Here is a 57,518-nt window from a genome sequence, read left to right as displayed (position 1 = left end):
GGGGCTCGAATAGACGCTGCTAAGTCCGGTGCGGCGAAACATCGCGTCAAGCTGCGGCAGTTCCACGGCGGCATCGACCAGCAATTCGCCACGCACTTCCACACCATCGGCGCCGGCGGCATGGCACAGTTCGGCAAACCAACACTGCCCGTGACGCCGCACCTCGGCTGTCCCGAACGACGATAAAGAAACAATCACTTGACTGGACAAGCCCATGGTAAAACTGACTCCAACGAGAGAATCACACGCACCGAATTGGCACCCACAAGGGGTGCCGATACAAAAACGTACCCGCAACGGGTGTAGCGGCACCCCTTGTGGGTGCCATCTTCCTAAATACATCAAACCAACCGCGCATCCAGCATCAATGCTGAGAGCTCAATATCTGCCCAAGGAAGCTACGGGTTTTCTCGTGCTCGGGGTGGCTGAAAAACGTAGCAGGCGGCGCCTGCTCGATGATTTTTCCATCCGCCATGAAAATAACCCGGTCTGCCACACTGCGCGCGAACCCCATTTCGTGCGTCACGCACAGCATCGTCATCCCATCATCGGCCAGGCCGATCATCGTATCGAGCACCTCTTTGACCATTTCCGGATCCAGCGCCGAAGTGGGCTCGTCGAACAACATAATCTTGGGCGTCATGCACAAAGCACGGGCAATAGCCACCCGTTGCTGCTGGCCGCCCGATAACTGGCTGGGATACTTCAGGGCCTGATCGGCAATGCGCACGCGCGTCAGATACTTCATGGCCAGCGCCTCGGCCGCCTGTTTATCCACACGGCGCGAGCGCATGGGCGCAAGCATGCAATTTTGCAGCACCGTCATATGCGGAAACAGATTGAACTGCTGGAACACCATGCCAACCTCCTGACGCACAGCCTCGACGTTATGAGCGCTGGCGGTCAGGTCGATGCCATCGACCACAATGCGGCCTTTCTGCACTTTTTCCAGACCATTGATGCAGCGAATCATGGTTGATTTCCCCGAACCTGAAGGCCCGCAAACCACGATGCGCTCGCCGGCATCAACCTTCAGGTCGACATCGGTGAGCGCCTGGAAATTGCCGTACCATTTGTTCACGGCAACGACCTCGATAATCGTCTCGCCGCGAGCGGCGGAACGATCGGCGGGATGCGCCGCAACAGAAGCCTGGCTGTCAGTCATGGTAAAGCCGCCCTTACGATGCTTTCAGCTTAGGCAGATCGGTACCCAGCCATTTTTTGTACAGCTTGCTAAGTTCGCCGTTGGCAATGTTTTTCGCTACAAACGCGTTGACATCCGCAAGCGTCTTGGACTCGCCCGGACGCATCGCGACCGCCATTTCCTGTTGCAGCAGCACAAACTTGTTTTCGTACTTATTGGGTACGCGTTTGGAAATCTGCGCGGCGACCGTGGTGGAACATCCTATGGCGTCAACCTGCCCGGATAACAAGGCCTGCATGGCCGACGCGTCATCGTCGAAACGACGGATATTCGCCGTTTTTGGCGCAATCTTGCTAACGGCAATATCCTGCGTGCTCGCACGCGCCACGCCAATACGCAGGCCAGCCAGATCGGCGGCTCCTTTGATGGCGCGGTCCTTGCCGCCATACACGACAATCTGCGCCGCCGAATACGGACTGGAAAACTGTACTTGCTTGGCGCGCTCAGCGGTAATAGCCAAAGAGGCCACCAGCAAATCCACCTTATTGGTCAAAAGAAAAGGGATGCGATTGGGGCCCGTTACGGGTACGATTTTTACTTTTACGCCCAAATCCTTGGCCAGCAATTTGGCCACGTCGGCGTCATAGCCGTCGGGCTGATTCTGAGCGTTCATGATGCCATACGGCGGAAAGTCCACCAGCATGCCGACCGTCAACTCCCCCTTTTGCTTGACTTGGTCTATCGTTTCGGCGCTGGCCGTCGAGGCGCCCAACGCCAGTACACCCAGGCTCGCCAACATCGTCGCGCCCATCAGCGCGCGAATTTTTTTACTTAAATACATATTCAGTCTCCAAGAATTAAATACCCACATCGGTTAAACATCGATCTACAGCCCGGCCTGTCTAGCGCACCAGCGACGCGGCAAGACGCCGCTCCATACGAGCCGCCAGCAAAGACAAGGGCCAGCACAACAAGAAATAAATCACCGCAACCACCGAAAACACCAGCATAGGCTCGAACGTAGCATTATTGATAATCTGGCCGGCACGGGTTAATTCGGTAAAGCCGATAATGGCCGCCAGCGACGTCCCCTTAACGATCTGCACCAGATAACCAACGGTGGGGGGCACCGCTATTTTCAAGGCCTGCGGCAGCACAACGTCGCGCATTTTCCAGCGATACGACAAACCCAGGGCGTCGGCGGCTTCCCACTGGCCGCCCGGTATGGCCTCGATGCAGCCACGCCAGATTTCTCCCAGAAAAGCTCCGCTGTTAAGCGTCAAGGCGATCCCTGCCGCCAGCCACGGGTTCACGTCGATCCCTATGACCGGAGCGCCGAAGAAGATCAGGAACAGCTGCAGCAATAAAGGCGTGCCGCGAAACAATTGGATAAAACCGATGGACCAACCGCGCAGCATCCTGCTTTCGGAAGTACGCGACAAGGCCAGCGTCAAACCTACGATGCCGCCCCCGACAAAAGCCATCAAAGACAAGCCTATCGTCCATCGGGCCGCTTCAAGTATGTATAAGAACTCTGAATAACCGAAAGTGCGCATGATCAGCGATCCGGATAGTTCAGGCCCCACCGGAATACCAGGCGGAACAGGTACGAGAAAAGCAGCGTCAGCACCAAATAGATGGCGGTAATGACAATGTAGATTTCAAAGCTGCGAAACGTTTCCGATTGCAAGTTGGCCGCAACCGAAGTCAGATCGTCGGCGGAGATCACCGACACCACGCTGGAAGCCAGCATCAGTAAAATGAACTGGCTGGTCAGCGCGGGGTAAATGGCGCGCAGCGCCGGCTTTAACACGACAAAACGAAAAATTTCATAGCGCGATAAATTCAGCGCCAGCCCCGCCTCGACCTGCGCCCTGGGAATGGCCTCAATTCCGGCCCGCACGATTTCGGTGGCATAAGCGCCCAGATTCACCACCATGGCGACCAGCGCCGCCGTATGCGCAGACCAACGCACTCCGGTGGCCGGCAGCGCAAAATAGAAAAAAAACAATTGCACCAGAAACGGCGTGTTGCGGATCAGTTCGATATAGGCATTGATGACCCAGCGCACCAACCTAGGGCCGGAGGTTTTGCCCCAGGCACATAAAATCGCCACACACAGCCCAAACAACATTGCCAGAAAAGACAGCTGGATCGTTATCCAGGTGCCCCTCAGCAGCAATGGCCATGCATCGAACACAGGGCCGAATTGAAATGAATAATTCACTATGGATACTCGGGAAAGGCATCGACGCCTTCAGCAGACACGTTCTGAAACCGGTTTCATCAAGCTTTGAATTTTAATAAATGCCGAAAAGAACTCGAATAAGTATTTACCCTTACACTGAAGTCAAAAGTACGCTCCAGGCAGCGATCAACGCCGCGATGGGTCCGACGATCCGCGCACATTCAAGACGCCTGGCAACAGTATTGTTCGTGGGGCGACATCCCGTCCCTGCAAACGATCCAACAGGCATTCCGCCGCTTTGCGGCCCAATTCGCCGGTGGGTTGCGACACCGTACTGATCCCCGGGCCGACATAAGGCGACCATTCGGTCTCGTCAATGCCAATCAATCCTACATCCGCACCCAATTGCCAACCCAGACGCGCCATCGCCGCCACAATACGCAAAGTCACCACCGCATTACTGGAAATGACGGCAGCACGCCCCACCTTTGCCCGCTCGCGCAATGCACGAAGCGCCTGATCCAGGTCGGCCGCGCCGGCATCGCTGGCCAGGCAGCACCCCGATACCTTCTCATTGTGATCCCGAATAAACGACATGAAGGCCGCAGACCTCTCGATGCGCGAGCTCACGCCTCCCAACGGCTCGGTCGCCAGCAACAACTCGGTATAGCCCGCATCCAGCAGATGTTGCGCGCTCAAGTCTATAGCCTGCTTATTATTCAAGGAGACGAAATCAACATCCAGCCCCTGATGCAAGCGGTCGACCAGCACGACGGGCTTGCCGCAGCGAGCCGCGTCCACCCCTGCGTCGTAACCCATGGTGTTCAGAATAAAACCTTCCACCTGATAGGAGAGCAACGCCTGTATGGCGGCGCTCTCGCGCTGACTCTCGTTGCCCAGATTGAACAGCATCACCAAATAGCCGGCAGCCCGGCAGGCCTTTTCGGCACCACGCAGTACGGCCACCGAATAGGGGTTGGTGATGTCGGCAACCACCAGGCCGATCAGGCGCGAGCGGCCGCGTTTGAGCGCTTGCGCCATCGGACTCGGTGTATAGCCCAACTGGGCGACGGCCACTTCGACGCGCTCTGCGATCTCGGCGGACAACAAGGTATCGCGATGATTCAGGAATCGCGATACCGTTGCCTTCGAAACCCCGGCCTGGCGCGCCACATCGGCAATCGTCGCACGGGCTGTGTTTTTAATCATAAGTCCTGTATTGTAGCCAGCTGCGCGTCGATGCCTCTTTATGTACGATACCTGTACGATACGGGTGTAGTCTGGCTGTCTTGCCTCGTTTTTAGCATATACGGTAGGGAGAAACGCATGATCTGGCATCCTTATGAACAAAGCCAGCCTTGCATCAAGGCGCTGGCCCATGCCGTGACCGGCTTGCTGCAGCAAGAGCTGGAACAGTCAGGCACGGCTCGCTTGGCGGTATCGGGCGGGCACTCTCCGATACCTCTTTTTACCGAGCTCAGCCAAGCCGGTCTGGATTGGCCAAAGATACACATCACGCTGGTTGACGAGCGTTTTGTTGCGCCCGGCGACCCGGACAGCAACGAGAACCTGGTACGCCGCTACCTGTTGGTCAACCGCGCCAGCCACGCCCAGTTCCAGGGGCTGGTCACGCACGCCGACGATATAAAGGCCTGCGTGGACCAGGCCAACCGCAGCGCGGCGCCGGCCACCCTGGCGATTCTGGGCATGGGCGACGACGGGCACACCGCCTCGCTCTTTCCGAACGCTCCTGAGCTGGCGCAGGCGCTCGACCCCGCCCAGACCCTTCATTACATGTCCATTACACCTCCCGCGGCTCCTCACCGGCGCATCAGCTCAACCCTGGCCGCCCTGCTGCAGGCGCAGCATCGAATACTGTTCATAAGCGGCCCGCAAAAACTCCAGGTATTCGAACGGGCCGCACAACAACCCACGCCGGCTCAACCAGTCAGCCTGCTGCTCACGCGAACCGACGCGGCCATCAACGTCTATTGGCATCCCTGATGAACTCCCCCGACCTCAACGCCTATATCCGCGGCCTGCCCAAGGCCGAATTGCACTTGCATATCGAAGGAACGCTGGAGCCCGAGCTGATCTTCGAACTGGCGGCTCGCAATCACATGGCCATACCCTATTCATCGGTCGAGGCGTTACGCGCCGCCTATGCCTTTACCGATCTGCAATCGTTTCTGGATCTCTATTACGCAGGCGCCAGCGTCCTTATCACCGAACAGGATTTTTACGACATGACCATGGCCTATCTGCGGCGGGCACGCGCCGACGGCGTGCTGCATGCCGAGATCATGTTCGATCCGCAAACCCACACCGGGCGCGGCGTGGCGATCGAAACCGTGTTTGCCGGCATCGCACGGGCATTGCGCGAGGTGCGCGCCGCAACAGGCATCAGCAGTTATCTGCTCATGAGCTTTCTACGCCATCTGTCCGAACAGGAAGCCTTTGACACACTGGCCGCCGCGCTGCCGCTACGCGAACAATACAACGATGTCTGGATAGGTATCGGGCTGGATTCTGCCGAACTGGGCAACCCGCCCGACAAATTCGCCCGGATTTTCGCTCGCTGCAAAGAGCTGGAGTTTCGCCTGGTTGCCCATGCGGGCGAAGAAGGCCCTGCCGCCTATGTAAGCGACGCCCTCGATGTGCTGCACGTCGAACGCATCGACCACGGCGTGCGCAGTGAAGACGACCCGGCCCTGATGCAACGCCTGATTCGCGATCAGGTGCCCTTGACCGTCTGCCCCTTATCAAACCTGAAGCTGTGCGTAGTGGATGCTTTAGAGCAACATAATCTGGCACGCCTGCTGCGCCAGGGAGCCATGGTCACGATCAACTCGGACGACCCCGCCTATTTCGGCGGCTATGTGGGCCAGAATTATCTGGCGACAGCGCAGGCGCTAGGGTTAAGCAAGCAGGAACTGGGCACACTGGCCCGGAACAGCCTGGAGTCCTGCTTTTTACCGGCCGATCAGAAGCAAGTCCTGCTCGGCAAGCTGCAAGGCTATTTGATCTAAGACCGGAGGCACGCATGCATTTCCCCGCATACAAAGCTAGCCTAGCGCTGACTCTGGCCTGCCTATGTGCGAGCGCCTGGGCAGGCGAGATAGTCAGCGATAAGCTCGATTCCCCCATTTTGGGCCGCAGTCTGCCATTTACCATTTATCTACCCGATGGCTACTACGAGTCCTTCGACAAATTCCCGGTCGTCTATCTGTTGCATGGATCGGGGGGCGACGAACACACCTGGGTCGCCTATGCGGGCGCACGCGAGACTTTGGATGGCCTGATTCGGCGCCGCGAAATAGCTCCCGTCATCGCCGTCATGCCGGCCGGCGGCTCCTCTTGGTGGATCGATGGCCAGATAGAGAAAATGCAGCTGGCGCTCAGAATGGACTTAATACCCTATATAGAAAAACGCTATGAGGCCAAATCAGACCGTGGGCACCGGGCAGTCGCGGGTATTTCGATGGGTGGCTTCGGCGCATTGAACCTGGCCTTAAGCCATCCCGAGCTGACCTGCGCGGCGGGCTTGTTAAGCCCGGCTGCCTATGCCCAGCCCCCGAAGAAATCCAGTGCACATAGCAATACCGGGCAATTTGCCAAGGACGGCCAATTCGACCCGGCACGCTGGTCGGCGCAAAGCTATCCTGCCTTGCTGGCCGGCTACAAGGCGCAGAAACAGATCGTTCCCATGTATATCAGCGGCGGCGATCAGGACAGGGAAGTCACGCCTGCAATGAACGCCAATTTGTTTGAAGCGATTTATGCGATCCAGCCCACGCAAGTAAAGCTGCGTGTCGTCGACGGCGCCCACGAATGGATGACTTTCCGCGACGCTCTACCCGAGGCGTTGAAATACATCGACAGACAGTGCGGCTTCAATGGGCACCGGAAACCTATGGCTTAGCGTTGCTCGCGTACTTGCCCTTATCGATAAAATTGGCCTCCTGCATTTCGGTCACACAATGAGAATTGCCAAAGAAGGCCACTTTTCCGTCTTTGTCCACAATCACGGCGGCATCGGTGGCTGAATACACGGCCGGATATTCGTAGCACGTAAAACCGCGCTCATTACCGGTTTTTTCTTTCGGCGGCTCTCCCATCTTTTCCAAAATAGGCGCCACGCTTTGCCCTACCTCGACCGAATTCAACACGGATTGCAATTTTTGCTGACGAGCATCCTGGCCGATGGCTGTTTTTTTGCCGTCGTCCGACGACCCCAGCGCGCCTTTGGCAGCGTTATATCCCGCCTGGGCCATCTGGCCGGTCAACAGCGGCGCACACGCCGTCAGCGCGATGGAGCCCAGCACTACAGCGATCAACGACTTCAGCATGGAGATTCCTTCATCAAAAACTAAAAAAGCCCACCAGAACGGCGGGCTTTTTTACACGAAGAGGCTACTTAAATAACCTGGATCGATTTGGCTTGAGGCCCTTTTTGGCCTTCGGCCGCAACGTAGGAAACACGTTGATTTTCTTCGAGCGACTTAAAGCCGGTGCCGATGATATCGGTATGATGGGCAAACAAATCCTTGCCGCCCGATTCAGGCTTGATAAAGCCAAAACCCTTTTCGTTGTTGAACCACTTAACAATACCAGTTTCTGTTTGCATGTTTTTTGCAATCCCTAAAAATTCCGAGCAATATGCCCTATAAAAAAGACTATCAAGGAGTAGAGATCAGAGCAAAAAAGTACTTTCTACTGGTACTGAATTGTACAAACTTCAACGAACTTGAAAATCTAGCTCCTTATTGTACCTGTAAAAAAACCCGGAAATCAAGTTGCCCGAAAATTCATGGCAAACCAAGGTCGTTTCGTCGTAAAAACACCCTGTTTGCTACACTTGCAGGTATTAAGCAACATTTTGTCATCCGTATTCGCCATCGCACTCATGCAAAAGCTAGCCCGAGATTTCTACAACCGAGACACCATTCTGGTCGCCAAAGACCTGCTGGGAAAACGACTGGTACATCGTGTAAGCCGGGAGGAGCGCATAGGCAGAATCGTAGAAGTCGAGGCTTATCTTGGCCCTCACGATCTTGCCGCCCATACCTCGAAAGGGATAACGCCGCGCACCAAGGTCATGTACGGCCCGCCCGGCCATGTCTATGTGTACCTGGTTTACGGCATGCACCACTGCATGAACGTTGTCACGGAGCCGGATGGCACGGGCGCTGCTGTGCTGCTTCGCGCAATTGAGCCCTTGCAGAACGTTGCCGGCAAAACCTCCGGACCGGGGCTATTGTGTAAAGCCATGGGCGTCACGCTCAACGACTATGGGCACGACCTGTGCAGCGATGATTTTTACATCGCTGCGGCTGCCGGCGACGGACCTATAGCGATCGTGGAGCGTCCCCGTGTCGGCGTCGCCTACGCAGGCGATTGGGCCGACAAGCCCTTGCGCTTCTACATAGAAGGAAACCGATACATTTCGAAGAAATAGGCGGCCGCGCGGCCGATACTAGCCTTCAATCACCGCATACGCCGAGTGATTGTGTATGGATTCGAAATTCTCGGCTTCGACACGATAACGTGCAATGGCCGGGCAATCCTCCAAACGAACGGCTACGTCGCGCACCAAATCCTCGACAAACTTCGGATTGTTATACGCATACTCGGTTACGTACTTCTCATCAGGCCGTTTCAACAGGCCCCATAGCTCGCAAGATCCCTCCTGTTCAACCAGGCCAATGAGTTGATTCATATCCAAATCACCGCCAAGCGCCACAAAAATGGTGACATGCGAACGCTGGTTATGCGCGCCATATTTGGAAATGGCTTTTGAACAAGGGCATAAGCTGGTCACCGGGATCTTTAAAGTCATTTCAAAATCGACCTGCTCCTCGCGTGCCCGCGCTGTCCACTGCACATCGTAGTCGAGCAGGCTGTTTACCCCAGACACCGGCGCCGATTTATTGATGAAGTAGGGAAACTGCGCCGTGATATCGCCACGCTGCGCATGCAGCAAGCGCAACATATCCCGGGTCATGGTGCGAAACACGGCGGGCGTCATGGCGACGGCTCGATACTGTTCCAGCAGCGCCATGAAACGGGACATATGCGTCCCCTTCTCCGCAGCCGGCAACTCTACGGTAAGCGTCCAGTCGGCTATCGTACCTTGTGCCGACCCATCGTCCGCAACCACCTGCATCGGATAGCGCGCACCGCGTATCCCCACGCGTTGAATAACAAGATGACGGCCATCGGGCGAACTTTGAACATCGGGCAAAGCAACGGGCAGGTCCAGAGGGGAATTCATCAAGGTTTCCTTATGGTAGGGACTGTAGGGGCGCCCCTTTGTCAGGGCCCCTTTGTATTAGCACCCCTTTGTAGCGGCACCCCTTGTGGGTGCCACCAATAGTCGGGGGGCTACCACATTGGATCGCCGCACAGCCCCTCACGTTCCCGATAATTTGCGCGCCCAGACAGGCAGCCCACGTTGGCGTTGATGGACGAAATGGTTGTTGCAGCTTTTGGCACCCACAAGGGGTGCCGCTACATAAGCTATCCGTGAATAATGTAGCGCCACCCCTTGTGGGTGGCAAAACCGTGACAACCCTTGACGCTTTGCAATCCGGCCCAAATGTAGCTAAATTACATGGTCAGCTCATTCATCATTTCGCCGCATCAAAAGGACGTTCCCCAATGGTCACCACACCTGCCGTCGATATTATTTTCTTTGGGGGAACCGGCGACCTCGCGCTGCGCAAGCTCCTACCCGCGCTGTACCAGGCCGACAAGGCCGGGTTGCTGCATGGCGACACACGAATTTTTGCGCTGGGACGCAAGGCCATTGGGCGCGACGGCTACCTGGCCCTGCTCGATGAGCGAGTAAAGCCCAGGGTAAACACTGATCTCGACCCGGACGCATGGACCCGCTTCAACCAACGAATCCACTTCAACTCACTGGACGCCGGCCGTGCCGAGGACTACGAGCAGCTGCTACACGATTTGGGCGGTGTAAGCGAGCGCGTTACCGTTTGCTATCTGGCCACCGCCCCGCACCTGTTCACACCCATCTGCATGCACCTGGCGGCGGTCGGCCTGAATCACCCCAACGTCCGGGTTGTACTTGAAAAACCCCTGGGGCACGATCTGGCATCGTCCAACGCCATCAATGCCGATGTGGCCCAATATTTTTCCGAGAACCAGATTTATCGCATTGACCATTATCTGGGCAAGGAATCAGTGCAAAATCTAATGGCTATCCGCTTCGGCAATGCCTTGTTTGAGCCTCTATGGCGGCGCGAATGGATCGACAATGTGCAAATCACCATCGCCGAGGAACTGGGCGTCGAAGAGCGCGGCGAATTCTATGACCAGACCGGGGCCTTGCGCGACATGCTGCAAAGTCACTTGCTGCAACTGCTGTGTATTGTGGCCATGGAACCGCCCGCCAGCCTGGCCGAAGACGCCATACGCGACGAAAAGCTCAAAGTTCTCAAATCGCTTAAAGCGTTTACCGCCGAAGACGTCGTCACCAAAACGGTACGCGGCCAATACCAGAGCGGCGCCATCAAAGGCATGCCCGTAACCGGCTACCGGCAGGAGCATAAGGTTGCGGCCAACAGCAACACCGAAACCTTTGTTGCCTTGCAGGCCGAAATCAGCAACTGGCGCTGGGCCGGCGTGCCGTTCTTCTTGCGCACCGGCAAACGCATGCAGGAACGCACCGCAGAAATCGTGATCAATTTTCGCAACGTGCCGCACGCCCTGTTCCCCATGCCGATCGGCCTGCATTCGGCCAACCGCCTGGTTATCAGCCTGCAACCCAAAGAAAGCATACGCTTGTACTTCCTGGCCAAAGAACCTGGCGACGCCATGAACCTGCAATCGACCTACCTGAACCTGGATTTTCACACCACATTCAAAGCGCGGTGGGCCGACGCGTACGAACGGCTGCTGCTGGACGTGATCCGCGGCAGGCTCGCCCTATTCATGCGCCGCGACGAACAGGCCCAGGCATGGTCATGGGTCGAACCCATCATGCGCTCATGGGAGCAGCACTCCATTGCACCCAGACCCTATACCGCCGGCACATGGGGGCCTGCCGCATCGGGCAGCCTGCTGGCGCGCGCCGCAGCCGTCTGGCATGAAGAGACCTGATCATGCTCGCAAAAATTGAACACCACGTGCCGACCCTGAGCGACGCTGAGCGCAAAGTCGCGCAATGCATCCTCGCCCAGCCCGAAGAGGCCGTCAAGCTGGCCGTGGGCGATATGGCCCGGCGCGCCCAGGTCAGCCAGCCAACGGTAATCCGCTTTTGCCGATCCATGGGCTACCGGGGCTGGCCGGATTTCAAGCTGAAACTGGCGGCCAGCATCATGGGAGGGGTGCCTTATGTGCACTCGACACTACGCACCGGCGACCCTACCTCGGTGCTGGCCGCGAAGGTATTCGATAATGCCGTAACCGCGCTGCTGCGGGCGCGCAACGACATCAACACCGACCGTGTCGATGCGGCCATTGCACTGCTGGCTGGTGCGCGGCGCATCGAATTTTATGGCCAAGGCAACTCGGGCATTGTCGCGGCCGACGCCCAACACAAATTTTTTCGCTACGATCTGGCTGCCGTTGCCTACTGCGACACGCACGTCCAGCTCATGGCCGCGTCGCTGCTTGGGCCCAAAGATGTGCTGGTCGCCATCTCACATTCGGGACGCAGCAAAGACTTGCTGGAAGCCGTGGGCCTGGCGCGAAAAAACAAATGCCCGGTTATCGCGATAACCGCATCCAACACGCCATTGGCCGCCCAGGCCAGCGTTTTTTTACGTGCCGACACACAAGAAGACACTGACCTGTACAGCCCCATGTTGTCGCGTCTGGTGCATTTGGCCATCATCGACCTGCTGGCGCTGGGCGTCGCTCTTGCGCGCGGAGAAAACATAAGCGGCATGCTGGCGAAAACGAAAAAAAGCCTGGCAGGGAAGCGACAGCGTGTGTGATGTGGTGTGGTGTGGCAGCCACAAGAGCACCAAAGGGACGAATGGCAGCCACAAGGGCTGCCACTACAAATACGTATCCGCGAATCATGTAGCGGCACCCCTCGCGGGTGCCATCTCTCAACCCTATCCCGGCGCGATTTCGATCCGGTTGCGCCCGCCCGCCTTCGCGCGATAAAGAGCCCCATCGCTACGAAACAGGGAAGCCTCGGCGTCTGCATCAGTTGCTTTCATTACAGAAATCCCGATACTCACGGTCACCAGGATTGCCTCATCACCGACACGCAGCGGGCTTCGGGCAATCCGCTTCTGCACCCGCCTGGCAAAGGCGCTCGCCTCGGTGGTTCCCACGCCGGGCAGAACCACGGCAAATTCTTCTCCGCCCACACGACCCACCGTATCGCTCTTGCGCAGCTCTTCACGCAAAATCGTTGCGAAAAGCTTAAGCACCTGATCGCCTACAGCATGGCCATAGCGGTCATTAATGGCTTTAAAGTGATCCAGATCGCACATCAAAACCGCCGTGTCCGTGTTGGCGAGGCTGCGTATCCGGGCGAGTTCCTGCTCCATTTGCGCCATGAAATAACGCCGATTAGGCAACTTCGTCAGGAAGTCGGTGGTCGCGAATTCTTGTAATTCGATCTCTACGCTCTTGTGATCGGTCGCGTCAGTGATAAAACCATGCCACACTACGCTGCCGTCGGGCAGCCTGCGAGGCCGCGCATCCCCGCGCCGCCATCGCAAGCCTTGCTTGGGCAGTATCACCCGATATTCCAGATGCCAAGGCGACAAGCTCGCCGCGGAAGCCTCAAGCGAAGCACGATAAGCGGGTAAATCATCCGGATGAATGACCGCATCGACGAGCGACGCATTTAAGGCAACCTGCCTGGGTGCAAGCTCGTAGATATCCCGGATTCCTCCGCTGGCATAAGGAAAATACGCCAGGCCGCTTGGCAACAGCCGATATTGATATACCAGGCCAGGTACCTCATTGGTCAGGTTGCTGATCAGGTCGACGCTTTGTTGCAACCTATCGGATAAGGTCCGCAGGGCGCTGATGTCTGTAGTCGTTCCTATCATGCGCAACGGCTTGCCGTCGGCGTCCCGGCTTACGACCTTGCCACGGCTCGAAATCCATTTATAGTGGCCGTCCTTGCAGCGGATTCGATGCTCCACCATGTAGTTTTCGGTCTTTTGATTAAAGTGATCCTGGATGGCCTCCTGAACATAAGCAAGGTCATCGGGGTGCACACGCGTATAGCTTTCTTCAATATGATTGCTAAGCTCTGCGTCGGCGTAACCCAGGATCGACCACCAGCCCGCCGAATAGTGAATTTCATCTGTTAACACGTTCCGGTCCCAGATACCGGTCCCGCTCCCCTCGATTGCCAGCGCCATTCGCGTCTCACTCTCGATCAAAGCTTTCTCGGCGTTTTCTATCCAGGTTTCGACCTGCGCACGTTCAATGGCAATGATAATCAGGGAGCTGACATCGGCAACAGCCTGACGGGACGCGTCGCTCGGCGGGCTGCCATCTTGGGAATACACCACGAAAATACCCAGCACGCCGCCGGCAACAGACTCGATGGGTACCGCGGCACAGGCATGCAACCCATAGCGCAGAGCCTGTTCGCAAAATCCGGGCCAGAATTGGCCGGCCTCGATTTGGGTAGCACGGCTTGCAGCGCCCTTGCGCACCTCCGTTCTCAAGTCAATGTCCATGCCATCGATAGCGTGAAGATAAGCTTGCGGCAGGCCAGGTGCAACACCCATCTGCAGGCGATGGCTATCCGCATCCAGTACCAGAATGGCGCCCCGTATGTCAGGGTTCTGGTCTTCAATACCACCCACAATGCACGTCAGCGTTTGAACAAGCGGCGCACGCTGCGCGATATGAGACAAAACCAGTGTATTTGTCGCCAACAGCCTCTGATAACGATCAACGTCGACATTCAGGCAAGACATATCCAAGGTCATTACGTCATAAACCTTTATAGGCTTGGATTTACGCTACTTAAAATCGGCTAACGAAATACAAAGGCCGAGCACGGCTCGCCTTGGCGGTTCTCCCGCCGGGCATTTAAATTCTATACCACTTACGGCTGCGTCAACAGGGTATTGACCTTAACTTATATCCGTCGTTAAAACGTACCCGTCGCCAAAATTGTCCTGATCGGGGATAAGCCGACGCCCGAGGCTAATCACGTCGTCTTGCGTGTATCCAAGCCTCTTGTAGAACTCAATGACCTGAACGTTGGACGAACGCACGAGCAGATTCACTTTGGGACAACCGCGCTCAATAAGCAAACGCTCAGCCTCCTGCATAAGCTGGCGTCCATACGACTGATCGCGATGCGCTTGCGCAACCGCCAGATAATAGACCCAGCCGCGGTGGCCATCAAAGCCTACCATGGCCGTAGCCATAAGGGTTTTCCCCAGAACACCAACCAGGAAGAGCTCGGGCTGCTCGGTCAGTTTACGCGCGATATCGCGATGCGGATCATTCCAGGGCCGAAGAAGCCCGCATTCCCGCCAAAGCGCGACAACAGCCGGCTCATCGCCGGGTTGATAAGGACGGATATGCATAAACGATTACCCGCCCCGCCGCAGTTCGCGCTTCTGGCTTGTCGACCTGAACGCTCGCACAAAATCCTGAGCCAATTCCCCGACGCGCCCGGGCGAAAACTCGGGGCGAAAAAGGGACGATCCCAAGCCGACAGCGTGGGCACCCGCGTCGAAGAACGCTTGCATATTGTCCTGGTTAACGCCGCCGAAGGGAATCAGTTTTGTTCCGCCTGGAAGAACGGCAAGCCAGGCCTTCACCGCCGCAGCGCCCAATGTCTCGGCCGGAAACATCTTCAAGGCATCGGCGCCACAACGCAGCGCCATGAATGCCTCGCTGGGTGTGGCAACCCCCGGAATGCAAACAAGACCCATGGCCTTGCTCATTTTTACAATGTCCGCGTCCAGATGCGGCATCAAGATCAATTGGCCTCCCGCATCCTGTACCTTCTTGATCTGATCGAGTTCGAGCACTGTTCCTGCGCCAATGGGATAGTCGGGAAATTCCCGGGCCAGTATTTCCATACTTTTGAAAGGTTCGGGCGAATTAAGCGGGATTTCTATGACTTCGAACCCGGCCGCAATCAGCTTTTCGCCAACCGCCAGTGCGTTGGCCGGACTGATGCCGCGAAGAATGGCTATCAGCGGAGTGCTTAATAAACGTTTTAAAACCATTTCAACCGCCCTTCAACTTATGTTCAACAATACGGTTAGCCATCGCGCTCAATCCTGCAAAGGCAATTTTTTCATCGACGGCGACGACCTCGACGGCATGCAAACCCAACGCCTTCTGGTACAAACCAACAAGCCTGGCGCTTCCTACAACATAAACCTTTTGCGTACCCGGATGCGGCAAACGCGCCAGGCCATCGCGGATTTCTTCGCCAATCAACAAGCCGGAATAATAGCTATCCAGGCTCTGGGGCTTGACGTCGGTCGTAATTGAACGCGTGCGCATCCCGAACAAATTGTGAAGCAAACTACTCTGGAACGCCATATGGCAACCCGCCAGGAACTCTTCCTCGATAAAGTCCGGATGCGCCTGGCTCTCACCCAGCGCATACTTCAGAACCGAATTCTTTTTAATAACATCGAACAGTTCACCCGTCATATAGGTTCGAAAACTATCGACCCGGCTATGGCCAACGTTAATCCATTTACTGTGGGTGCCAGGCAGAATCAGCAGGCCGCCGCTTATTCCATAGGCCTTCAATACGCCAAAAACCTGCACTTCTTCGCCGCGGAGTATGTCCAGGACACGTCCGTCCTGATAGTTGGCAATACCCGGAACGATGCCCACAGGTATCCTCTGATCGAACCATTGAATTGACTCAACCAGGCTCTCCATAGTCGCCGGCGTATTCACATAAGGCGCCTGCAGCCACCCCTGCTTGCTGCCGACCATCCCCGAGGCCAGTGCAAATAAAACGTTGTGGCGGGTAATCCAGTCGCCGGTCAGTTGCTCGAAGACCGCAGCAAACTCGTCGTGCCTGAGAGTTAACGCGCCGCAGGGAGAATCTTTGGCCGCCATAACCCCGCCCGCCATCGAAATCAACGCGGCCCGGCAGTTCGAGGAACCCCAATCGATTCCGATAAAGTATTCCGGTGATTCACTCATCATTAATCATTGATCCATATACTCAAATCGCCTCGCGTTTTACTACCTCCGACTCGGGCGCTCACAATAATATCATCGGCCGGAGGGTGATAATGCGCCCCGCTGGCGTAGCGCGGCACAGCCATGTGGTAAAACGGTTTTATCCACGTTCACCGGCGCCCAGGCTCCAAGCATCATGACGACATCCAATCCACAGTCAAACGCCTCATGCCTATTCGCAGCCGACGATGACGTGCCGGTGCCCTACATGAGACGCACCCGCGACTGGTATCAGGCGCTGGGCTACGACAATCCGTATCGTTGGGCGCACTTCATCGAAACGCCATTCCAGGCGCTTGGAAAACCCTTGTCCCAGTCTACCGTTGCACTGATCACCACCGCGGCACCCTACCAACCCGGCAAGGGCAACCAGGGGCCAGGGGCGCCGTATAACGCATCGGCGAAATTCTACGAGGTCTACACCGGCGACACGGCTCGCGATCATGATGTGCGCATATCTCATGTCGCCATCGACCGCCGGCACACATCCATGGAAGACAGTGGCACATGGTTCCCGCTCCCGGCGCTGCGGGCCTGCGTGCAAAGCGCACGCATCGGACGATTGGCGGCCCGCTTTTACGGCGCACCCACCAACCGCAGCCAGCGCCACACCCTTGAGGTAGACTGCCCACAGATCTTCAATGACTGTCAACAGGATAAGGTTGACGCAGCCATACTGGTGCCCAATTGCCCGGTCTGCCATCAAACGCTTGGTTTGGTGGCCCGCTATCTGGAAGCACGCGGGATTTCAACTGTGATTATGGCGTGCGCCAAAGACATCATCGAACACTGCGGCGTGCCGCGCATGTTGTTCAGCGACTTTCCGCTAGGCAATGCAGCAGGCAAACCGCACAACCCTGAATCGCAGGCGGCGACACTGGAGTTGGCGCTGCAACTGCTGGAGTCGGCTCCGGGAGCCCGGACGACGATGCAATCGCCCCTGCGCTGGAGCGACTCGCACGCCTGGAAGCTGGACTATTGCAACGTGGATCACGTGTCGCCTGACGAACTGGCGCGCCTGCGCACCGAATCCGATAAGGCCAAAGAAATAGCCAAAGCGCTTCGCAAGCAACTTTGACCTTTGCGCCGCAGTTCGCTGCGCCAAACACGCAAAGCCGCGGCACGCCGAACTGCAAACGAACGAATTCAAACGGAGTACTGCTGTAGTGAACAATACGTCTTTCCCAAGTTCCGATTTGCCCAACGAGGCAATCGATCCCGATGTTAAAACGCAAGAGCCGCGGCTTTGGCGCGACGATGGGTGGACCGCGCGGGTCATCAAAAATGAAGACGACGACGGCTGGGCCGTGGAAATGGTCAAGGAAGGCCAAACCGAACCCGCGCTCGTTGGCCCATGGACCATGGGACGCGACAAGAAAAATCCCAAGCCGCTCGATACCAACGCGTTTCATACACTGGTCAAAACCGCGTCCGAAGTCTTGCGCCGGCACGAGCAGCAATTGCATGCCTTGCTGCACAAAAGCGTTAATGTCACGTCCACATCGGGCCAGTTGAACATCAAACTGGATATCGTTCCCGATGAAGACAGCCCATATGCCGTGTTAAGCGCTTACGATGCCCTGGGCGAACAGCTTGCGCAGGTCCGCGTCGCAGCCAACTTCAAACTTGGCATGCAAAGCGCCACCCAATGGATCGAAAGCGATTTCAGAAAGCCGGCCTGACCGGCCAATCACAAAGGCACAACTGGCCAGTGCAGTGAACAGCGAAACCGGACGCTAGGGCCTGAGATCAATAGGCATCAACAACAATCGGCTCGTCTTCCGCCAGGGCGAAGTCCACTGCCGCACGGGCGTGCAAGGCAGTGGTATCCAGCAACGGCACAGCGCTGTCTTCTTCGCGCACCAGCAACATGATCTCTGTGCAGCCAAGCACAATCGCCTCGGCTCCCTGCGCGACCAGCCCGCGAATCGCCTGCCGGTATCGCGCTCGCGATGCCTCGGTTATCACACCCAGACACAACTCATGATAAATAATGTCGTGAACCTCGATCTGCTGCGCCGCAGTGGGCAACACTATTTCTACCCCGTACCGATCGAGCAATCGGTCACGGAAAAAAGATTCACGCATGGAGAACATCGTACCCAGGAAGCCGACTTTTCGAAACCCCTGCGCGCGCGCCTCGATGCCGGTCGGATCAACGATATGCAGAAACGGAATCGATACGGCTCCCGCAATCTGATCCCAGATCATGTGCATCGTGTTCGTGCAAAGCACAATGCAATCCGCGCCGCCCTTTTCCAGATGCTTCGCCGCATCAGCCAGCAACAAGCCTGTTTGTGCCCACTCGCCGTCATGCTGAAGCTGCGCGATAGGTGCAAAATCAACGCTGTGCATCAGGGATTGGGCCGAGTGAAGGCCGCCGAGCCGCGCCCGCACATCCTGGTTAATCAGCCGGTAGTACGTGGCGGTCGATTCCCAGCTCATCCCACCCAGCAGACCGATGGTTCGCATTCTGAATACCCCTGCAGGCCAAGTAAGCCGACATTGTAGAGCCAAGCAAGTGTCTTCGTCTCTACAGAAATTCAAACGCGAAAACCATTCGCAGCTACCCTCGCCACCCCTGAATCAATGATACTCACCGCCGTAATAATGGTGATACCGATGATGATATCCGCCAGCCGGGACAACAATACAGCCAGCCAGTGTCGCAGCCAATACGATAGCGACAAGAACTTTCATAAGAACCTCCATAGTTCTTATGGATTCTAGTCACGCGTACGACAGATGGATTTGCAAAACGTATCTGTATTTGATTTCTTGTCAGCAATTCCCTTTCTTGGCCTGCCCAGGCGGACAGAACCCACCATCGCGGTTGTCATGAGGATACCGCGCGCGCGGCCCATTATCGTAATACCCACCATCATGCGGATACACCAAGCAGCCCGACAGAGTGGACAGAACCAAAGCCATCAATACAAATTTCATTACATCCTCTTGTGTTGTTATTGATTTTGATTCTACAGAGATCGTCCGCCGGCGTGCCTTGCAAAGCGTAACCAGGCGCTTCGAAGCACTTGGACAAGTGCCTTGATGTCAATTGACGCGTCGCACGACCATCACAATCGTCACGATAAACGTGACGCTCGCAACAATGGCGACACCGCACAACCATTTCGCCCGTGTAGAGGTGTTTCGGGGACCGAATGCTTCGCCAAATGCGTCGGCAATATCTCTTGATAAAGAGCCGTGGGCCATAAAGCTGTAGATAAAAAACAGTAGCCCCGCCGCCAGCGTTAGATAAGCCTTGCGCTGGTAGATGGCGGCGCACCATACCGCATATAACGCAGCCGACAACGCCCACTTGAACCCCTCGTACATACCCGCTCCCAACCCTAATTATTGGACGAGATTATAGGACTACGACCAAACCGAACTTGCCACTGCCGCCTCCGTGGCTCAAGTCCGGAAGGGTTATTCAAAAAGCAAGAACCGCCTGAAGCGCTGACGTATTCAGGTGGTTAACTGGGAATGACACTAGGGCGTTTTCGGTTGAAGTGCTTATGGAACTGAACGCGTTTTGGTCGCTGCTTTTTTGAGCTGTTTTGGGCGGGGTCATTCTATTAAGACGCCACAGGGCGAGGGGTGCGGTACCGTCCGGCCCGTCCAGCGGTCGTGGCGCTACGCGCCCCGAATGGCCGGACGGTACCGCACCCCTCGCCCTGCGGCTGCGCTGGCGAAGCGCACCGGGGGATGAGTGGGGGCGGCTGGTGTTGGGCCGAGTGAGGTCTACAGGCAACGTGATATAGGCAGGCTGCGGGCCAGTGAGTTCCAGAGCATGCCGTGCCGGACACCGTTTGACCAAAAATGCTCTGGTAAATTCTGCTGCGGCTGGCAGGAATTGAACCCACGACCCCCCAGCCCGTATCGAAAACACTTACCTGCCGCAAGCGCGCAGGACCATCATAGACTCAATCGTTTCATCCATGCCAGTACGCGTAGTCCGGCCGCGGCGCCTATCATTTGGCCTAAAAACGCAGCCGTCGCGATACCTGGAAGCTGCTCTGGATTAAGCTGACCCGATATATCAAATACACGCCCCGGATAGATCGGATAGCCCAACCCGTAAGGCAGGAGCAGCAAGAAAAAGGTGACAATGATGCTGAATTTGAAGAACGAATCGGATTTTCCGAACCAGTCGCACAGCAATCCGGCGAAAAAGGTCGCAAGAGCCATAACAACGCCGGCGGTCAGAATCGTGTCAAGGGCAATTGGAAAGGGAATTTGGTTCACTTTGGGCCTCTCGGAGTGTCGTCACTTACGCGTTTACGGCACGCATTCGTAAATCATTAGCCCAATCAGAACAAAAGCACACACAAGACGAAATTCTGCGGCACGGCAAAACTCTCCACGCAGAGAAAAGCCGCCTGAATCCTTGCGGATTTAGGCGGCTAACTAGCTAATAACACTAGTAAATTCTGGTGCGGCTGGCAGGAATTGAACCCACGACCCCTTGGTTCGTAGCCAAGTACTCTATCCAACTGAGCTACAGCCGCTTCAAAAGAGGCGTAACTATACCATAAATTAAGGGGTATGTCGTGGGCAAAAACACCCAGCGGCCACGGCAAACAGGCATTAATTCAGCCTGTTCCGAAAGGGATCCACACTACGCCTACGGGAGAATTCTCGTCTATCATTGAGGTTTGGCCGTATTGTCGGCCCATTATCCGCATCAAACGCGATCCGCCCTCGCACCAGGAGACTTTCTTGTCCACGTTATCCAAAATCACATGCGTTGAAGACTTTCGGAAAATGGCAGTGTGCCGAGTGCCGCGAATGTTCTATGACTATGCGGATTCAGGATCATGGACGGAAGGTACCTACCGGTCGAACGAAAGCGACTTCCAAAAGCTGAAGCTGCGTCAACGCGTTGCCGTCAATATCGAAAAACGGTCGCTGCGCAGCACAATGATCGGTGCCGACGTGACCATGCCGGTGGCCATTGCGCCTACGGGCCTGACCGGCATGCAGCATGCCGATGGCGAAATCCTGGGTGCACGTGCCGCCGAAAAATTCGGCATTCCGTTTACGCTGTCCACGATGAGCATCTGTTCCATCGAAGACATCGCAGCCCACACGCAAGCGCCCTTCTGGTTTCAGCTTTATGTGATGCGCGACCGTGATTTCATCGAACGCCTGATCGACCGGGCCAAGGCCGCCCGGTGTTCGGCGCTGATGATCACCCTGGATCTGCAAGTTCTGGGGCAGCGACACAAGGACATCAAGAATGGGTTGTCCACGCCGCCCAAACCCACGCTGGCCAATATCATCAACCTGATGACCAAGCCGCGCTGGTGCCTGGGCATGCTGGGCACGAAGCGCCGCACATTCGGCAATATCGTGGGCCACGCAAAGGGGGTGGGCGACTTGTCGTCCTTGTCGTCCTGGACGGCCGAACAGTTCGATCCGCGCCTGAACTGGAGCGATATTGAGTGGATCAAAAAACGCTGGGGCGGCAAGATTATCCTTAAAGGCGTCATGGATGCGGAAGACGCGCGTCATGCGGTCGACAGCGGCGCCGACGCGCTGATCGTATCCAATCATGGCGGCCGTCAGCTCGACGGCGCCCCATCGTCCATCTCGGCCCTGCCGCACATTGCCCAGGCGGTTGGCCGCGACATCGAAGTCTGGATGGATGGCGGCATACGCTCCGGCCAGGATGTGCTCAAGGCGATTGCGCTGGGGGCCAAAGGAACCATGATCGGGCGTTCGTTTCTTTACTCGTTGGGCGCCATGGGCCAGGCCGGCGTCACGCGCTGCCTGGAGCTCATCGCCAACGAGCTCGATATCACCATGGCGTTTTGCGGACGCACCGATATCAACAACGTCGACCGTTCTATTCTGCTTAACGCCGATTTATTCGATCAGCCCGGAAGGGGCTGATTTTGAAATTAGAATGGCAGCCACAAGGGCTGCCACTACAGGAGCGACGGGTACGGTTCTTGTAGCGGCACGTGAATTTTGTAGCGGCACCCCTTGTGGGTGCCACTGACGTGCCCATGGCTTAATAAATACTACCTTGACCATCAACGAATTTGGCAGCCACAAGGGCTGCCACTACATTATTGGCGGGTACGTTTTTGGCCTAATTATTTATCCGAAGCAGCCACCACCGATTGCGGCAGGGGGACGTTGATCCACTTTGTGAAAAGCTTATTCAACTCGCCGTTGTCGACATTGACCTTGATAAATTTATTGACGGCATCGAGCAGTTCGGGGCGCTTGTATTGCATGGTAATGCCCATGACCTGCTCGTTGATCACGTACTTGATCTGGTATTTACCGGGATAACGCTTCTGCACATCTCCGGCGATGACCGACGACGTGCCTGCGGCGTCCACCTGCCCCACAATCAGAGCCTGCAGGGACGAGGCATCATCATCGAAACGCCGGATGTCGGTGCCTTTGGGCACAACTTTCATCAGCCCGATATCGGCGGTGCCGGCGCGGGGCACACCAATTTTGTACTTGACGAAATCGGCCGGAGTCTTGATGGGCGTTGCCGTCGGCGCGAGCAACACCATGCTGGCCGCGGAATACGGCTTGGAGAATTGCACTTGCTTGACGCGCTCGGGTGTAATCGCCAGCGACGCAACCAGCACATCGGTCTTGTCGGTCAGCAAATACGGAATGCGATTGGGGCCGGTTACCGGAATCAAATCCAGTTTGACGCCCAGATACTTGGCCAGCAGCCTGGCCACATCGGCGTCGTAGCCATCGGGCTTATTGGCCGCATTGGTGATGCCATAGGGCGGAAAGTCCACCACGATGCCCACCTTGATCACGCCACGCTCTTTGATCTTGTCCAGATAACTTTGTGCATGCGCGGAAAACGTTGTCATGGCAATCAGAGACGCGCCAATCACGGACAAAGCCTTTACCGCCATTATTTTCTTGAACGACTTGTGTAACATCAAAAACTCCCGGGCTGTGCCCGCTTTAAAGTAATGAATCAATTCAGCAGATTACTATCCCAGGCGTGCACTTTTTGCTGCTGCTCGCCCAAGCCGTCGATGCCCAGACGCACAACATCGCCGGCTTTCAGATAAACAGGCGGCTTCTGCCCAAGGCCGACGCCGGGAGGCGTCCCGGTGGAGATCAGGTCGCCCGGATGGAGCGTTGTGAACTGGCTGATGTAATGCACCAGAAACGCCACATTGAAAATCATGGTCCGGGTATGGCCATTTTGAAAACGCTTGCCGTTCACCTCCAGCCACATGGCCAGATTTTGCGGATCGGCGACTTCGTCGGCCGTTACCAGCCAGGGCCCAACGGGGCCGAAGGTATCGCAACCCTTGCCCTTGTCCCATTGACTGCCGCGCTCAAGCTGGTATTCACGCTCGGACACGTCGTTGACCACGCAGTAGCCAGCCACATGCTTGAGGGCATCGGCCAGGCTAACGTAACGCGCCTTGACGCCTATCACGACGCCCAGCTCCACTTCCCAATCCGTCTTGACCGAGCCTTTGGGCATGACGATGGGATCATTGGCGCCCGACGGCGTCGACCATTTGCTGAAAAGAATAGGCTCTTTGGGTATGTCAGCGCCGGTTTCCGCCGCATGATCGCTATAGTTCAGGCCCACGCAAATAAATTTGCCCAGACCTGAATACGGCGTGCCGATGCGGCCGGGATTATTCACGATGGGCAGGCTGGCCACATCAATGGTCTGGAGAGCCTTTAATTGCGCCGGACTCAATGTCCGAGCGTCGATGTCGGGCACCTTGCCCGACAAATCGCGCACCTTGCCTTGCGCATCGAGACATCCGGGTTTTTCCTGGCCCACGGGCCCAAAACGTAATAATTTCATGCTTAGTTCCTTCTCAATCGAAATGCCCAGGCCGCCCGTCGTTAATTCGACCAGCCGCCATCAATAATTTGCGAAGTGCCGGTGGTAAAGCTGGACTCATCCGAAGCCAGATACAGGGCCAGCGCGGCGATTTCCTGCGGCCGGCCCACGCGTCCTATCGGCTGGCGCGCCACGAAGTCGGCATGTATTTGCTGCTCGGTTTTACCGTATTTGGCGGCCTGAGAAGCAATCCGTCCTTTAAGCGAGGGTGACTCGACCGTTCCCGGGCAAATGGCATTGCAGCGGATGCCCTGCGAAACAAAATCGGCGGCAACGGCCTTGGTCAGGCCGATGACCGCCGCCTTGGTCGTGCCATACACAAAGCGATTGGGCACGCCCTTGATGCTGGAGGCGGCCGAAGACATATTGATGATCGAGCCACGGTGCTGCTGCAGCATGCCGGGTAAAAACGCACGGATCATCTGATACATGGCCGTCACGTTCAGATCCAGCGAAAAGTTCCACGCATCAAGATCGCAATCGAGTATGGAGCCGTCGTGCACAAAGCCGGCGCAATTGAACAGCACGTCGATCGAACCCAGCTCTTTGGCCAGGGCGGCAATCTCTGCCGGCTTGGTGACATCCAGGCGCCGGGTCGTACAACCTTGCAAATTCGTCAATAGACGCTCGTTGATATCGGTGGCAATAACTTGCGCTCCTTCCTCGGCGAACCGCTCGGCGGTAGCCCTGCCTATCCCTTGTCCCGCCGCTGTCACCAACGCGACTTTCCCTGCTAAACGACCTGCCATAATTCACTCCAAATACAATATGCCAAAGGCACGGCACCCGCCCTGCCCATCTTTCCTGAATCGCGTATGCCGGCTCGCCATGACGTACCGGCACACGCGCCACTGATTACTTGCCCGCGCTCGTTACCGATTCCGGCAAAGGAGCGCCATGGTATTTTTGGTAAATAGCATTGAGCTTGCCGTTTTTCAGATTTGCCCGCACCCAGTTATCGACCCAGGCTTTCAACTCGGTATTGCCCTTGGCCAGGCCCACACCCAGCATGGCCTGCGACAACACAATCTTGGTTTCCATCTGCTTTTTCGGATCTTTCTGATTGATCCCCTGCAACAAGGCCGGAGCCGTTGCGAAGATGTCACCCTGCCCGCTGATCACCGCGGTAATCGAGGTAGCGTCATCATCAAAGCGCAAGATATGAGTACCTGGCAGCGCCTGCTTGGTAATCGCCTGATCGTTGGTGGTGCCACGCGTGGAAATTACCGTTTTGCCCACCAGATCTTTCAAGGTTTTGATGTTCATGCTCTTGGGCGCGCCCACCACGGCCTGGATCGCCGCATAAGGAACGGAAAAATCCACGACCTTCTGGCGCTCGGGTGTAATCGAGAAACTCGCCACCACCAGATCGGCCTTGTTGGTCAGCAAAAATGGAACCCGATTGGCGCCCGTTGTGGGCACCAGTTCCATCTTCACGCCCAGGTCCTTGGCCAGAAGCTCGGCCGTTTCAACATCGGACCCTATGGGCTTCATCGTGGCGTCTTTAGTGCCAAAGGGCGGCGTGCCCAAATCAAGGGCAATGCGAATCACCTTGTTGGCCTTGATGACGCTCAAATCGTTGGCCTGCGCCGGCACGCTGGCCACCCCGAGCGCGGCGGCCAAAACGCCAAACCCCAGGATGCGCGATACCGCTTTTTTCATACCGGTTTTATTGATATCAACCTTCATTTGACCCTCTCCAGATTGTGTCTACCCAGGCGCTGCGGTGTTGCAGCGCTTGTCGCCAAACTACAAACCATTGCCCACAAATTCCTGCAGCTCTTTCGTTACAGGGTTCTTGAGAATCTGGCTGGTGCCTTCCTCCCATACCTGTCCTTGATGCATAAACACGACACGGTTGGCCAGCTTATAAGCGAACGCCATTTCATGCGTCACCAGAACCATGGTCATGCCCTTTACCGCCAAGCCTTCAATCACCTTAAGCACTTCGCCCGTCAACTGCGGATCGAGCGCCGATGTGACCTCGTCGAACAGCATCAGTTGCGGGTCCATGGCAAGCGAACGGGCAATCGCCACGCGCTGCTGCTGGCCGCCCGACAATTGCTCGGGATACGCATCGCGCTTGTCTTCCAGGCCTACCTGCGCCAGCACACGGTCGGCCACCTCGCGGGCTTCGTGCCTGGACAACTTCTTGACATGCACGGGTGCCAAAGTAATGTTTTGCAGCACGGTCAGGTGCGGGAACAGGTTGTAGCTCTGGAATACGATCCCGACGTCGCGCCGCAAGCTGCTCAAATCGGGGCTTTCGCCTGTGATTTTGTGGCCGCACACCGTAATTTCGCCGCCGTCGACGATTTCCAGGCGATCCATGCAGCGCAATGCCGTGCTTTTGCCCGAGCCGCTCTGGCCGATGACCGCCACGATCTCGCCTTTATGCACAGACAGCGAAATGCCTTTAAGCACGTGTTGCGCGCCAAAGCGCTTATGTACTTCTTTGAGTTCAACTACGAGCGACATTCAGCCTCCCTTCCAGTTTACGGCTCCAACGAGACAGGGGATAACAGATAATAAAATACAAAAACGCCGCACAGCCGAAATAAAGAAAAGGCTCAAAGGTCGAGTTGTTCAGAATCTTGGCGTTATAGGCGAGCTCCGCATAGCCAATGACTAAAGACGCCACCGAGGTGTTTTTAACAATTTGCACCATAAAGCCCACGGTGGGCGGTGTGGCAATGCGCAAAGCTTGCGGCAAAATAACCAGGGCCATGCGCTGAAAGCGGCTCAATCCCAGGCACTCTGCCGCTTCCCACTGATTTTTAGCCACCGACTGAATACACCCGCGCCAGATTTCCCCAAAATACGCGCTGGACTGGATGGTCAACGCCAGGGTGGCCGCAAACAAAGCCGGCACACTGGTCATGCCCAACAAATTCGGGCCGTAGAAACAGACGCCCATCAAGACCAGCAAGGGCGTACCTTGTATTAACTGAATGTATGCCGAAGAGGCTGCCCGCACCGCGCGATCGGGGGACACTCTGGACAGGGCGACCACCAGTCCCAGCATGCCGGCAAAGATAAACGTAAGGCACGAGAGCAGCAGAGTCCCCCACGCCCCTTGCAGCAAATAATCGAGCTGTTGCACAGTCATCGCCGCTCCTTACAAGGACGTGCCGAGCTTGCGCCGGCGCACGAATACGAATTGGCCCACCAGCCAGAAAACCAGGCGAACCAGGGCCGACAGGCACAAATACAGTACCCACAAAACGATGAACACTTCAAAGTTGCGAAACGTATTGGCCTGAACCTGATTGGAGACCCCAAAGAGTTCATTGGCCCCCACCGCCGACAAAATACTGGTGGCCAGCATCAACAACACATATTGGCTGGCAAGCGCCGGATAGACCCGCTCGACGGCTGGCCGCAAAATAACGTGCCAGTACACCTGGCCTGGCGACAGGCCCAGACATTGCGCGGCCTCAAGCTGGCCTTTATGTATGGAGTCGATTCCGGCGCGAACAATTTCACAGGTATACGCGCCGATATTGATGACCAAAGCCAGAACGGCGCCAAACATAATGGGCATTCTTATGCCGATGCTGGACATGCCGAAGATCAGGAAATAGCTTTGTATCAGCAACGGCGTATTGCGTATGAATTCGACATAGGCCCCGACGAGCTTGCGCAACCATGTCGGCCCGCCGGTGCGCGCAACCGCACACAGAACGCCAAAAACAAACCCGACCAAGGTAGCCCAGAAAGATAATTGCAGCGTTGTCCAGGCGCCATCAAGAAACATGGGCCAATACGCCAGCACGCTTTGGAAATCAAACTGGTAATTCATGACTCGCCATGATCATCGGTTCGTTGGACATATCGCCTCGATAGTTATTTTTATTTGTGAAAATAATTTTGATATATACAAAGCTATCCTAAAGCAGGAAGATACCGACAGGCAAGAGCTAAGTGCTTGTTTATAGTTAGGGGTTTCCCTAAATGCCTAATTACCCTACGCTGTATCTTCTATATATAGTTCTATTTCCTCACAATTCTATTTTTTTATATAAAAATATATTTCTTATATAAAATAAATTGCGTTAAGATAGCAAAAATTATCGATGATTCACTGCCGAATGGCACCCACAAGGGGTGCCGCTACACATATGTAGCAGTAGTTAAATACGCGGCGGTAGTTAATGTAGCGGCACCCCTTGTGGGTGCCATTCTCGTACAGGTTGTAGTGGTAGCCCTTGTGGCTGTCAAAACCCTTGACCTTCAAGACGGTATCTACAAAACATGACCGACACACCAGAAAATCACACGCAAGGTGCGGCAACAGGCATAAGCGCCGCGGCAAACATCAAGAGCCCGGCGCGTTACACCGCACCCGCGCTGGAAAAAGGCCTGGACATACTGGAAGCCCTTAGCGAAAGCACCGAGGGCTATACGCTTAACGAGCTTGGCCAGACGCTGGGGCGCAATGTCAACGAGATCTTTCGCATGGTGGTCACCTTGCAGCGGCGAGGCTATATTGCCGCCGACCAGAATGACCGCTACACCCTGACACTCAAAATGTTCAGGCTTGCCAACCGGCACCAACCCGTCAAGTCGCTGGTAAGCGCTGCACTACCGTTGCTGCATGAACTGTCGCAACGGGCACGGCAATCGTGCCATCTGGCCATATATCAAAATGGACGCGTTGTGGTGATTGCCCAGGTCGACAGCCCCGAACGCTGGTCATTCGGACTGAAGCTGGGTGTGGTGATGGGCCTGACGGACACCTCTTCGGGCCACGTCCTGCTCGCTTACCAGGATGAGGTGGAACGCACCCGCATGTTGAATAGCCACATCCAGGTAGAAGGTGAACTGGAGATGGATCCGGGCCAGTTGTTTGCCCTGCTCAAAGAAGTGCGGGCTCGCGGACACGCGTCGATGCCCAGCATTCAGATTGGCGGCGTCACCAACATTGCCTTTCCGATCTGGGGCTTGGGCAACCGCGTCGTAGCGGCGATCAATATCCCGCATATCGCGCGCATCGATGGTACCCCCCGCCCCGACATCGAACAAATCAAAAGCATACTGGCCGACATCTGCGCCCGGTTATCGGCGCGCATCGGCTTTGACGCCGGCCAGTAGCGGGCCAGTTACTCGAACGATCAACCTTTCCGGAAGGTGCTGGTAATACAGCGCGGTAAATGGCGGGGATAAACGATGGGTAAATGGCACCCACAAGGGGTGCCGCTACATTAACTGCTGCTACGTATTTGTAGCGGCACCCCTTGTGGGTGCCATTCTCGTACAGATTGTTGCGGCAACCCTTGTGGCTGCCATTCCCCCAAAACAGCGCATCAATCGTCAGGGAACTCCCACTTCTGGGCGCTGGCGCCCGCCAACTCCTGAACGCGCTGTTCATCCTGGCCGAATTCAGCCGCAACGCCGCTATACGTTATCAAGCCCCGGTCCAGCACATACGCGCGATCGGCGATTTTGATGGAGGCACGTACATTCTGTTCAATCAGGAGCACAGAGGTGCCCTCGTTGCGGGCAGAGACAATAACGTCGAACACATTCTGTACGATCAGCGGAGCCAGCCCCTGAGAAGGCTCATCGAGCAACAATAGCTTCGGGTTAAGCAGCAGCACACGTGCGATTGACAACATTTCCTGTTCGCCTCCGGACAGCTGTTGCCCTTTGTGCGATTTGCGTTCGGCCAAGCGCGGAAAGAGCTTGTAAATGCGGGCGATGCTCCATGGGCCCGGACGATCCACGGGGACTTTGAGGTTTTCCTCGACGGTCAGATTGGCAAAGATGCGACGCCCCTCCGGAACCAGGCCTACACCCAGCCTCGCAATGTGAAAGGGTGGCAGATGTGTCGAGTCCGTACCGAATATCCGCACATGGCCGGCACGCGCCGGTGTCATCCCCATGATGCTGCGCAAGGTAGTGGACTTGCCCGCGCCATTGCGACCCAGCAGCGTGACCAGTTCCCCTTCGCCGACCTCCAGGTCCACCCCTTGGAGGATATGGCTTTTGCCGTAGTAGGTGTTCAGTTGCTGTATCTCAAGCGCCTTCATGCTGTTCCCCCAGATAGGCAACTTGTACTTTCTCGCTGGCTGCGATTTCGTCGGGCGTACCCTGATCCAGCACCTCGCCTTCGGTCAGCACGGTGATGCGGTCGGCCAGGTTGAAGATGACGCGCATATCGTGTTCGACCAATATGATCGTCAGTTTTTGGCTGCGATGCAGCCTCCGAATCAGCAACGCCGTGTCGTAAGTTTCCTGATTCCCCATGCCCGCCGCGGGCTCGTCAAGCAGCAGCAGCTTGGGCTTGAGTGCGAGCGCCATCATGATTTCCGTCGAACGCTGGTCGCCATGCGAAAGTTCACCTACGTAGCGGTTCTCCTTTCCTGTCAGCTTGCCGATCTCGATCAGTTCGTCGACGCGCTCATCTGTTTCGGCGGCTTGCTGCCGGGAACGAAACACCTTTAGCCTCAACCCCTGTGTCACTTCGACGGCGACGCGTATGTTTTCGCGCACGGTCAGCTCTCGAAAGACTTCCGTGATCTGGAATGTCCTTGCCATGCCCCTCGCAACACGTGTCTGGGGCGGCATGGCCGTGCAGTCGATGCCATCGAACACGATATGCCCATGTGTCGGCTGATAGAACCCGCTGAGCATGTTGAAAAACGTCGTCTTGCCTGCGCCGTTCGGCCCGATGATTGCGTGCAGTTCACCCTCTTCGACGTTGAGCGAGACGTTCTTCACCGCCACGAGCTCACCGAAATGCTGAGAAACATTGTGGACCTCGAGCAGGCTCATGATGCGTTCCTCTGGAACAACCCCGCAATACCGCGGGGCACAAGCAGCACGACCAGCACAAAAATCATCCCGACGAAAAACATCCAGTATTGGGTGACGCCCGAGAGATAATCCTGCGCCACCACAAAGATGGCTGCGCCCAGCAATGGCCCCCAGAGAGAACGCATGCCGCCGATGACCGCCATGAGCACGAAGTCGCCCGATTGTGTCCAGTCCAGGTCGTGGGGGCTGGCAAAATTGTTGAGCAGTGCATAGAGGGCGCCCGCGACGGCGACGAAAAAGCACGACCACGTATAGGCAGTCCAGATATGGCGATTGACTGGAATGCTCAGGAACTGAGCGCGGCGTTCGTTTTCGCGAATGGCCTGCAGAGTGTGCCCAAATGGCGAATTCAGAATTTTAGCCATTGCCACCGCGCAGATCGCCAAAACGGCAAGTACGACGTAGTAATAGACAAGACTGGACGTTATGTCGATTTTCATGAAACCCAGGTCGACAGGCAAACGTTGAAAGCCTCTAAGCCCGTTGTCGCCCCCAGTAACGGCATTCCATCGGAACGCAATGAAATAAAACACCTGGCCGAAGGCTATGGTCGCCAAGGCGAAGTAGATTCCGCGAAGCCTGATGATCAAATACCCGATGATCGCCCCGCATAATGTGCCGATCGCGATGCCTACCAGAATGGCGACAGGCGTGCTTGGTACCAGGTACTTGAGCGTCAGGCCCGTTGCGTACGCCGCGACGCCGAAGTAGGCCGCATGGCCAAACGACATCACTCCGGTGTGCCCTATAAGCAGATTGGTGGCCATGGCCGCCAGCCCGATCACCAGCACGCGGGTGGCAAGACCCGTATATCCGCCAAGCGGTGTTATCCAGTAGGGCATAGTCAAAAGTACGATCCACAACACCGGCAGATAGACCGATTTACGTATGTACATGCGGTGATTCACAGTTTGGTTCCGCCTTTTTCACCGAATAGGCCGTATGGCCTGAACAACAGCACGATTGCCATGAGCACATAGATGGAGGCCTCGGACGCAGCCGGGTAGAACACCGTTACGACACCCGCCACCACACCGATCAGCAGCCCCCCGAACAATGTACCGACCAGGCTGCCCAGGCCGCCCACAATAACCGCAACGAAGCTTGGCATGATCAGCCCTTCGCCGATGGTGGGTGTCAGCCCCAGCATTCCGGCGGCCAATACACCGGCCAGGCCTGCGAAAAAAATGCCCAGGCCAAAATTGAGGTTGCGCAAGATGCGTACATCGACGCCCAGGGCCGACACCATTTCAAGATCGAGCGTGCCTGCGCGAATACGCATGCCCAGTCGTGTCTTTTTCAGGACAAAGAAAAGAATCCCCACAGCCACTGCAACCAACGCGACCATGAAGAGCCTGTACCCTGTCAGGAAAAACAGCGTTGAACTGAGCGGCGAATTCAGCACGTCGGGAATGACAAGCGGCAACCCCTGCGCACCCCAAATAAAACGCACAGTGTCCTGAAGCACGAATGCCAGCCCGAAGGTAAGCAACAGGCTATACAACGGGTCGCGGTTGTATAAAGGCCGGATAAGGATGCGTTCTACAATCACGCCCACGAATGCCGCGCACAACGGTGCCGCGATCAGCGCGCCCCAAAACCCCACATACGGCACCAGCATATATGCAAAGTAGGCGCCCAGCGCGAGGAAACCCCCGTGGGCGAAGTTGATGACGTTCGTGAGATTGATGATCAGGGACAGGCCCAGGGCCATGAGCGCATAGAACGCGCCAACGATCAGCCCGTTGAAAACATTGAAAAGAAGCACCTGGGTCACGCCATTCCTCCATTGACCAAGGCGTACCCACAAGATGGGTAGCGCCTGCCCCGCGCGTGTCGTTCGAGAGGTCCTGAATGCGACCGCCTGTGACAGTGCACAGGCGGCCGGGCTTGCATAGCGAATGCTGCAACCATCAGGCAGGCCAAGTCATCTTGCACCCGGCCTCCTCAATTGTTGGCGCTATAGTCTTGCTGTCGATGACTGCGTCGATATGGAACAGATCGTCGGGTGCGCTGCCCGCGGCCTGGGCATGACCGGCCCACAACGTTCCGATAAGCAGATGCTGATTGGCCCGGTACGTCGCAGGGTGAGGTTGCAAGGCAACATCCGGCGGCAGGGTAAGCCCATCGAGCGCTCTGGCCATCTTCACGGCATCAAGCGATTTGGCGTTATTGGCTGCCAACGCGCAGGCTCGGATCGAGGTATGGCCGAACCAGGTCCGCGCGGTCGGTACACGACCGGTTTTCTTCTTGATGGCTTCGACAAACTCTTTGACATGCGGCACGTTGGGCTGGTTCCAGTACCATTCAATCACCCAATTGCCGATACGGGAGGCAGGAGACAGCGCTTCAAGCGTTTCAAGCTCAATGTTTGCGCCGGCGATCTGGAAACGTTTGTCCAGGCCGAACTGCACGGCTTGCTTGAGGACATTCGTTTGATCCTGGCCGTTCTGGAGGATGATGATAACGTCCGGCTTGGCCGCCTGTGCCTTGATGAGGTAAGAGGAGTAGTCGGTAGTGCCCAATGGAATCAGATCGGCCCCAAGGTCAGTGGCGTTATATTTCTTCAGGTTCTCTCTATAAGCCTTCAGCAGCCCGAGGCCAAAAGCGTAGTCGGGAACGAGGAAGTAAAACCGCTTGCCGAAACGCTTGATCAGATTCGGCGCTATCGCGTTGACCAGCAGAGTGGTCGATGGGTCTGTCTGAAAAACATTCCAGTGGCATTCTGTGCCCGTGATGGGGTCCGCATGCCCGCCCGGATCCATCATGAATACGCCTTTTGCGTAGGCCACCTGAGAAATGGCTTCGGTCAGCCCGGAATTCACGTTGCCGATCAGGAAATGGACCTTGTCGCGGTCGATGAGCTTGTGCGCCTTCTGCACGGCGACGCCGGCATCGCCGCTGGTGGAATCCTCGACGATCAGCTGTGCGGGGCGACCCAGAATTCCGCCTTTGGCGTTGATTTCCTCAACCGCCAGCTCCATGCCGCTCAGCTCGTTTTTGCCGGTTATCGCGTAGGTCCCCGTCAACGGATTATCTACACCAAACTTCACGGGTTGCTCGCCCGTTGCCATAACTACGCGCGGCGACACAAGTGCCGCCGCTCCTGCCGTTGCGGCCATTTTCAGCACCGTGCGGCGGTTTATTGACTTCGAACTGTCTTTGTCGTCCATTTAAAAACCCTCCAAGCAATATGGCAAGCAACTATGCTCCGTCCGCGTATTTGATTCGTTGAGCAAATCTCGCGACGGCTGCGCAGCCCTTACCTGTAACCATATCCCCTTTTTTAATTTGCGCCGAAACCCGCTAGTTGTCAACCCCGGTGTGGCCGCTAAATGTTCGTAAAACCGGGCACTTCCACCTTGTCTGGACAAGCGGATATTTGTAAAACTCACAGCCGCATCGATGCACCCTCATCAGAGCCTGGATGGCTTCTGCAGGAAGCGATGATTTGCTTGCGGCCAAACCTAAAGGAAGATTTCCGTCGTTTCAAGTGTAGTAAATGTCGCTACTGTAAATACTTTTAGTATTGACTCCAGACGACGAATGGCACCCACAAGGGGTGCCACTACATGATTCACGGCCATGCCTTGTAGCGGCACCCCTTGTGGGTGCCATCGCCTCATTACGTAATGGCACCCCTTGTGGGTGCCATTTACCGTCCGCCGCTAACGCAGACTCGCAAACAACTGGCCAGCGACCGGGCCTAGTCTTTTAAACGCGCGTGCCTCATGAAGGGACAACTACGCGACTAAACAATTTCTTCACCCTGGCCTATTTGCGCGTTTTCATCCAAGGGGTAAATGGGACGCGACAGGTGCTTGAACGGAAATTGTGAGTAATCGGAGCTGCACACGCCCGGCCCCGCGACCAGAACGATATGCTTGGCCAGAGGGCCAAACCCGGCGCGAAAATGCTGCCTGGATTTGATCAGCACGTATTTTTTCTTGGCCGGATCCACCCCGGCATGCGTGAACAAGCCCGTGTCATAAGGCTCTTGAGGCTTTTCGCAAACGAAGATCAGGATGCCATCTACCTCGATCACAGCGGTCTTCCCTATGCTCAGGCGCATGCCGGTAAACATCGGCCCCGTGACGATGTAGTTGCCATCGGTGATCTTCACGACTCGAGCCCTGACGTTCAAGGGCTCGCCCTTGATCTCCAAAGCGGGTACATCCGTTTTGCCGCCGATATCGAGCGTCACTTCGGCGCCTACGCCCGCTTGGATCAGCTGCCCTACCGCGGCAGGGTCCCAAAAGGGGCCAGCCACTACATTTTTTAAACCTTGGCGCATGACTTCACGTAGTACAGCCATGTTATCGGTGGGGCCTCCAGCCCCGCAATTGTCACCGTGGTCAACCAGGATGATTGGGCCGTCGGCAAGCTGCTTGGCGCGGGCAATGGATTGCTCCAACGGCTCAATCGGGAAAATGAAATCCTCCCGACGCTCCCAGGCCAGATTGCACAGCTCATCGAGCAACTGCTTGCCCTGGGCCTTTTTCTTTTTATCCACTACCAGCACCACAGACAAGCCGGCGTAAGGAATATCGGACAGCGGAAAGCCGCCGAATACCGAAGCATTGAGCACTCGGCCGTCGGCTTCCGCCGCGATCGCGCGATCCATAATGTCTTTCATGGGCTGCATGGCCGGGGTTTGCCTGAGCATGTGCGTAAGCATGGGAAGGCGGCGCCACAAAATCACCGGCTCGACCTCCTTCTTCAACAAGGCCTGTAGTGTCTTCCCTGCACGCGCGCCAGTCTGGTAGATATCAATATGCGGGTAGGTACAGTAGCCCGTGATAATCGTTGCGTTCTGAATCAGCTCACGGCTGAAATTGGCATGAAAATCCAGCGCTACCACTATCGGAACACCGACAGGCAAAACGGCACGCAGGCGTTTTAGCAGTTCACCCTCCGCATCGGGATAACCCTGCGCGACCATCGCCCCGTGCAAATCCAGCATTACGGCATCGCAACCTTTTTTTACCGACGCAACAACGGAGTCGGCAATGGAATCAAACGCTTCCCTGGTCACGACACCGCTTGGCACCGCGTTGGCCACGATCGCAAAATCCACCTCGGCCCCAAGCTTTTCGGCCAGATCGAGATAGGCCGCCGCAGCACTATTCGTGTTCAGGCAAGCCTGCTTCGCATCGTCTGCATAGACCGGGCCACTGCCATGGGTACCACGGCTAAAGGAGCCGAGTACCGTAGGCAAGGGCGAAAAAGTATTGGTTTCGTGTCGAACCAGTGCGACCACAACTTTCATAACAGCTCCAGGTTAAATCTACTTGGACCAAGCCACGTTATTGAATGGCTCGAATGCCCCCCAGATGCCTTCAGGAAGGTTGAGCAGCTTTTTCGAGTAAATCGTATTGGAAGGATAAGTGGCAATCCAGGCTACGGGCAGCTCCTGGTTGACGATTTTTTGAAATTCGTCATAAAGCGCATTACGCTTTTCCGGGCTGTTTTCGATCGCTGCCTGCGTCAGCAATTCGTCGACCTTGGGGTTTTTATACCCGCTCATATTGGCCCAGACCACGCCCTTTCTGACGTTCGTACTCATGTAGGTACGGGCAACGCCAATAACCGGATCACCCCAGTTGAATACCGGATCGATGTTCAGGTCATAATCGTAATTGGAAATACGACGTGCCCAGGTCGGAAAATCGGGCGAAGGCCGCAATTCGACCTTTATACCGATTTTGCCCAACTGAGGACGCATGTACTCCGCTACATTTTTTGATAAATCCGGGTTGGTTGGAATGTAGTCCAAAGAAAGCTGAAAACGCGTGCCGTCGCTTTTTTTAGGGAAGCCGGCTTCATCCAGCAACTTATTAGCCTTTGCCAGATCAAGGTCATAATGGTTCAGGCTCTTGTCATAAAAAGGGCTTGATGGATGAATGGGGCCATCAATAGGCTTTGTCTGACCTTTCTGAAGTTTCTCGGTAATAAATTTGCGATCGATCGCATACGAAATGGCTTGCCTGACCTTCACGTTTTGCAAAGGGCCTTCTTTAACCATATTGTATTCAAGCCAGACCAATGCTCCGACCCCTTCATAGCCTTTGTGCGTCAGGGCCAGCTTGGGGTTTTTAGCCAAACGTTCAATCTCCGACAACCGAAACGGCGGATACGCCACGTACTGGATATCCCCTCGCTGAATGGCCAAGGTCGATGCATTGTCATCCTTGATGATCACGTAGGTGATTTTATCGAGATGCGCCGGCCCCTTGAAAAACCGCTTGAATTTCTCCAGCGTCAGGTATTGACCCGGCTTGTAATCGGCAAATTTAAAAGGACCCGAGCCTATCGGTTTGTTGTTGTACGGGTTCGAGCGAATCGAACCTACGCCATAAATATGCTTGGGCAGAATCGGCAACAAAGCGGGGGTAGACACTTCCAGCAACAGGGCCGGATTAGGCTTCAGGAATTTAAAGACAACAGTATGCGGATCCGGCGTTTCCATCTTGTCCAGATTGGCATACATGGACTTGCCGAAAGGATGGTTCTCTTTGACCGTCATCACTGAGAAAGCAACATCCTCGGATGTAACAGGCTTCCCATCGTGAAAGAGAGCGTCTTTGTTCAACTTGAATGTATACGTCAACCCATCCGCTGATTTTTCCCACGAGTCGGCCAGATAAGGATGGAACTGCCACTTATCGTCGGCAATCAATAAACTCGAAAACAATTGGGCGCCTGGCATCGCCGTCGCAACGCCGGACTGTATGGCGGGATTTAAAGAGTTGATGGCGCTGTTGGACAGAATGGTTAGGGATCCGCCTTCTTTTGCATTGGCGGGAAGTTCCGCATTGGCAGAAGAAGACAGGAATAACGATAGGGAAAAAACACTCAGCGCGAGTGCCTTGGCCAGGTAATTTGTTTTAAACATGGTTGCCTCCTCAGGCTATGAATACGCGTTTCTGTGAAGTGGGTGGACTCTTAAACAAATGCTTTTGTGCTGGAAAGTATGGCGTGTAGTAAAACGTTTTCTCCTGCTTCTATATGCGCCGGTTTGGCATCCTCAATTTCATATGCATATTGGTTTGATTTCTTCAGGGCTCGATTTGCGCCGAGGTAAATATCTTGCGCAAAGAATCTTCATGCAAACTACTGGACCCGATCACGACAAGCTTTCCGGTAATATCGCTGTCCCCGCCTTTATACGCATTCAACTCATACCTCCCGTTGGGGGAATACTGAAGCAAAAATGGTTTGGCTTCGCATCCGGTAGCGACCACGCCTTTGATGCGGAAAATGAAGGGATCAAGCTCGGCCAGCGCCTGCTTTAGCTTCTCTTCATCGTAAGGCGCGCTTTGCTCGATAGTCAGGCTTACAAGGTGCCTCATGACATTGTCAGGCCCGGTTTTCAAGGCAGCCGGAAACTCGAAAACGCGGCCCGAACCAGGCAAAGACCGACTGCCGGCGGACTGAAATTGGCTAAAGAAAATATCCCAATCGATTTCGGCATTGACGGTCTCGACAATCAGCGCTTCCGGCGCAATGCCGCCCAGCCATTGGGCTACGTCGGCTCGCTGCTGCTGACTGACCAGATCTATTTTGTTCAACAGGATCAGGTGCGCGGATTTAAGCTGCCGCGCGACCATATCTCCGACATAGCGGTCTTGCGCCGTCTCGCGAATGGAACTTGCGTCAGCCAACGTCACGATCGACCTAAGCTGAAAGCCTGCGCCGGCACGCCCGATTTGGGCAATTTTTTTAGGGTCGCTCACACCGCTGCCTTCAATAATGACCCAATCCAGATGCGGCGCCATCTGCTCAACCTTTATCAAGGCTGCCATCAACTCGCCACCCATGGTGCAGCACACACAACCGTTGTTCAAATGAATGACGCCTTGTGCCGTGTTGCTCGATTCGATCAACGATGCATCCACATTGATGCTGCCGAAATCGTTCACCATGACCAGGACGCGCAAGCCATGCCGAGTACGCAGGATGTGGTTAAGCAGGGTGGTTTTTCCGGACCCCAGAAAACCACCCAATACGGTCAAGGGAAGCGGCGCGGGATCAGCCATTTTTGGGACAGGCAAAAACCCTGCCACCCAACACCGTACCCCAGATCCTGACATCTTTTAATGATTCCGGAGCCACCTCCAGCGGATCATCCTCGAGCACCGCAAAGTCGGCTTGCTTGCCCACTTCAATGCTGCCGATCTGGTGATCCAGCTTCAACGTATAGGCCGCGCCCAGTGTCATGGCATGCAAAGCATCCTGAACCGAGATTTTTTCACTTTCACCCAACACACGGCCCGACGCCGTTTTGCGGTTGACGGCGCACCAGGCCGTAAACAAGGGTGCCAAAGGAGTCACCGGCGCATCCGAGTGCAGGGAGAAACGAACGCCCGTCGCCTTGGCGGTAGCAGCCGCATTCATGCGGTTGGCGCGGTCAGGCCCCATGGTCATGGCGTAATGCGCATCGCCCCAGTAATAGATATGGTTGGCAAATAAATTGGCGCACACCCCCATATTGGCCATCCGCCTGAATTGGTAGGCATCGGCCATTTGGCAATGCTGCAACGTATGGCGATGATCCCAACGGGGGCTATCCTTCAGAACAGCCTCAAGCGCATCCAGCGTGACTTCGGTTGCCTCGTCGCCATTGGTGTGGATATGAACGGTCAAGCCGGCATCGTGGTAGGTTTTAATGATGTCTTTGAGTTGCTGGGGTGGAATAATCCAGATGCCATTGTCATCGGCCCCCACGGGCGGCTTGTAATAGCCGGGCCAACGCATTCGCGCGGTAAAACCCTGAATGGAGCCGTCCACGACCAACTTAACAATGCCAAAATGTAGTTTGTCGGTGTTGTGCTTGATGGCAGGCAATACGCGTTTTAGCGCCTGATTATCAGGGTCGCGCATTGGCGCGTAGGCAGGGACGATGCGCAGCGGATAGTCCTCGAGCGCGGTGACCTTGGTCAGACTTTCGATGGTCGCATTGCTGACATCGTTGACAAGATCCGTGGCCGTCGTGACTCCGGACAGTTGTGCAACCCGGGCAAAATTCCAGATACCCTCTTCAGTTTGGCCCGCATCGAAAAAAATATTGCCGATCGTCCTGAAGACCAGATACATCGCCGGAAACTCTTGCAGCTCCCCCGTCGGATCACCGCTTTCATCCAGAGCGACGCCTTCGATGGCCGTATCCTTGGTGATATTGGCCTCACGCAACATGACGCTGTTTACATTCATGAGATGAACGCTGATATGCAGCACGACCACGCGTCTGACAGTCGATACCTGATCCAGATGTGCCCTCGTCATGCGTTGCGCGCCGAAATAAATCGGGTCGAAGCCCCAGGCGTAGATCGGCGCCAGCGGGTCAGTCAGTTTTGCTTGTGCTTCCTGCAGTCGCGCAATCACTTCCTCAAAGTTCTTAAGCCCTTTCCATAGCCGCCCATCCGGCCCGCGGCGGTCGTAATACCCAACGTAGACATAGTTCCACATGCCGCCCTCGAGCAAATGGCAATGCCCCTCCACCAAGCCCGGCATCAGTATCTTGTCGGCAAAGGTGTCGTCCTGCGTGGCCGGGCCCCAGCCGCCAAGCGATGCCTCATCACCCACCCCAAGAATCCGGCCATCGCACACCGCTACATGGGTCGCCCTGGCTTGCATGGGGTTCATGGTAATTATGCTGCGGGCTTTGTATATGGTGATATCTTTAGAGCGATTCATACAGTCTTCCAATTAAATTAGGTGATGCGGGCTGGGATCACGCGAACGCGGGAACGGGCGAAACCGGCTGGCCATCGACGATCGTCACCAGGTGACACGCAACATGCTGTCCTTGACCCACGTCGCGCAGCGGCGGCGACTCAGTTCTGCAAATATCCTGCGCATAGGGGCATCGAGTGTGAAAATGGCAACCCGGCGGCGGATTCAACGGGCTGGGCGGGTCTCCCTCGAGGCGCAGCCGGGTGGTTTTTCCACGCAAGGTCGGATCCTTGACGGGATCGGCCGTGAGCAGCGCATAAGTGTAGGGATGGAGCGGCCTGGAAAACAGCTCTTTGCGCTCGCCTTGCTCGACCACGCGCCCCAGGTACATAACGCTTAACGCATCACACAAATGCTGAACCACGGCCAAGTCGTGCGAGATGAACAAATACGTTAAGCCCATATCTTCCTGCAACTGCTTAAGCAGGTTGATAACCTGGGCCTGAATGGCCACATCCAGGGCAGACACAGGCTCATCACAGATGACAAGCTGGGGATGAACCGCCAAAGCCCGCGCAATCCCGATACGTTGGCGCTGCCCTCCTGAAAACTGATGAGGAAACAATTTTTTTTGTTCGGTTCGAAGGCCAACTTTTGCAATCAGTTCATCAACGCGATTGGCGATCTCGGTTTTAGTCATGCGGGTCAGTTGCCGCATGGGTTTGGCAATGATATCTTCGACTCGCTGCCGGGGATCAAGAGATGAATACGGGTCCTGAAAAATCATTTGCAGGCCCTTGCGGACCTCTTTCAGGTCTTTCCCCGAAAGACCTGCCAATGACGTGCCATTAAGAATGATGTCTCCGCCAGTCGCGGCAATCAGTTGGGCCAAGGCCAATGCGGTCGTTGATTTCCCGCAACCCGATTCGCCGACAATGCCGTACGCGCTGCCGCGTTTCACATTGAAAGAGACCCCGTCCACGGCATACACCTTCGACGCCGGCGCAAACATGCCGGACTTCTTCAAGGTGAAGTGAACCTTTAAATCGCGGACTTCCAGTAGCGTGTCTGATTCGTTCATGCGAGACTCTCCGAAGCCGATTGCGCCGCAGCCGTTTCAAGGTTCAACCAACAGGCAGCCAAGCGATTGTCCGTACCCATCATGGGAGGCCGATCGGTGCGGCACTTATCCATGACATACTTGCAGCGCGGCGCAAAGGCGCACCCCCTTCCCAGCTCACTCAAGGGAGGAACGACGCCTGGAATTTCGGAAAGCAACTTCGATCCCGAAAATTTCCGCGGGTCATGCTCCACTTGCAAGACACAATCAAGCAGGCCTTGCGTATAGGGATGGAGGGGCTCCAGGAGAACCCTGTCGACGGTTCCTTCTTCTATTTTTCGGCCGGCATACATCACCATGACCCGATCCGCCAATTCGGCAACGGCACCCATATTGTGGGTGATCAGAATAATGGCCGTATTGAATTTTTCGCGCAGCTCTGACAGCAGGTCAAAAATCTGCGCTTGCACGGTCACGTCCAGCGCCGTGGTGGGCTCGTCGGCAATAAGCACTTTGGGATGGCAGGCCAATGCCATCGCGATCATCGCACGTTGACGCATGCCACCGGACAGTTCGTGCGGGTATTGATCCAGGCGCCGTTCGGGTTCCGGCATATAGACCGAGGCAATCAAATCTATAGCCTTTAAACGAGCCTGTTTTGCACTGATGCGCTCATGCCTGATGATGGTTTCAATGATTTGCTGGCCAATCGTAAAGACAGGATTCAACGCCGTCATCGGCTCCTGGAAAATCATGGCGATGTCATTGCCACGTACATCCTGCATCTGCTCTTCAGATAAATCGAGAAGGTTTTTACCTTCCAGGGAAATCGTGCCTTTTGTGATGCGGCCCGGTGGGGAAGGAATCAGACGCAGGACGGCAAGGCTCGTCATGCTTTTTCCACAGCCCGATTCGCCTACGATCCCGAGAATCTCTCCCGGCGCCAGATGAAGATTGACGTGATCGAGCACACGGACGGGGTTTTTCAGACTGCCGAACTCAACGCACAAATCCTTGATTTCAAGTAGCGGTTCACTCATGATTTCCCCTAGCGCTGGCGAAGTTTCGGATTAAGAGCATCATTGAGGCCATCGCCAACCAGGCTAAGAGCCAATACCGTCAGGAAAATAGCCACTCCAGGAAAAATAACCGACCACCACGCATCAAAAATATAGTCTCGCGACGAACCGATCATGTAACCCCAACTGGCCACATCCGGATCGGACAAGCCCAGGAAGGACAGGCCGGATTCAAACAGAATCGCGGTGCCTATATTCAGCGCAGTGGCCACGATAAGGGGCGGCGAGGCATTGGGCAGGAGCACCCCGAACATAATATTGAGATTGCTCGAGCCCATCGCGTACTCGGCGCGAATAAACTCCCGCTCTTTGAGTTTGAGAAATTCGGCCCGTGTCAACCTCGCCAGAGGCGGCCAGGTGACCAAGCCAATCACCAGGATGACGTTCCATATTTTGGCGCCGAAAACCGAAACCAGAACCATGGCCAGCAGGATAGGCGGAAGGACCTGAAAAAATTCGGTTACCCGCATCAAAGCGTTATCGACGCGTCTTCCAAAAAAACCGGCAATAGCCCCAATAAGAAGCCCAATCACAACGGTGGCCAGTGTCGCGGCCACGCCGATGACCAGTGTTGTACCCGCCCCATGCAAGAGCCCCGCAAAGACATCTCTGCCCAGATAGTCCGCCCCTAGCGGCAACGCCATCGATGGCGGCGACATGGGCGCCGCGACAATATCTGTTGCGCTGACGGGGTACAGCCTTTCACCGAAAACTCCGGCAAAGGCCATGATAATTAGTAATACTGCGCCAAACACAGCGCCTTTGTTTGCCAGAAACAGTTTCCATCCGCTATTCATTTTTTTTACCCTTCCAGTTTGATGCGAGGGTCGAGGATGCTGTAGAACCAGTCCACAAAGATATTTACGACAACAACAAGTACGGCCGAGATCAGCAGTATCCCCAGCATCAAGGGGAAATCGCGATTCAGCACGGCATCGAATGCCAATCGGCCCAGGCCCGGCCAGTTAAAAACGGTTTCAACCAGAACAGCGCCCGCGATCGCCTGAGAGAATTGCAGGCCGGCCAGAGTGACCACCGGGAGCACCGCATTTTTCAGCGCGTGTTTATAGATAACGGCTCGTTCCCGCAGGCCTTTCGCACGAGCCGTACGTATGTAATCGGACCCCAGCACATCCAGCATGGTCGCCCGCGCCTGGCGACTGTATTGGGCCAGGTACACCATGCTCAGCGAGATGACGGGCAGTACAAGATGATGGGAAACCTGCCAGACCGCATCAAGCCCCGTGGGCTCCCCTCCGATGTTGTACATGCCGGACGCCGGAAAGATCGGGAACCAGTAGGCGAAAATGATCAAGAGCACCATGCCGCTCCAGAATACCGGCGCCGCGAACCCGGCCAAGGACAGGAACGTAACGCCGAAATTCAGCGGCCCTCCTGGCTTGTGGGCCGATAAGACTCCAAGCAGAGTCCCCAGAACAACGGCAATGAACATCGCAGGCAACACTAATATCAGGGTGTTGGGAAGACGCTGCTCGATCAAGTGTGCGACGGAGTCATTGTAAAAAAGTGACTGCCCCAGATTTCCTTTGGCCACATTGACGACGTACGTGCTTAGTTGTGCGAACAGGCTTTTATCAAGGCCCAGCTCTTTGCGGATAGCGGCCGTTTGCTCGGTGGTGGACCCGCCGGCTTGCACGGCAAGCACGTCGGCAATGTCGCCAGGGGCGGCCGAGAGCAATAGGAAATTGAGCACCACGACCGCAATGATCATGACGATTCCGCTCATTACGCGGCGCGACATAAAACTTAGTGAATTCATGATTTACTCGCGTCTTTGACACTTTCAGCTAGCTTAATCGAACGCGTCGCTAAACCGAAAGTGTTTATAAGAAGTAAGGAGGGATGAAGACAATCTATGTATCCCAGCAAGCCGCAGGCAGGCTCCCCAAAAGCATTATTCCATCGCCCAATTAATGCCTCAATCAGTAATTACCCTAAAAATCGGATCATTTCGTCTCATTTTTTCGAATAAATGTGCGTTAAGGTCGAACATTTTCGAAATCGCTGATTTCAGCATAGCGCGTCAGAAGGTTCGCGGATGTTGGGATCGCGTAGTAACGATTTTGGCATCCACAAGGGCTGTCACTGCATTAGCCACGACCATGTTTTATGGATATCGTCTCGCGCGCCAAGATTTTTATAACGCGCCAAGGTTTCTGTAGTGCGTCAAGGTTTTTGTAGCGGCACCCCTTGTGGGTGCCATTCGAGTCTTGTCGTCCATCGCCCGAAAAAAACAATCCATCCCCCGCAATAAAGGAATTCTGTTTTCCTCTAGACTTTAAGCATTTTGCGTAACGCTATCTATCGCAATAGACAACAAAAAACCCGCAGAGCGAATAACTGTGCGGGTTTCGTGTTTGGTAATGCAGGGTACTGAAGTCTAAACTGGCGGAGACGGAGGGATTCGAACCCTCGATGCGGGTATAAGCCGCATGCTCCCTTAGCAGGGGAGTACCTTCAACCACTCGGCCACGTCTCCGAAAAGAGTCTGCGATTCTAACACGCTAACCAAGCGCTTGTCAGACGATGGCACCCACAAGGGGTGCCGCTACGGAATGTCGACTCGGATACCCACGGAATGTCGAGGCGCCCTGCCCTTACGCCTCGCTCTTGTCCTCATCCAGATGAAAGGCCTTGTGCAGGGCGCGCACGGCCAGTTCCATATACTTATCGTTGATGATCACCGACGTTTTGATTTCGCTGGTGCTGATCATCTGGATATTGATGCCCTCTTCGGACAGCGTGCGGAACATCAGGCTAGCAACCCCAACGTGGCTGCGCATGCCTATGCCCACAATCGACACTTTGCATACCTTGTCGTCGGAGACGATTTCGCCTGCGCCCACCGCCGGGCCGATCTGGTTATTGAGCAGATCCAGCGTACGCACAAAATCGTTGCGATTAACGGTGAATGAAAAATCGGTAGTGCCTCTGACCGACTGATTCTGCAAAATCATGTCGACGTCGATGTTGGCGGCGGCAACAGGCCCCAATATTGAATACGCCACCCCCGGAATATCGGGGACCGACAGCAAAGTAACCTTGGCTTCGTCGCGGCTAAAGGCGATGCCCGATACGACAGCGGCTTCCATTTTCTGGTCTTCCTCAAAAGTAATTAGGGTGCCTGAAGTCATTTCTTCTTCAAGCGGTAACAAAGGATCGGTCAGCGACGACAAAACACGCACAGGAACGCGATATTTGCCCGCGAACTCCACCGAACGGATTTGCAGCACCTTGGAGCCCAGCGATGCCATCTCCAGCATTTCTTCGAAAGACACCACAGTCATGCGCCGCGCTTCGGGCACCACTCGCGGGTCGGTGGTGTAGACGCCGTCAACATCCGTAAATATCAGGCATTCGTCGGCTTTGATAGCCGCCGCCACGGCAACGGCCGAAGTATCCGAGCCGCCCCGCCCCAGGGTCGTGATATTGCCCCCCTCATCCATACCCTGAAAGCCTGTCACGATCACGACCCGGCCCAGATCCAGATCGGCAAGCAAGCGCGTGTCGTCAATGGAGCGAATACGCGCCTTGGTGTAGGAAGAATCGGTCAATACCGGCACTTGCCAGCCGGTATAGCTGCGCGCCGGCACGCCCTGCGACAGCAAAGCCATGGCCAGCAAGGCGCTACTGGCCTGCTCGCCCGTGGACGCCAGCATATCGAGCTCGCGCCCATCGGGCTGCGGATTGATTTCTTTGGCCAGGCCCAACAGGCGATTGGTTTCGCCCGACATGGCCGAGGGCACCACTACCACCCGGTGACCCGCGGCGTGCCATTTGGCGACGCGCCGCGCCACGTTTTGAATGCGCTCAACCGAGCCCATCGACGTGCCACCATATTTGTGAACGATCAGGGACATCTTCTACTCTGCATGAAGGAAACTGTCTTGAGACAGACAAAGTCAATCATTTTAGCGTCTTTTCAAAGACTTAGCTTGATGTTGTCAGTGTCTCGGGAATACCTGCAGGGGTCGCCGACTAAGTGACGATGGCACCCACAAGGGGTGCCGCTACAAAAACGTACGCGTCGCTAACGTGGCGGCAGCCCTTGTGCCTGCCAAAGCGTTGAAAACCGGGGCGGTATTTAAAACGCCGATGGCAGCCACAAGGGCTGCCGCTACAATCGGCTACGCGAGCGTCGTGGGCGGTTAAGGTGGGGCGGGCGATTCGGGCTCGCCGCGTGCAGGGCCGGCTTCGGGGATGCAAGGCGTGCGCTGTTCGAGTGGGACGATTGCGGATAGCCCAGTGGGCTATTCGCCCCACGAGTTCGCACGCCGCCCCGAAGCCGGCCCTGCGCGCGGGAAGTCATGGCGCAGCCATGACCGTGACCGTCAGAGCCCGAACTACCTTAACTGACCACGACGCGGGGCTAGAAGGTTCTAGGCAAGATAACGTTAATGCGAAAGGACGAATGCCACCCACAAGGGGTGGCGCTACAGGCTGCCGCTACAGCATGACACGGCCAAGCCGGCAACGTATTGTCGTGGTTCCGTGCCTGACTTGCATCTGCCTGTCGTGCCCCAACGCATGCAAGCCCCGCATTTGGCGCATCAGATCCTGCAATCGCGCATCGGTCGGCATGCGCTGGGCGCACAAGGCCAGCCAGTATCGCAGCACCAGCGCCTGCCGCGGAGGCGACAGGCGACGCCAGGCGGCCAGCGAAAAACTGCGGCGGTCCGCCGCCGGCTCCAGCAAGGCAAAGTCGGCGGCCGCCACCTCATCAAGAATCTGCTGTGCCTCGCCGCTCAAACGGGCATGGCGCACCAGATTGCCCTGCCACCCCGGCCAGCGCGCATCCAGCTCGGGCGTCAGGCGCGTACGCAATGCGGCGCGTGTATACCGATCGTCGGCATTGCTGGGGTCGACCACCGCCTGCCAGCCGCTAAGCTCAAAAAAAAGCTTGGCCTGCATCAAAATACTCGCGCGGCCCACATCCAGCCAAGGGCGCAGATAGCTCAGACCCCCACGATTCGAGTACGGGGCCATGGCGGCCAGACCGCCCGGCCCAGCGCCTCGCAACAGCCTGAGCAACACCGTTTCGGCCTGATCATTACGATGATGGGCAAGAAAAATATGTTTCACACCCGTTAACTGCGCAAGTTGGGAGAAAGCGTCGTAGCGTGCATCGCGCGCCGCAGACTCCATGCCGTCGCCTTGCGACACGTCGACCTGCGCCATAATGCTGTGGCAAGGCACGTCCAGCCGCCACGCAAGATCGTGCACGTGTGCCTGCCATTGATCGGCCACACATTGCAACCCGTGATGAACATGAAAGAAATGCAGTGGTATGGCGTGCGCGCGGGCAAACAGAGTGCAATGCACGGCGAGCATAGCCGAATCGGCGCCGCCGCTGACCCCAACGCCCAAAGCGCCAGGCGTTGCCGGCAAGCCGGCCATCGACCGGGCAATAGCGTCGACCAGAGCGGTCGAGCCAAACCCGGTCAAATCAATGCTACGCACGAGTCTCCTGGAAGCGGCCATAGGTCATCAAGCGCTGCAGACGATGATCGACCAATTGCTCGGCCGACATACCCGACAGCTGGCGCAGCGAATCAGCCAAGGCGCGCCCAAGTTGACGCGCCATCATGACGGGATCGCGATGGGCGCCGCCCACCGGCTCATTGACGATCCGATCGATCAGGCCCAGCTCTTTCAGGCGCGGCGCAGTAATGGCCAAAGCCTCGGCGGCAACCGGCGCCTTGTCGGCGCTGCGCCATAGAATCGAGGCGCAGCCTTCGGGCGAAATCACGGCATAAGTCGAATATTGCAGCATCATGACCACATTGCCCACCGCAATCGCCAGCGCGCCGCCTGAACCTCCCTCGCCGATAATCGTGGAAATAATGGGAACTTTGAGTTCCGCCATGGCATAAAGGTTATGGCCGATGGCCTGAGACTGGCCGCGCTCTTCGGCGCCTATGCCAGGATAGGCGCCCGGGGTGTCGACAAAGGTAAATACCGGCAGCCGGAACTTTTCGGCCAGGCGCATCAGGCGCAAGGCCTTGCGATAGCCCTCCGGGCGGGGCATTCCGAAGTTGCGCATCGCACGCTCTTTGGTGTCGCGCCCTTTTTGATGGCCAATCACCATGCAGGGCGTGCCATTGAAACGCGCCGGCCCCCCGACAATCGACAGATCATCGGCATACATGCGATCGCCATGCAATTCATGAAAATCGGTGAACATCTCTCGAACATAGTCGAAGGTATAAGGCCGCTGGGGGTGACGCGCCACCAGCGCGGTTTGCCACGGCGTAAGCTTGGAATAGATGTTCTTGGCCAGGGTCTGGCTTTTTTGCTGCAAACGTCCCACTTCTTCGGAGATATCCACCGCCGAATCAGTCTGAACAAAACGCAGCTGCTCGATCTTGTTCTCAAGCTCGGCCAAGGGCTGTTCAAATTCGAGGAAGGTATTACGCATAAATACAGGTTTCCGGACGGTTGAATAACTCTGTTTAGTACTGAACGGCGACGGGGTCAAGGCTGCGCCATAAATACCAGGTGGCAACGGTGCGCCACGGGGCCCAGGCGGCGGCCACCTCGCGGGCTTCAAAACGCGAAACGGGCTCGCCGCTGAAATAGTGTAACGAAATCGCCCGCAACAAGCCGACATCGTCGAGCGGCAAAACATCGGGGCGCTGCAAATTAAAGATCAGAAACATCTCTGCTGTCCAGCGCCCCACGCCACGAATCGCGCACAGCTCAGCCACAACGGCCTCGTCGTCCATGGTGGCCCACGCCGCCGGGCGAATCCTCTTTTCGGCAAAGTGACGCGCCAGATCGTGGATATATTCGGCCTTGCGCTTGGATAAGCCCGTTTCGCGCAGAACGCCTTCGTCCAGCTCCAGAACGGCGTTGGGAGTAAGCCGGCTGCCACACTGCGCCGTAAACCGCCCCCATACCGAATCGGCCGCCTTGACCGAAACTTGCTGGCCGATGACTGCACGCGCCAAGGTGACGAATGGGGTGGCCCTGGGAGCCAGCCACTCGGTCGTCAGCTTGGGGATGACCTTCCTTAATATGCGATCGCGCTTCATGAGATGCGCCGAAGCCTCATCCCAAAAATGTGGCTTGTCGGCCGCCGTACCTGCGGATTGAATCGTCATTTCCCTCCCCTTAGGCGCGGCGCCATTGTGTGACGCCGCCAGGTTTATCTTCAAGCTCGATGCCGGCATCGCGCAACTGGGTACGCAACTGATCGGCGCGGGCAAAATTGCGCTCTTTCTTGGCGGCCGCGCGCGCGTCGATCAACGCCTGGATCGATTCGCTCGAGAGCGTATCGGCGGCGGCGCCGCCTCGCTGGTAACGGCTCGACGTCTGCAAATAGGCAGCCGGGTCGGACTGCAGAAGCCCCAGGATACTCCCTAGCTCGCGCAACAAGCCCGATGCCTGGGCCGATCCGGTTCTATTTGCTTCGGAAGCCAGCTCGAACAGGACCGCAACCGCACCCGAAGAGTTGAAATCATCATCCATGGCCGCGCGAAAAGCGTGCGCGGCTGGCTGCTCCCAATCAATCTTCACCCGCACGGGCGGCACGTTTTGCAAGGTTTGATATAAACGATCAAGCGCATTCTGTGCGTCGAGCAGGTTTTCAGGCGTGTAATTCTGCACGCTTCGATAATGGTTGCGCACAATAAAAAAGCGCAACATCTGGGCCTCACGCAGATTGACCGGATAAGACGCGGCGTCATCCGGGCTTTGCGCGCCGCCAGAAATCGTTTCCCTGATGGTGCGAAAGTTGCCCAGCGACTTCGACATTTTGTCGGCGTCCACCATTAATGGGCCGCAATGCATCCAGACTTGCGCAAGCTGACCGCCAAAGGCCCCTTCGGACTGGGCAATCTCGTTTTCATGATGGGGAAACTTAAGGTCGGGACCACCGCCGTGGATATCCAATGGCAGCCCGAGCAGTTCCCTGCTCATGGCCGAACATTCGATATGCCAGCCGGGGCGCCCCAGACCATAGGGCGATTCCCACTTGGACTCGGGGGGTTCGTCGGCCTTGGCCGATTTCCACAGGACAAAATCCAGCGGGTCCCGCTTCGCCGTAGCCACGGCCACGCGCTCGCCGGCCCGCAGGTCGTCGAGGGACTTCCCCGACAATTTGCCGTAACCCGGAAACGCCCGCACCGCGTAATTGACATCGCCATCGTCGGATTGATACGCCAGAGCCTTTTCCTCCAGACGCTTGATAATCTCGATCATGCCGCCCACATGCTGCGTCGCCCGCGGCTCATGATCGGGCGGCTCTACCTCCAGCGCCCGCTCATCGGCATGCATGGCATCAATGTAAAACTCGGTAACCTCGCCCAGGCGTCGATGTGTTTGCACCGCCCGGCGTATTATTTTGTCGTCAATGTCGGTGATATTGCGCACATAATTGACCTGATAGCCGCTGGCGCGCAGCCAGCGCTGCGCCACGTCGAAGCTGACCAGCATGCGTGCATGACCCAAATGGCAGAAATCATAGACTGTCATTCCGCAAACATACATGCGAACCCGACCAGGCTCGATGGTCTTCAAAGGCTCCTTGAGGCGAGAAAGGGTGTTATAAATGTGCAGCATGTGCGGGTCGCGGATCTCTGATGAAACTATGATTTAACGCCTTAGCCGCCGCATACTCAATGCCAAAAACTCGTATCGGGCGTCGGGCCGGGCTAAAATGTTGGTCGACAAGTATAGCAAGCACGAAAAATTCATCGCGTGATCCCGCTAAACTAAGCCCTTTATTGATATAGGTACGTGGCCTGTGTTTCAAACCCTAGGTAGTCTTTCTGCAACCCTCGCCCTGCTGGCCGGCAGCCTCGCCGGTGCCGCCGCCTCGGCCCAAACGCCTGTGGCCGGACTGCAACCTTACGTCAACCTGGATGCGACCATGTCGCCCTCGGGCATGGGTAGTCCGCGAGCCATGGTGCCGCAATCCCTGCCGCTCTCGGTGCGCCTGGACAATCGGGCCGGCGCCGCGCCCGGCGACAAACTGTTTAAAGAGGCTCCTGCCAAAGACGGCGGCTGGCAGGGCCTGGCCAATGTGCTCCAGGCACTGACACCCAGCGTCGACACCGATATCCCGCTGTCTGCATCGCAAATTACCGATCGCATCAATACCATGCTTAATCAGGGGCGCAATCAGGCGGCCCTGGACATTATCGAAAAACGCCAGGCGCAGGAGCAAGCCGGCGCAATGATAGGCACCGACGTGCAATTGCTGTTTCTACACGCACGGGCGCTTGCGGCCCTTGGGCGCACAAACGAAGCCATCAAGATGTATAGCGACATGACCACGCTTTACCCCGAGCTGCCCGAGCCCTGGAATAATCTGGCAGCCTTGTACATCAAACAAGGCAAACTGGAAATGGCCCGCGATGCGCTGACCATGGCGCTGACGGCCAACCCCAAATATTCCGTGGCCCAGGCCAATATGGGACAAGTGCAACTTATGCTCGCCCGCCAATCTTTCGACAACGCCGCTAAATTGGGTCAGTCAAGTGCCCGCGCCAAGGCCGAACAGACCCAGGCCATACTGAAAAAATAACCCGAATCACCGTTATGAACAGCCACACCTCTTCAATGCAAATTTTATCCATTATTACCCGCGTCCTGAGCCATTCAGCCCGCACTTTCAGTTTTGTTTGCGCAATGTCGCTCGCCCTGGCATCGGGCGGCGCGGCGCAGGCAACGTCTTCAATCCCCACTCAAGGCAAATCCGTAATGAGCACAAATCCTCGCGTCAAACTGCACACCAATATGGGCGATATGGTTATTGCCCTGGATGCTGAAAAAGCTCCCAAAACCGTGGCCAACTTCCTGAGCTACGTCAACGAAGGCTTTTACGACGGCACGATTTTCCATCGCGTTATCAGCAACTTCATGGTTCAAGGTGGTGGATTCGAGCCAGGGATGAAACAAAAACAAACCCACGCGCCGGTGGACAACGAGGCCAACAACGGCCTTAAAAACGATATGTACACACTGGCCATGGCCCGCACCAGCGACCCGCATTCGGCCACAGCACAGTTTTTTATCAATGTCGCCAATAACGAATTCCTGAACTACACCGCGCCCACACCCAACGGCTGGGGCTACGCGGTGTTTGGCAAGGTCGTCGAAGGCACCGATGTGGTCGACAAGATCAAGGCCGTCAAAACCGGCAACAAGGGCTTCCACCAAGATGTGCCCGTTGAAGATGTGGTTATCGAGAAAGCCACGGTCATTGAATAAGCTGCGGCTTGCGGGTTCAGTCTGGCTTGCCTCGGATATTCATCTGGGGCCCCAAACGCCCGCCACACAGCGCGCCTTTCACGCCTTTCTCGATCAGGCCTGCACCGAGGCCGACTCCCTGCTTTTATGCGGCGACATTTTCGATGCCTGGATAGGCGACGATCTGGCGCTGGCTGCCCCGCCTCAATGGCTTGCGCAAACCCTGCAAAAACTGAGCCAGGTCGCCGCAGCCATCCCGCTTTGGATAGGACGGGGAAACCGCGATTTTCTGATGGGCGCCGAATTGGCAAAACACCTGGGCGCCCATTTGCTGCCCGATGCCTGCTGCCTGGATACCGACCACGGCGACATACTGCTTAGCCACGGCGATGAATACTGTACAGACGATCACGCCTACCAGCGCTTTCGGCGCATTGTGCGCAACCGGGCAATACAGCGCCTGTTTCTGTCATTGAGTTTGAACGTGCGCCGCAAGATCGCCCTGTGGGCGCGAAGCCGCAGCATGGCCGCCAATCGGTATAAGGCAACCCATATCATGGATGTGGCGCCCAACGCCATCGCACACGCTTTCAACACCACGGGCATCCGCACCATGGTGCACGGCCACACTCACCGCCCGGCGTTCCATTCCGTACAGATCGGCACACAAACCTGCACCCGGATCGTGTTGCCCGATTGGGACTACGACCATGCAATACCGCCGCGCGGCGGCTGGCTATGCGTCAATCGGAACGGCCCGCAATTTTGCTACCCGCCGGCACGCTAGGGCATTTTTGGTTGAAGTGCTTACGGAACTGAACGCGTTTCGATCGCGCTTTTTTTGAGCCGTTTTGGGTGATGAGGTCATTCTATTAAGACGCCGCAGGGCGAGGGGTGGGTACCCTCAAACATGGCCCGCCGGCAGCCCCCGCCTTCCCTTCGTCGGCATCCGGAGCACGCCTTACGCCGGCCCCGCCCCGGCCCCCATAGACGGCGTCTTCAGAGACCAATACGTCCAGCCAAATACCCAAGCATCCCATGCCGCATACCGTTTGGCCAAAAACGCTCTAAATAAACGATAGCCAGACCAGCACCACTAGCCCCAGCGCAATCCGGTACCAGGCAAAAGGACGATAGGTATGGTTGCCAACGAAGCGCAGAACGGCGCGCACCACCACCAGGGCACTCACAAACGCCGCGACCAAGCCGATAGCAATGGCGGTGGTTTCCTGGCTGGACAACAGGCCGCCATGCTTGTACAAATCGTAGACGGTCGCCGCAAGCATCGTAGGCATCGCCAGAAAAAAAGAGAATTCGGTGGCCGTCTTGCGTTGTATCCCCGCCATCATTCCGCCGATAATGGTAGCGCCCGAACGGGAAGTGCCGGGCACCATGGCCAGGCACTGGGCAAACCCCACGACCAAAGCCTGCTTCCAGGTGATTTCTTCCAGCGTGCGCGCCGACACATGCCGATTGGCCATGCTATCGTCGGCGCCAAGCTCCTGTTTGGAAAAATGCGGCCGGCGCTCGACCCACAGCATAATCAGGCCACCGATGATCAGGGTCACGACAAAAACGGCGGGGTGGTGAAACAACGCCTTGATGTATTTGATTGTCAGAGCACCTATCACTGCCGCAGGCAAAAAGGCGACCAGAAGGTTTCGCATAAACATCTGTTCGGCACGCGTGCCCCCCAAGGTGCCACGTATCAACTGCCACAAGCGCGCCCGAAACACCCACATGACCGCCAGAATCGAACCGAACTGGATCACGACTTCGAACACTTTGGCCGAGTTCGATGAAAAATGAATCCACTCGCCCACCAGCAGCAAATGAGCCGTGCTGGATACGGGGATAAACTCGGTCAAACCCTCGACAATGCCCAAAAACAGGGCTTTCAGGAAATAAAAAGTGGTGTCGGTCATACACACTCGCGATACGTGAATGCAGGGTTAATCGGCTTCGGATTCATCATTGATGACAGGCAGGCGCCGAATCTGCACGGTCGCGATACGGCGCCCATCCAACCGCAGCACTTTGAACTCGAACGTGGCGTAATGCTGCTTCAGTTCACAGAGATCCCCGGGCTCGGGCAAATGCCCGAAACGTTCCAGCAAATAGCCCGCCAGCGTGGAATAGCCTTCTTCTTCATCAACCAATCCTTCGGTATTGAGGACCTGCTCCAGATGATGCAAGTCTGCCGCACCATCGACGCGCCAGCGATCCTCGCTTTCGGCAATAATGTCGGGCGTTTCGTCTTCGTCGGGAAATTCGCCGGCGATGGTCTCGAAAACATCGATAGGCGTAACGACGCCCTCGATTTCACCGAATTCATCGGTCACCAGCACCAACTGGCCACGCGAGCGCTTCAACGTTTCCATCAAACGCAGGACGCCTATCGACTCATGCACAATGATGGGGTCGCGCAAACGCGACAGCTTGATGTTGCCATGGGTAATCAGGTCGGCAATCATTTCCTTGTCGCGCCCTATCCCTATTACCTCGTCGAGTTCGCCCCGGCATACCGGGAAAAAACTGTGCGGCGCCTTGGATATTTGCTGGCGCAAAACGATGGGGTCCTCGTCCAGATTGATCCAGGAAATATCGGAGCGCGGCGTCATGATCGAATGAATCGTGCGATCGGCCAGCGTCAACACGCCGCTGACCATATTGCGCTCTTCAACGCCAAATCCTTGCACCGGTCCTTCCGAGACCGGCGTCTCCTGCAGCGGACCCTCTATCGGGCGTTTGCCCAGCAGGCGCATGACGCCTTCGGCGGTTCGTTCACGCATGGGCCGGCGCGCGTCGGCGCGGCGCAGATTACGCCGCGCCAGCTGATTGAGAAATTCAATGCCTACCGAGAACGCGATGGCGGCATACAAATAGCCTTTGGGAACCGGAAAGTCGAAGCCTTCAGCCAGCAGCGAAAAGCCGATCATCAACAAAAATCCCAGGCACAGAACGACAACAGTTTGGTGTGTATTGACAAAATGCGTCAGGGGCTTGGACGCCACCAGCATGATGCCTATGGCAATCGTCACGGCCAGCATCATGATGGCCAGATGGTCGACCATACCCACTGCGGTAATCACCGCGTCGATCGAGAACACCGCATCGAGGATCACGATTTGCGTGACGATCACCCAAAAGCTTGCATGCAGGCGCGAGGCGGACATATTCACGGTGCGGCCATCGATGCGCTCGTGCAACTCGAGCGTGCCTTTGAAAATCAGGAAGAAGCCGCCCGCAATCAGGATCAGATCGCGCCCCGAAAAACCCAGGCCGCCAAGCGAGAACAAGGGCGTGGTCAGCTTGATCAGCCACGACATGACCGCAAGCAACAGCAAGCGCATGAGCAGCGCCAACGACAACCCTATTACCCGGGCGCGATCGCGCAAGGCTGGCGGCAGTTTCTCCACCAGAATGGCAATAAAAACCAAATTATCAATCCCCAGGACTATTTCAAGTACAACCAGGGTTAACAAGCCGACCCATGCCGACGGGTCCAGCATCCACTCCATCAGGGTGCTCCATTAATGGCAAAAAAATTGATTATCACCGGTTGGCGTGGCACGCGCTTGCGGCAACAGGCCACACAGGCCATTTCAAGGCTGGATATGAGCCATCATCTGAGTAAATATCTTGGGGCTGCCAGCCAGCACATTGCCGCTTTCCATCCAGCCCTGTTCGCCATCGAAATCGGCGATCAGGCCGCCAGCCTCAAGCACCAGCAAGCTGCCCGCGGCCATATCCCACGGTTTTATGTTAACGCCGCAAAAACCATCGAAGCGGCCACTGGCCACATAGGCCAAATCCAGTACGGTCGACCCGACACGGCGCGCGCTGGCGCATTCTGACAGCAGGCCGGTGAAACGGCCCGATATCGTATTGCCTCCGGCCGAACCAGGCACATGGGCGCTAAGCAATGCGTCGTGATAGCGGATTTGGCCCGACACACGAACACGGCGATCATTCATAAAGGCGCCGCCACCGCGGCTGGCGGTGAACATTTCGTTGCGCGACGGATCGTAAACCACGGCCTGAGTGACCTGGCCGCGATGCAGCAGGGCTATTGATGTCGCATAAACGGGAAAACCGTGAATGAAATTGGTCGTGCCGTCCAGCGGGTCGATAATCCATTGGAATTCGCACGAATCATCGGCGTTTTGACCCGGGGCCAGGTGGGTGCCTGACTCTTCGCCCAGAAAACCATGGCTCGGGTAAGCCGTGCGTAAAATGTCGATAATTGCCTCTTCCGCCGCTTGGTCGACTTCCGTGACATAATCTTTAGGCCC

57 protein-coding genes and 2 tRNA genes (2 of these 59 cut by a window edge) are annotated in these 57,518 nt (G+C 56.2%); 13 read left to right on the top strand and 46 right to left on the bottom strand.

What is annotated here, in order from left to right; genetic code table 11:
• From EDC26_RS06740 to EDC26_RS06715, 6 genes are all read right to left on the bottom strand, one after another.
• Positions 1-210, bottom strand: the start of a protein-coding gene (locus tag EDC26_RS06740) for a sugar phosphate isomerase/epimerase family protein (protein WP_132580828.1). It extends 561 nt beyond the left edge of the window; the window shows 210 of its 771 coding nt (coding positions 1-210); its start codon is at positions 208-210; its stop codon lies off the left edge, out of view.
• Between the two features lie 154 nt (positions 211-364).
• On the bottom strand, positions 365-1,165 hold the full coding sequence (locus EDC26_RS06735) for an amino acid ABC transporter ATP-binding protein (RefSeq protein ID WP_132580689.1): 801 nt from the start codon (positions 1,163-1,165) through the stop codon (positions 365-367).
• Positions 1,166-1,178: 13 nt separating this feature from the next.
• Positions 1,179-1,985 (bottom strand): transporter substrate-binding domain-containing protein, encoded by an 807-nt coding sequence (locus tag EDC26_RS06730; RefSeq protein ID WP_132580686.1) that lies wholly within the window; start codon positions 1,983-1,985, stop codon positions 1,179-1,181.
• Positions 1,986-2,046: 61 nt separating this feature from the next.
• On the bottom strand, positions 2,047-2,700 hold the full coding sequence (locus EDC26_RS06725; protein ID WP_132580684.1) for an amino acid ABC transporter permease: 654 nt from the start codon (positions 2,698-2,700) through the stop codon (positions 2,047-2,049).
• A 2-nt stretch (positions 2,701-2,702) separates the two neighbouring features.
• Positions 2,703-3,371 carry an amino acid ABC transporter permease gene (locus tag EDC26_RS06720; protein ID WP_132580682.1) on the bottom strand — a complete coding sequence of 223 codons (669 nt, stop codon included), beginning with the start codon at positions 3,369-3,371 and terminating at the stop codon, positions 2,703-2,705.
• Between the two features lie 147 nt (positions 3,372-3,518).
• Complete coding sequence (locus EDC26_RS06715) at positions 3,519-4,541, bottom strand: LacI family DNA-binding transcriptional regulator (RefSeq protein ID WP_207915076.1); 1,023 nt, start codon at positions 4,539-4,541, stop codon at positions 3,519-3,521.
• A 117-nt stretch (positions 4,542-4,658) separates the two neighbouring features.
• On the opposite strand from EDC26_RS06715, the gene pgl reads away from it, so the two are divergent.
• From pgl to EDC26_RS06700, 3 genes are read left to right on the top strand one after another with little or no spacing between them, the layout of a single operon-like run.
• Positions 4,659-5,336 carry a 6-phosphogluconolactonase gene (pgl, locus tag EDC26_RS06710; protein WP_132580680.1) on the top strand — a complete coding sequence of 226 codons (678 nt, stop codon included), beginning with the start codon at positions 4,659-4,661 and terminating at the stop codon, positions 5,334-5,336.
• Positions 5,336-6,361, top strand: coding sequence for an adenosine deaminase (locus EDC26_RS06705; protein WP_132580678.1), 1,026 nt, complete (start codon positions 5,336-5,338; stop codon positions 6,359-6,361). Before pgl ends, EDC26_RS06705 begins: the two co-directional genes overlap by 1 nt.
• Before the next feature lie 14 nt (positions 6,362-6,375).
• Entirely contained in the window at positions 6,376-7,254 is an 879-nt protein-coding gene (locus EDC26_RS06700; protein WP_132580676.1) for an alpha/beta hydrolase, read from the top strand.
• Here the strand turns inward: EDC26_RS06700 and EDC26_RS06695 are convergent.
• Both EDC26_RS06695 and EDC26_RS06690 read right to left on the bottom strand, forming a co-directional pair.
• Positions 7,244-7,681 (bottom strand): hypothetical protein, encoded by a 438-nt coding sequence (locus EDC26_RS06695; protein WP_132580674.1) that lies wholly within the window; start codon positions 7,679-7,681, stop codon positions 7,244-7,246. The two genes, EDC26_RS06700 and EDC26_RS06695, sit on opposite strands and share 11 nt — an antisense overlap.
• Before the next feature lie 68 nt (positions 7,682-7,749).
• Positions 7,750-7,959: a cold-shock protein gene (locus EDC26_RS06690; RefSeq protein WP_013741470.1), complete on the bottom strand. Its 210-nt coding sequence runs from the start codon at positions 7,957-7,959 to the stop codon at positions 7,750-7,752.
• Between the two features lie 252 nt (positions 7,960-8,211).
• Here EDC26_RS06690 and EDC26_RS06685 point away from each other — a divergent pair, with 252 nt between their 5' ends.
• A complete protein-coding gene (locus EDC26_RS06685) occupies positions 8,212-8,790 on the top strand; it encodes a DNA-3-methyladenine glycosylase (RefSeq protein WP_243700812.1) in 579 nt (192 codons plus the stop codon).
• A gap of 18 nt (positions 8,791-8,808) precedes the next feature.
• On the opposite strand, the gene folE2 is transcribed toward EDC26_RS06685, so the two are convergent.
• On the bottom strand, positions 8,809-9,606 hold the full coding sequence (gene folE2 / locus EDC26_RS06680; RefSeq protein ID WP_132580672.1) for a GTP cyclohydrolase FolE2: 798 nt from the start codon (positions 9,604-9,606) through the stop codon (positions 8,809-8,811).
• Between the two features lie 386 nt (positions 9,607-9,992).
• On the opposite strand from folE2, the gene zwf reads away from it, so the two are divergent.
• Complete coding sequence (zwf, locus tag EDC26_RS06675) at positions 9,993-11,453, top strand: glucose-6-phosphate dehydrogenase (protein ID WP_132580670.1); 1,461 nt, start codon at positions 9,993-9,995, stop codon at positions 11,451-11,453.
• Between the two features lie 2 nt (positions 11,454-11,455).
• Positions 11,456-12,292, top strand: coding sequence for an SIS domain-containing protein (locus EDC26_RS06670; RefSeq protein ID WP_132580668.1), 837 nt, complete (start codon positions 11,456-11,458; stop codon positions 12,290-12,292).
• A gap of 123 nt (positions 12,293-12,415) precedes the next feature.
• Here the strand turns inward: EDC26_RS06670 and EDC26_RS06665 are convergent, their stop codons facing one another.
• The 4 genes from EDC26_RS06665 to EDC26_RS06650 all read right to left on the bottom strand — a co-directional run bounded on the left by EDC26_RS06665 (position 12,416) and on the right by EDC26_RS06650 (position 16,472).
• The gene (locus EDC26_RS06665) at positions 12,416-14,266 is read right to left on the bottom strand and encodes a sensor domain-containing diguanylate cyclase (protein WP_243700811.1); all 1,851 of its coding nucleotides are present in this window, start codon (positions 14,264-14,266) and stop codon (positions 12,416-12,418) included.
• 147 nt (positions 14,267-14,413) lie between these two features.
• Positions 14,414-14,875, bottom strand: coding sequence for a GNAT family acetyltransferase (locus tag EDC26_RS06660; RefSeq protein ID WP_132580666.1), 462 nt, complete (start codon positions 14,873-14,875; stop codon positions 14,414-14,416).
• Between the two features lie 6 nt (positions 14,876-14,881).
• Positions 14,882-15,526, bottom strand: a complete 645-nt coding sequence (locus tag EDC26_RS06655) for a 2-dehydro-3-deoxy-6-phosphogalactonate aldolase (protein WP_132580664.1) — start codon at positions 15,524-15,526, stop codon at positions 14,882-14,884.
• A 1-nt stretch (position 15,527) separates the two neighbouring features.
• The gene (locus tag EDC26_RS06650) at positions 15,528-16,472 is read right to left on the bottom strand and encodes a 2-dehydro-3-deoxygalactonokinase (RefSeq protein ID WP_132580662.1); all 945 of its coding nucleotides are present in this window, start codon (positions 16,470-16,472) and stop codon (positions 15,528-15,530) included.
• Positions 16,473-16,716: 244 nt separating this feature from the next.
• On the opposite strand from EDC26_RS06650, the gene EDC26_RS06645 reads away from it, so the two are divergent.
• Positions 16,717-17,586: a reductase gene (locus EDC26_RS06645; RefSeq protein ID WP_207915075.1), complete on the top strand. Its 870-nt coding sequence runs from the start codon at positions 16,717-16,719 to the stop codon at positions 17,584-17,586.
• Positions 17,587-17,674: 88 nt separating this feature from the next.
• Positions 17,675-18,190 carry a hypothetical protein gene (locus EDC26_RS06640; protein WP_425012364.1) on the top strand — a complete coding sequence of 172 codons (516 nt, stop codon included), beginning with the start codon at positions 17,675-17,677 and terminating at the stop codon, positions 18,188-18,190.
• 67 nt (positions 18,191-18,257) lie between these two features.
• On the opposite strand, the gene EDC26_RS06635 is transcribed toward EDC26_RS06640, so the two are convergent.
• The 4 genes from EDC26_RS06635 to EDC26_RS06620 all read right to left on the bottom strand — a co-directional run bounded on the left by EDC26_RS06635 (position 18,258) and on the right by EDC26_RS06620 (position 21,022).
• The gene (locus tag EDC26_RS06635; protein WP_132580658.1) at positions 18,258-18,980 is read right to left on the bottom strand and encodes an aspartate/glutamate racemase family protein; all 723 of its coding nucleotides are present in this window, start codon (positions 18,978-18,980) and stop codon (positions 18,258-18,260) included.
• A gap of 582 nt (positions 18,981-19,562) precedes the next feature.
• Complete coding sequence (locus EDC26_RS06630) at positions 19,563-19,847, bottom strand: hypothetical protein (RefSeq protein WP_132580656.1); 285 nt, start codon at positions 19,845-19,847, stop codon at positions 19,563-19,565.
• Positions 19,848-20,429: 582 nt separating this feature from the next.
• Positions 20,430-20,759, bottom strand: a complete 330-nt coding sequence (locus tag EDC26_RS06625; protein WP_132580654.1) for a hypothetical protein — start codon at positions 20,757-20,759, stop codon at positions 20,430-20,432.
• 186 nt (positions 20,760-20,945) lie between these two features.
• Positions 20,946-21,022 (bottom strand) — tRNA-Arg (locus EDC26_RS06620).
• A gap of 211 nt (positions 21,023-21,233) precedes the next feature.
• On the opposite strand from EDC26_RS06620, the gene EDC26_RS06615 reads away from it, so the two are divergent.
• Positions 21,234-22,409, top strand: a complete 1,176-nt coding sequence (locus tag EDC26_RS06615; protein WP_132580652.1) for an alpha-hydroxy acid oxidase — start codon at positions 21,234-21,236, stop codon at positions 22,407-22,409.
• 206 nt (positions 22,410-22,615) lie between these two features.
• Here the strand turns inward: EDC26_RS06615 and EDC26_RS06610 are convergent, their stop codons facing one another.
• The 7 genes from EDC26_RS06610 to EDC26_RS06580 all read right to left on the bottom strand — a co-directional run bounded on the left by EDC26_RS06610 (position 22,616) and on the right by EDC26_RS06580 (position 28,177).
• Entirely contained in the window at positions 22,616-23,440 is an 825-nt protein-coding gene (locus tag EDC26_RS06610; protein ID WP_243700810.1) for a transporter substrate-binding domain-containing protein, read from the bottom strand.
• A 38-nt stretch (positions 23,441-23,478) separates the two neighbouring features.
• Positions 23,479-24,336 (bottom strand): fumarylacetoacetate hydrolase family protein, encoded by an 858-nt coding sequence (locus EDC26_RS06605; RefSeq protein ID WP_132580650.1) that lies wholly within the window; start codon positions 24,334-24,336, stop codon positions 23,479-23,481.
• Between the two features lie 41 nt (positions 24,337-24,377).
• Entirely contained in the window at positions 24,378-25,124 is a 747-nt protein-coding gene (locus EDC26_RS06600; protein WP_132580648.1) for an SDR family oxidoreductase, read from the bottom strand.
• Between the two features lie 106 nt (positions 25,125-25,230).
• Positions 25,231-26,064 (bottom strand): transporter substrate-binding domain-containing protein, encoded by an 834-nt coding sequence (locus tag EDC26_RS06595; RefSeq protein ID WP_243700809.1) that lies wholly within the window; start codon positions 26,062-26,064, stop codon positions 25,231-25,233.
• A gap of 60 nt (positions 26,065-26,124) precedes the next feature.
• Positions 26,125-26,853 carry an amino acid ABC transporter ATP-binding protein gene (locus EDC26_RS06590; RefSeq protein WP_132580646.1) on the bottom strand — a complete coding sequence of 243 codons (729 nt, stop codon included), beginning with the start codon at positions 26,851-26,853 and terminating at the stop codon, positions 26,125-26,127.
• Positions 26,837-27,484 carry an amino acid ABC transporter permease gene (locus tag EDC26_RS06585; protein ID WP_132580643.1) on the bottom strand — a complete coding sequence of 216 codons (648 nt, stop codon included), beginning with the start codon at positions 27,482-27,484 and terminating at the stop codon, positions 26,837-26,839. Before EDC26_RS06585 ends, EDC26_RS06590 begins: the two co-directional genes overlap by 17 nt.
• Before the next feature lie 9 nt (positions 27,485-27,493).
• Entirely contained in the window at positions 27,494-28,177 is a 684-nt protein-coding gene (locus tag EDC26_RS06580; protein ID WP_132580641.1) for an amino acid ABC transporter permease, read from the bottom strand.
• A 452-nt stretch (positions 28,178-28,629) separates the two neighbouring features.
• On the opposite strand from EDC26_RS06580, the gene EDC26_RS06575 reads away from it, so the two are divergent.
• Positions 28,630-29,469, top strand: coding sequence for an IclR family transcriptional regulator (locus EDC26_RS06575; protein ID WP_132580639.1), 840 nt, complete (start codon positions 28,630-28,632; stop codon positions 29,467-29,469).
• 212 nt (positions 29,470-29,681) lie between these two features.
• On the opposite strand, the gene EDC26_RS06570 is transcribed toward EDC26_RS06575, so the two are convergent.
• The 19 genes from EDC26_RS06570 to cysS form a co-directional block, all read right to left on the bottom strand.
• Complete coding sequence (locus EDC26_RS06570; protein WP_132580637.1) at positions 29,682-30,407, bottom strand: ABC transporter ATP-binding protein; 726 nt, start codon at positions 30,405-30,407, stop codon at positions 29,682-29,684.
• Positions 30,394-31,152: an ABC transporter ATP-binding protein gene (locus EDC26_RS06565; RefSeq protein WP_132580635.1), complete on the bottom strand. Its 759-nt coding sequence runs from the start codon at positions 31,150-31,152 to the stop codon at positions 30,394-30,396. Before EDC26_RS06565 ends, EDC26_RS06570 begins: the two co-directional genes overlap by 14 nt.
• A complete protein-coding gene (locus EDC26_RS06560) occupies positions 31,149-32,090 on the bottom strand; it encodes a branched-chain amino acid ABC transporter permease (protein ID WP_132580814.1) in 942 nt (313 codons plus the stop codon). Before EDC26_RS06560 ends, EDC26_RS06565 begins: the two co-directional genes overlap by 4 nt.
• Positions 32,091-32,098: 8 nt before the next feature.
• Complete coding sequence (locus EDC26_RS06555; RefSeq protein ID WP_132580633.1) at positions 32,099-32,971, bottom strand: branched-chain amino acid ABC transporter permease; 873 nt, start codon at positions 32,969-32,971, stop codon at positions 32,099-32,101.
• Between the two features lie 136 nt (positions 32,972-33,107).
• Positions 33,108-34,367 carry an ABC transporter substrate-binding protein gene (locus tag EDC26_RS06550; protein WP_132580631.1) on the bottom strand — a complete coding sequence of 420 codons (1,260 nt, stop codon included), beginning with the start codon at positions 34,365-34,367 and terminating at the stop codon, positions 33,108-33,110.
• Positions 34,368-34,945: 578 nt separating this feature from the next.
• Positions 34,946-36,463 (bottom strand): M81 family metallopeptidase, encoded by a 1,518-nt coding sequence (locus EDC26_RS06545; RefSeq protein ID WP_132580629.1) that lies wholly within the window; start codon positions 36,461-36,463, stop codon positions 34,946-34,948.
• An 18-nt stretch (positions 36,464-36,481) separates the two neighbouring features.
• Positions 36,482-38,089, bottom strand: a complete 1,608-nt coding sequence (locus EDC26_RS06540; protein WP_132580627.1) for an ABC transporter substrate-binding protein — start codon at positions 38,087-38,089, stop codon at positions 36,482-36,484.
• A gap of 163 nt (positions 38,090-38,252) precedes the next feature.
• Positions 38,253-39,233 (bottom strand): CobW family GTP-binding protein, encoded by a 981-nt coding sequence (locus tag EDC26_RS06535; protein ID WP_165930939.1) that lies wholly within the window; start codon positions 39,231-39,233, stop codon positions 38,253-38,255.
• A complete protein-coding gene (locus EDC26_RS06530) occupies positions 39,226-40,890 on the bottom strand; it encodes an amidohydrolase (RefSeq protein ID WP_132580623.1) in 1,665 nt (554 codons plus the stop codon). Before EDC26_RS06530 ends, EDC26_RS06535 begins: the two co-directional genes overlap by 8 nt.
• 37 nt (positions 40,891-40,927) lie before the next feature.
• Entirely contained in the window at positions 40,928-41,950 is a 1,023-nt protein-coding gene (locus EDC26_RS06525; protein WP_132580621.1) for an ABC transporter ATP-binding protein, read from the bottom strand.
• Positions 41,947-42,969: an ABC transporter ATP-binding protein gene (locus EDC26_RS06520; protein ID WP_132580619.1), complete on the bottom strand. Its 1,023-nt coding sequence runs from the start codon at positions 42,967-42,969 to the stop codon at positions 41,947-41,949. The genes EDC26_RS06525 and EDC26_RS06520 overlap by 4 nt, the downstream gene beginning before the upstream one ends.
• An 8-nt stretch (positions 42,970-42,977) precedes the next feature.
• Complete coding sequence (locus EDC26_RS06515; protein ID WP_132580617.1) at positions 42,978-43,805, bottom strand: ABC transporter permease; 828 nt, start codon at positions 43,803-43,805, stop codon at positions 42,978-42,980.
• A 5-nt stretch (positions 43,806-43,810) separates the two neighbouring features.
• Entirely contained in the window at positions 43,811-44,788 is a 978-nt protein-coding gene (locus tag EDC26_RS06510) for an ABC transporter permease (RefSeq protein WP_132580615.1), read from the bottom strand.
• Between the two features lie 627 nt (positions 44,789-45,415).
• Positions 45,416-45,508: transfer RNA gene (locus EDC26_RS06505), tRNA-Ser, on the bottom strand.
• Between the two features lie 118 nt (positions 45,509-45,626).
• Positions 45,627-46,889: an aspartate kinase gene (locus EDC26_RS06500; protein ID WP_132580613.1), complete on the bottom strand. Its 1,263-nt coding sequence runs from the start codon at positions 46,887-46,889 to the stop codon at positions 45,627-45,629.
• A gap of 586 nt (positions 46,890-47,475) precedes the next feature.
• Entirely contained in the window at positions 47,476-48,438 is a 963-nt protein-coding gene (gene tilS, locus EDC26_RS06495; RefSeq protein ID WP_425012376.1) for a tRNA lysidine(34) synthetase TilS, read from the bottom strand.
• Positions 48,439-48,481: 43 nt separating this feature from the next.
• Positions 48,482-49,447, bottom strand: coding sequence for an acetyl-CoA carboxylase carboxyltransferase subunit alpha (locus EDC26_RS06490; protein ID WP_132580609.1), 966 nt, complete (start codon positions 49,445-49,447; stop codon positions 48,482-48,484).
• A 34-nt stretch (positions 49,448-49,481) separates the two neighbouring features.
• The gene (locus tag EDC26_RS06485; protein ID WP_425012374.1) at positions 49,482-50,126 is read right to left on the bottom strand and encodes a DNA-3-methyladenine glycosylase family protein; all 645 of its coding nucleotides are present in this window, start codon (positions 50,124-50,126) and stop codon (positions 49,482-49,484) included.
• 16 nt (positions 50,127-50,142) lie between these two features.
• Positions 50,143-51,591 (bottom strand): cysteine--tRNA ligase, encoded by a 1,449-nt coding sequence (cysS, locus tag EDC26_RS06480; protein WP_132580605.1) that lies wholly within the window; start codon positions 51,589-51,591, stop codon positions 50,143-50,145.
• A 184-nt stretch (positions 51,592-51,775) separates the two neighbouring features.
• On the opposite strand from cysS, the gene EDC26_RS06475 reads away from it, so the two are divergent.
• From EDC26_RS06475 to EDC26_RS06465, 3 genes are all read left to right on the top strand, one after another.
• Positions 51,776-52,558: a tetratricopeptide repeat protein gene (locus tag EDC26_RS06475; protein ID WP_243700808.1), complete on the top strand. Its 783-nt coding sequence runs from the start codon at positions 51,776-51,778 to the stop codon at positions 52,556-52,558.
• A gap of 176 nt (positions 52,559-52,734) precedes the next feature.
• Complete coding sequence (locus EDC26_RS06470) at positions 52,735-53,244, top strand: peptidylprolyl isomerase (protein ID WP_132580810.1); 510 nt, start codon at positions 52,735-52,737, stop codon at positions 53,242-53,244.
• On the top strand, positions 53,237-54,010 hold the full coding sequence (locus EDC26_RS06465) for a UDP-2,3-diacylglucosamine diphosphatase (RefSeq protein WP_132580603.1): 774 nt from the start codon (positions 53,237-53,239) through the stop codon (positions 54,008-54,010). Before EDC26_RS06470 ends, EDC26_RS06465 begins: the two co-directional genes overlap by 8 nt.
• Positions 54,011-54,290: 280 nt before the next feature.
• On the opposite strand, the gene EDC26_RS06460 is transcribed toward EDC26_RS06465, so the two are convergent.
• From EDC26_RS06460 to EDC26_RS06450, 3 genes are all read right to left on the bottom strand, one after another.
• A complete protein-coding gene (locus EDC26_RS06460) occupies positions 54,291-55,148 on the bottom strand; it encodes an undecaprenyl-diphosphate phosphatase (RefSeq protein WP_132580601.1) in 858 nt (285 codons plus the stop codon).
• 27 nt (positions 55,149-55,175) lie between these two features.
• Positions 55,176-56,744, bottom strand: a complete 1,569-nt coding sequence (locus EDC26_RS06455) for a TerC family protein (RefSeq protein WP_132580599.1) — start codon at positions 56,742-56,744, stop codon at positions 55,176-55,178.
• Positions 56,745-56,828: 84 nt separating this feature from the next.
• Positions 56,829-57,518, bottom strand: partial view of an inositol monophosphatase family protein gene (locus EDC26_RS06450; protein WP_132580597.1) — the 3' portion only. 102 nt of this gene lie beyond the right edge of the window; 690 of the gene's 792 nt are visible here — the last part of the coding sequence; its start codon lies off the right edge, out of view; its stop codon occupies positions 56,829-56,831.

Origin of the sequence: Paralcaligenes ureilyticus (genome assembly GCF_004346225.1) — a bacterium.
Classification (GTDB): Bacteria; Pseudomonadota; Gammaproteobacteria; order Burkholderiales; family Burkholderiaceae_B; genus Paralcaligenes; species Paralcaligenes ureilyticus.
This window is presented reverse-complemented; position numbering and strand designations above follow the sequence as displayed.

Excerpts from the sequence above, each read along its gene's own strand:
- EDC26_RS06605 (WP_132580650.1), bottom strand. The coding sequence starts at position 24,336 with ATGAAATTATTACGTTTTGGGCCCGTGGGCCAGGAAAAACCCGGATGT.
- EDC26_RS06660 (WP_132580666.1), bottom strand. The coding sequence starts at position 14,875 with ATGCATATCCGTCCTTATCAACCCGGCGATGAGCCGGCTGTTGTCGCG.
- EDC26_RS06715 (WP_207915076.1), bottom strand. The coding sequence starts at position 4,541 with ATGATTAAAAACACAGCCCGTGCGACGATTGCCGATGTGGCGCGCCAG.
- EDC26_RS06545 (WP_132580629.1), bottom strand. The coding sequence starts at position 36,463 with ATGAAAGTTGTGGTCGCACTGGTTCGACACGAAACCAATACTTTTTCG.
- EDC26_RS06520 (WP_132580619.1), bottom strand. The coding sequence starts at position 42,969 with ATGAGTGAACCGCTACTTGAAATCAAGGATTTGTGCGTTGAGTTCGGC.
- EDC26_RS06560 (WP_132580814.1), bottom strand. The coding sequence starts at position 32,090 with ATGTACATACGTAAATCGGTCTATCTGCCGGTGTTGTGGATCGTACTT.
- EDC26_RS06525 (WP_132580621.1), bottom strand. The coding sequence starts at position 41,950 with ATGAACGAATCAGACACGCTACTGGAAGTCCGCGATTTAAAGGTTCAC.
- EDC26_RS06460 (WP_132580601.1), bottom strand. The coding sequence starts at position 55,148 with ATGACCGACACCACTTTTTATTTCCTGAAAGCCCTGTTTTTGGGCATT.
- EDC26_RS06585 (WP_132580643.1), bottom strand. The coding sequence starts at position 27,484 with ATGACTGTGCAACAGCTCGATTATTTGCTGCAAGGGGCGTGGGGGACT.
- EDC26_RS06595 (WP_243700809.1), bottom strand. The coding sequence starts at position 26,064 with ATGAAGGTTGATATCAATAAAACCGGTATGAAAAAAGCGGTATCGCGC.
- folE2 (WP_132580672.1), bottom strand. The coding sequence starts at position 9,606 with ATGAATTCCCCTCTGGACCTGCCCGTTGCTTTGCCCGATGTTCAAAGT.
- EDC26_RS06695 (WP_132580674.1), bottom strand. The coding sequence starts at position 7,681 with ATGCTGAAGTCGTTGATCGCTGTAGTGCTGGGCTCCATCGCGCTGACG.
- EDC26_RS06490 (WP_132580609.1), bottom strand. The coding sequence starts at position 49,447 with ATGCGTAATACCTTCCTCGAATTTGAACAGCCCTTGGCCGAGCTTGAG.
- EDC26_RS06510 (WP_132580615.1), bottom strand. The coding sequence starts at position 44,788 with ATGAATTCACTAAGTTTTATGTCGCGCCGCGTAATGAGCGGAATCGTC.
- EDC26_RS06500 (WP_132580613.1), bottom strand. The coding sequence starts at position 46,889 with ATGTCCCTGATCGTTCACAAATATGGTGGCACGTCGATGGGCTCGGTT.
- EDC26_RS06540 (WP_132580627.1), bottom strand. The coding sequence starts at position 38,089 with ATGTTTAAAACAAATTACCTGGCCAAGGCACTCGCGCTGAGTGTTTTT.
- EDC26_RS06580 (WP_132580641.1), bottom strand. The coding sequence starts at position 28,177 with ATGAATTACCAGTTTGATTTCCAAAGCGTGCTGGCGTATTGGCCCATG.
- EDC26_RS06725 (WP_132580684.1), bottom strand. The coding sequence starts at position 2,700 with ATGCGCACTTTCGGTTATTCAGAGTTCTTATACATACTTGAAGCGGCC.
- EDC26_RS06470 (WP_132580810.1), top strand. The coding sequence starts at position 52,735 with ATGAGCACAAATCCTCGCGTCAAACTGCACACCAATATGGGCGATATG.
- EDC26_RS06655 (WP_132580664.1), bottom strand. The coding sequence starts at position 15,526 with ATGGTTTTAAAACGTTTATTAAGCACTCCGCTGATAGCCATTCTTCGC.
- EDC26_RS06575 (WP_132580639.1), top strand. The coding sequence starts at position 28,630 with ATGACCGACACACCAGAAAATCACACGCAAGGTGCGGCAACAGGCATA.
- EDC26_RS06515 (WP_132580617.1), bottom strand. The coding sequence starts at position 43,805 with ATGAATAGCGGATGGAAACTGTTTCTGGCAAACAAAGGCGCTGTGTTT.
- EDC26_RS06735 (WP_132580689.1), bottom strand. The coding sequence starts at position 1,165 with ATGACTGACAGCCAGGCTTCTGTTGCGGCGCATCCCGCCGATCGTTCC.
- EDC26_RS06670 (WP_132580668.1), top strand. The coding sequence starts at position 11,456 with ATGCTCGCAAAAATTGAACACCACGTGCCGACCCTGAGCGACGCTGAG.
- EDC26_RS06550 (WP_132580631.1), bottom strand. The coding sequence starts at position 34,367 with ATGGACGACAAAGACAGTTCGAAGTCAATAAACCGCCGCACGGTGCTG.
- EDC26_RS06650 (WP_132580662.1), bottom strand. The coding sequence starts at position 16,472 with ATGATGAGTGAATCACCGGAATACTTTATCGGAATCGATTGGGGTTCC.
- cysS (WP_132580605.1), bottom strand. The coding sequence starts at position 51,591 with ATGCTGCACATTTATAACACCCTTTCTCGCCTCAAGGAGCCTTTGAAG.
- EDC26_RS06665 (WP_243700811.1), bottom strand. The coding sequence starts at position 14,266 with ATGACCTTGGATATGTCTTGCCTGAATGTCGACGTTGATCGTTATCAG.
- EDC26_RS06630 (WP_132580656.1), bottom strand. The coding sequence starts at position 19,847 with ATGTACGAGGGGTTCAAGTGGGCGTTGTCGGCTGCGTTATATGCGGTA.
- EDC26_RS06600 (WP_132580648.1), bottom strand. The coding sequence starts at position 25,124 with ATGGCAGGTCGTTTAGCAGGGAAAGTCGCGTTGGTGACAGCGGCGGGA.
- EDC26_RS06610 (WP_243700810.1), bottom strand. The coding sequence starts at position 23,440 with ATGTTACACAAGTCGTTCAAGAAAATAATGGCGGTAAAGGCTTTGTCC.
- EDC26_RS06455 (WP_132580599.1), bottom strand. The coding sequence starts at position 56,744 with ATGGAGTGGATGCTGGACCCGTCGGCATGGGTCGGCTTGTTAACCCTG.
- pgl (WP_132580680.1), top strand. The coding sequence starts at position 4,659 with ATGATCTGGCATCCTTATGAACAAAGCCAGCCTTGCATCAAGGCGCTG.
- EDC26_RS06565 (WP_132580635.1), bottom strand. The coding sequence starts at position 31,152 with ATGAGCCTGCTCGAGGTCCACAATGTTTCTCAGCATTTCGGTGAGCTC.
- EDC26_RS06590 (WP_132580646.1), bottom strand. The coding sequence starts at position 26,853 with ATGTCGCTCGTAGTTGAACTCAAAGAAGTACATAAGCGCTTTGGCGCG.
- EDC26_RS06570 (WP_132580637.1), bottom strand. The coding sequence starts at position 30,407 with ATGAAGGCGCTTGAGATACAGCAACTGAACACCTACTACGGCAAAAGC.
- EDC26_RS06705 (WP_132580678.1), top strand. The coding sequence starts at position 5,336 with ATGAACTCCCCCGACCTCAACGCCTATATCCGCGGCCTGCCCAAGGCC.
- EDC26_RS06645 (WP_207915075.1), top strand. The coding sequence starts at position 16,717 with ATGAGACGCACCCGCGACTGGTATCAGGCGCTGGGCTACGACAATCCG.
- zwf (WP_132580670.1), top strand. The coding sequence starts at position 9,993 with ATGGTCACCACACCTGCCGTCGATATTATTTTCTTTGGGGGAACCGGC.
- EDC26_RS06700 (WP_132580676.1), top strand. The coding sequence starts at position 6,376 with ATGCATTTCCCCGCATACAAAGCTAGCCTAGCGCTGACTCTGGCCTGC.
- EDC26_RS06530 (WP_132580623.1), bottom strand. The coding sequence starts at position 40,890 with ATGAATCGCTCTAAAGATATCACCATATACAAAGCCCGCAGCATAATT.
- EDC26_RS06730 (WP_132580686.1), bottom strand. The coding sequence starts at position 1,985 with ATGTATTTAAGTAAAAAAATTCGCGCGCTGATGGGCGCGACGATGTTG.
- EDC26_RS06690 (WP_013741470.1), bottom strand. The coding sequence starts at position 7,959 with ATGCAAACAGAAACTGGTATTGTTAAGTGGTTCAACAACGAAAAGGGT.
- EDC26_RS06535 (WP_165930939.1), bottom strand. The coding sequence starts at position 39,233 with ATGGCTGATCCCGCGCCGCTTCCCTTGACCGTATTGGGTGGTTTTCTG.
- EDC26_RS06635 (WP_132580658.1), bottom strand. The coding sequence starts at position 18,980 with ATGCGAACCATCGGTCTGCTGGGTGGGATGAGCTGGGAATCGACCGCC.